Consider the following 57359-nt stretch of genomic DNA (forward strand, 5'->3'; position numbering starts at 1 on the left):
TGGCCCGCTCAAGGTCAGGATGATCTGCCCGGCCTGGTAGAACTGCCGATGGAATCCGGCCAGCGCTTGCTGAAACGCCGCCTCGTGGATCGGCAACGAGTCCCGGTTGCCGGCATGGAACCCGCTCAACGGATGCTGCGCCGAGACGCTGCGCAGCAATGCGTACTGTCGCTGCGCCTCGGCATTGGCCGACCAGGCGACCCACTCGGCATGGATCACTTCGCGTTCGGCTGCTTGTCGCTCCAGCGTCAGCAGCGGATGCGCGAGCATGTCGCAGAGCCGCTCCAGCGCGCCGGACATCGCCGTTGGCGGCACCTCGAAGAAGAACTCGGTGTGGCGCTCCCGGGTGCTCGCATTGAGCTGCCCGCCCTGGCTCTGGACGAAGCGCATCAGCCCGTCTTCCACCGGAAAGCGTGCCGTGCCGAGGAACAACAGATGTTCGAGGAAGTGCGCCAGGCCGGGATAGGCCGGCGGGGCATCATGACTGCCGGCTTCGACCCTCAGCAGCGCTGCGCAGCGCTTGAGGTGCGGGGCATGCCATAGCCTGACCCGCAGGCCGTTGCTCAGGACGAGGTGCTGGAGGGTGCTGGACATGACGGCTCCGAAACGCGCAAGCCGTCATGCTAGCGGATAAATCAGTTGCGTGGCGCGCTATGCAGTTCGGCACGCAGGTCCTGCAGATAGGGGCTGCTGGCACGGCCTTCATGCACCCGTTGCAGGTCGATATCCGCCGTGAGCAGGGCGCTGTCGCGCCCGGCCATGGCCAGGATGCTGCCGTCCGGGCCGACGATGCTGCTGTGGCCGCAGTACTGGATCTCGCCTTCGGCACCGCAGTAGTTGGCATAGACCAGGTAGCACTGGTTCTCGTGGGCGCGGCTGCGCACGGTAACCTGGCAGATGAAGTCGAACGGCTCCATGTTCGCCGTCGGCACCAGGATCAGCTCGGCGCCGTCACGGGCCAGGCGGCGGGCGTTCTCCGGGAATTCGATGTCGTAGCAGATCAGCATGCCGACCTTCCAGCCATTCAGTTCCACTACCGGGAAGTGATTGGGTCCGGGGCTGAACATGCTGCGGTCGAGTTCACCGAACAGGTGGGTCTTGCGGTAGTTGGCGAGGCGGCTGCCACCAGCGTCGATCAACTGCACGCTGTTGTAGATCCGCTGGTCCTCGCCGCGTTCCGGGTAGCCGTAGACGATGGCGATGGCGTTGCCCCGGGCAATCGCCGCGACACGGCGGGCCGAGGGACCCTCCGCCTTTTCCGCCAGCCGGGCCACCGCGTCGCTGCCGATGTTGTAGCCGCTGACGAACATTTCCGGGCACACCAGCAGTTCGGCGCCCTGGCTGGCGGCGAGCTGGGCCTGGTGCTCCAGGCGCTCCAGGTTGCCGGAAAGGTCCAGCGGCTGTGGCGAGCCCTGGTAGAGGGCGATACGCATGGGCAATCTCCTGTCAGTCGGGAAGGGCGATCGGGCCGATCTCGTTGAATACATCGCCCGGGCCGGGGTTGTCCGGGTGGGTGCGGCCACCGAAGTGGTTCATGATGCCCCAGACCGCGTTCAAGGAGGTCTGCACCGCGCCTTCGACCCAGGCCGGGGTCCAGGATACATCGTCGCCGGCAATGAAGATGCCGCGCTGTTCGACGGGCATGTCCTGCTGCATGAAGTGGGCGTACATGCGCTGGTTATAGCGGTAGTGGCCGGGAAGGGCGCCCTTGAAGGCGCCGAGGAAGTACGGGTCGGCTTCCCAGGACACGGTGATCGGGTCGCCGATGATATGCCCGGCGATATCCAGCTTCGGGTAGATCTTCTTCAGTGCGTCGAGAGCCAGCTTGACGCGCTTTTCCACCGGGTGCGGGAGCATCTTCAGGGCGTCGCTCATCCACGAGTACGACAGGCAGATCACCCCCGGTTTATCGTCGCCATTGTCGAACAGGTAGGTGCCGCGGGTCAGGCGGTCGGTGAGGGTCATGCTCATCAGGTCGCGACCGGTTTCCGGGTCCTTGTCCTTCCAGAACGGGCGATCGACCATCACGAAGGTCTTCGACGACTGCATGTAGCGGGTACGGTCCAGGGCCATCCACATTTTCTGCGAGAACAGCGATTCCTCGCATTCGATCTGGGTGGTCAGCAGCCAGCTCTGGCAGGTGGTCAGCACCGCAGCGTAATGGCGCGTGTCACCCCAGTTGTCGGTGACCGCCAGGCTGCCGTCCTGGTTGCGGGCGATGCGCTTGACCCCGGGGCGCGGGGCGCCTCGGTGCAGCGAGGCCAGGCTGGTGCCTTCAGGCCAATGGGCGCAGCGCTGCGGCACATGTTTCCAAATGCCCAGCGGTACCTGCTCGACGCCGCCGACGATCAGGTGCTGGTGGTCGTCGCAGTTGGTCATGACCACGCGGAAGATTTCCAGCATCGAGTTGGGGAAGTCCGAGTCCCAGCCGCCGGTGCCGAAGCCGACCTGGCCGAACACTTCGCGGTGCAGGAAACTGAGTTTGGCGAAGGCTTTCGAGGTGGCGACGAAGTCGTAGAAGGTGCGGTCGTCCCATAGCGGGACCAGGGTGTTCCACAGTTCCTTCAGGCGCGGTACGTCGCGGTCGCGGATGGCCTGCTGGATATCGCCGAAGCGCGCACCGTCCTCCAGGGCGTCGGCCCAGGCGTCGGCGACTTCCTGGAACAGGGCCGGCAAATCGGCGGCTTTTTCGGCGTACCAGGTCTTGCCTTCGAGGTCGATCACCGTGCTGCCGGAGGCCGGGGTCAGGGGGTTGGGGAACGGCCTGGTCTGCAGGCCGAGCTTGTCGACGTAGTGATAGAACGCCGTCGATGACACCGGGAAGCGCATGCCGCCCAGTTCGGCGACGATGCCCTCGGTGCCGGCAAAGGCTTGCGAGCGCAGGCGGCCGCCCATCTTCGAGGCCTCGTAGACGACGGGCTTGAGGCCGAGTTTCATCAATTCATACGCCGCCACCAGGCCCGCGATGCCGGCACCGACGATCGCCACCTCCTCGCCATGGCGCTCGGCCGGGATGCTGCCGAGGCCGGCAGGGTGCTCGATCCAGTCGTCGAAGGCGAAGGGAAAGTCGGGGCCGAAGATGGTAACGGGCTTCTTGCCATCGGCGGGGTGGCGGTTGTTCTTGTTCATGAGGAGACCTGCCAGGGGGCTGGGGAGCCTGAGTATAGGAAATGCCTGGTGGTCAATTTTAGGGAGGTGGGTGTTCGTAATTAAGATGCAGAGTGTTGTCGTTTTGTGATGTTTTGAGTCGATATGACGATGATCAATGACAAGATGACGGACCCTGTGGGAGCGGGTTCACCCGCGATGGCGGTGCTGGGCTCACTGACGCCATCGCGGGTGAACCCGCTCCCACAGGGTCCGCCTCAAAGTGGCTGCCCCCGATCGACCTTGCTGCTGAGGATGATGGAGGTCGTGGTCTTCTCCACCCCCTCCAGGCTGCCGATCTGGTCCAGCAGCTGATCCAGCTGCTCCGGCGAGTCACTTCTCAGCCACGCCACATAATCGAATTCTCCACTCACCGCGCACAGCTGCTGCACCTGGCCCATGGCACTCAGCCGCCGCACGATCTCGCGCCCGGCGCGGGGCTGTACGGTGATACCCACATAGGCCTGCAAGCCGCCATCGATGACGCGCTGCCCGAGGCGCACGCCATAGCCGCTGATGACCTTGCCCTTCTCCAGGCGCGCAATCCGCGAGGTCACCGTGGTCCGCGCGATGCCCAACTGGCGGGCGAGGGTGGCGACGCTTTCACGGGCGTTGATCTGCAGGGCGGCGATCAACTGGCGGTCGATTTCGTCGAGGGCGAGGGTGCGGCTATCGGACATGGATTTCTCAAGGGCAAGGCGCGGACCTGCCCAGTGTACTCAACCCGCCGCCTTGAAGCAGTGCTCAAGCCCCGGGAACTGCCCTGCCGGCACCCTTGCGCTGGCGGAGGGCGGGAATGTTCAGGCGGCCTTGGCCGATCTGCGTGCTCATTGACGAAACTCCTGTTGTTCAACCAGACCCGACGCAGGCTAACATCGGTCTCTGTGGCTCACTTGAGCAAAGGGGACGATCAATGCAGCAAGCGGGACAAGACCTCGTACCACCCGTGCCAGAGCAGCTGGAGCGGCCGGTGCACGGGCGCATGTTCGACATCCCGGCGGGTTACCGGATCGAGATGCACAGCCATGAGTGGGTGCAGTTCACCTACGCCGGCGCCGGGAGCATGCAGGTGCTGACCGAACAGTACAATTTCCTCCTGCCGCCGCAGTGCGGCATGTGGATTCCCGCCGGCTTGCGCCACACCGTCTACAGCGAGCGCGCCCTGGCTTTTCGCAGCCTGTACCTGAGCGACGCCGTGCTCAACGGCTACCGTCGCGAATGCTCGGTGGTGCAGGTGACGCCGTTGGTGCGCGAACTGATCGAGAAGGCCAGCGGCTTCGGCAACGACTATCCGGAACAAGGCCCGCAGGCGCGGCTGTTGCAGGTGCTGGTGGACGAGATTCGCGAGTTGCCGGAGGCGCCCTTCAGCCTGCCGCTGCCCAGCGATCCGCGCCTGCGGCGGATCACCGACGCCTTGCAGATGAGCCCGGAAGACAACCGCAGCATCGAGGACTGGGCGCAGCAGGTGGGCGCCTCGCGCCGGACCCTGGCGCGGCTGTTCAAAGCCCAGACACAGATGCCCTTCCAGACCTGGCGCCAGCGCCTGCGTCTTCTGGCCGCGCTGCCGATGCTGGAGCAGGGCGGCAGCGTCACGGCGGTGGCCAACGAGCTGGGTTATGACTCGGTGTCGGCCTTTATCGCCTTGTTCCAGCGCCAGTACGGCGAAACGCCGGGGGCCTTCAAGTCGGCGAGCATGCGACGCGCTGGGGCTTAGTATGCTCATGAGGTTGTACGATAACGTGCCGGTGTTGGTGCTTGGGTGCAAGGTACTGCCCGGCATTTTCGCCCCGCTGGACCGCCTTTTCGGGGATGGAAAAGGGATGAGTGGTCGGTTGAGATCGGATGACTGGTGGATTTAGCCTGTTTCAGGGGCTAGTCATCGTACAACTTGTACGATAACCTACATCCACTTCGATATTCCTTTTCTCCACCAAAGCGCCACAGGATGCCTACAACAATGACCCCACAAGAACTGCGCACCGTCCTCTCCCATGGCTTGCTGTCTTTCCCTGTCACCGACTTCAACGCCCAGGGCGACTTCCACCAGGCCGGCTACATCAAGCGTCTGGAATGGCTCGCCCCGTACGGCGCCACTGCCCTGTTCGCCGCCGGCGGTACCGGTGAGTTCTTCTCCCTGGCTGCCAGCGAATACAGCCAGGTAATCAAGACCGCCGTCGATACCTGCGCCGGCTCCGTGCCGATCCTCGCCGGCGTTGGCGGCTCCACCCGCCAGGCCATCGAATACGCCCAGGAAGCCGAGCGCCTTGGCGCCAAGGGCCTGCTGCTGCTGCCGCACTACCTGACCGAAGCCAGCCAGGACGGCGTTGCTGCCCATGTGGAAGCGGTGTGCAAATCGGTGAAGATCGGCGTGGTGGTCTACAACCGCAATGTCTGCCGCCTGAACGCCGTGCAACTGGAACGTCTGGCCGAGCGCTGCCCGAACCTGGTCGGCTACAAGGACGGCCTGGGTGACATCGAGCTGATGGTGTCGATTCGTCGCCGCCTGGGTGATCGCTTCAGCTACCTGGGTGGCCTGCCGACCGCCGAGGTTTATGCTGCTGCCTACAAGGCCCTGGGCGTGCCGGTCTACTCGTCCGCGGTGTTCAACTTCGTGCCGAAAACAGCGATGGACTTCTACAACGCCATCGCACGTGACGACCACGCCACCGTTGGCAAGCTGATCGACGATTTCTTCCTGCCGTACCTGGAACTGCGCAACCGCAAGGCCGGCTACGCCGTCAGCATCGTCAAGGCCGGTGCCAAGATCGCCGGTTACGACGCAGGCCCGGTACGCACCCCGCTGACCGACCTGACCCCTGAAGAATTCGAGCTGCTGGCAGCCCTGATGGACAAGATGGGCCCGCAATAAGCGCGACCCCGCGGCCTGCCAAAAGCCGCGCACCGGAGCGGGAAACCCCCGCTCCGGCCTACAACTCAAGAGCCCGCACAAGAATAATTAGTGGGAGTACCTTCAGATGCACGCGACTAAAAAGACGCATGTTCGCTATCTGATCCTGTTCATGCTGTTCCTGGTGACCACGATCAACTACGCCGACCGCGCAACCATCTCCATTGCCGGCTCGAGCCTGCAGAAGGACCTCGGCATCGATGCTGTCACCCTCGGTTATATCTTCTCGGCGTTCGGCTGGGCCTACGTGCTCGGCCAGATTCCTGGTGGCTGGCTGCTCGACCGCTTCGGCTCGAAGAAGGTCTATGCCTTAAGCATCTTCACCTGGTCGATGTTCACCGTGCTGCAAGGCTTCGTCGGCTACATGCCGGTAGCCAACGCGATCATCGCCCTGTTCATGCTGCGTTTCCTGGTCGGCTTCGCCGAAGCGCCGTCCTTCCCGGGCAACGCACGGATCGTCGCGGCCTGGTTCCCGACCGCCGAACGCGGTACCGCCTCGGCGATCTTCAACTCCGCGCAATACTTCGCCACCGTGCTGTTCGCTCCGCTGATGGGCTGGATCGTCCATGCCTGGGGCTGGGAGCACGTGTTCATCGTCATGGGTGCCATCGGCATCGTCTTCTCCGGAATCTGGCTGAAGCTGGTGTACAACCCCAAGGAACACCCGATGATCGGTGCCCCGGAGCTCGAGCACATCGAGAAGAACGGTGGCCTGGTGGATATGGACAAGCCCCGGGCGGCCGGTGCCAGCGGGCCGAAGTGGGGCTACATCAAGCAGTTGCTGTCCAGCCGCATGATGATGGGCGTTTACCTCGGCCAGTACTGCATCAACGCCATCACCTACTTCTTCCTCACCTGGTTCCCCGTGTACCTGGTGCAGGAGCGCGGCATGTCGATCCTCAAGGCCGGCTTCATCGCCTCGCTGCCGGCGATCTGCGGCTTCATCGGTGGCGTGCTCGGCGGGGTGATCTCCGATCATCTGCTGCGTCGCGGCAATTCCCTGACCTTCGCGCGCAAGGCGCCGATCGTCATTGGCCTGCTGCTCTCGACCTCGATGGTGATCTGCAACTATGTGGACGCCGAGTGGATGGTGGTCGCGATCATGGCCCTGGCGTTCTTCGGCAAAGGCCTCGGCGCGCTGGGCTGGGCGGTGGTCTCGGACACTTCGCCGAAGCAGATCGCCGGTCTGTCGGGGGGCATGTTCAACACCTTCGGCAATATCTCCTCGATCACCACGCCGATCATCATCGGCTACATCATCAGCGCCACCGGCTCGTTCAAGTGGGCCCTGGTGTACGTGGGCGCCAACGCACTGGTGGCGGTATTCAGTTACCTGGTGATCGTCGGCCCGATCAAGCGGATCGAACTGCGCGATGCACCGAAGGATGAAGCGGGAGCGGCGTCATCGGGCAAACTGGCCGAGTCCGCCCGCTAAGCAGACCACGCGATGCCCGGCCTTGTAGCCGGGCGTCGCGGATGAACAAAGCCTGGGAAATAACAAGAAGGGCACCACCATGCAGTTGATCGAAACTTCCGACTCGCCTCGCTATGTCCGCCTGCACGACGACGATAACGTCGTGGTGGTGGTCAATGATGGCGGCCTGGGCGAAGGCGCCCGCTTCGCCGATGGCCTGACCCTGGTCGAAGGCGTGCCGCAAAGCCACAAGGTGGCGGTGGTGAATATCGCCAAGGGCGAGCCGGTGCGCCGCTACGGACAGATCATCGGCTACGCCCTGGAAGACCTGCGCCAGGGCAGCTGGGTCAAGGAAAGCCAACTGGCCATGCCGGCTGCGCCGGAGCTGGACAGCCTGCCGCGCTGCGACGCGGTGCCGGAAACCCTGCCGCCGCTGGACGGCTACACCTTCGAGGGTTACCGCAACGCCGACGGTACGGTGGGCACGCGCAACATCCTCGGCATCACCACCACCGTGCAATGCGTGACCGGCGTGCTCGACCACGCGGTCAAGCGCATTCGCGACGAACTGTTGCCCAGGTATCCCAATGTCGACGACGTGGTCGCCCTGACCCACAGCTACGGCTGCGGCGTGGCGATCAACGCCCGCGACGCCTACATCCCGATCCGCACCGTGCGCAACCTGGCGCGCAATCCCAACCTCGGCGGTGAAGCACTGGTCATCAGCCTGGGCTGCGAAAAGCTCCAGGCCGGCCAGGTCATGCACGATAACGATCCCTCGGTGGACCTCAGCGAGCCCTGGCTCTACAGGCTGCAGGACGCCAGCCTCGGCTTCGTGGAAATGATCGAGCAGATCATGGCCTTGGCCGAAGCGCGCCTGATCAAGCTGAACCAGCGCAAGCGCGAAACCGTGCCGGCCAGCGAGCTGATCCTCGGCATGCAGTGCGGCGGCAGCGATGCCTTCTCCGGCATCACTGCCAACCCGGCGCTGGGCTATGCCGCCGACCTGCTGGTACGCGCCGGTGCCACTGTGCTGTTCTCGGAAGTCACCGAAGTGCGCGATGCCATCTACATGCTCACCTCCCGCGCCGAAACGCCGGAGGTGGCCGAAGCCTTGGTGCGCGAGATGGACTGGTACGACCGCTACCTGCAAAGCGGTGAAGCCGACCGTAGCGCCAACACCACGCCGGGCAACAAGAAGGGCGGGCTGTCGAACATCGTCGAGAAATCCCTTGGTTCCATCGTCAAGTCCGGCAGCGGCGCTATCCAGGGCGTGCTCGGGCCGGGCGAACGGGTGGAGCGCAAGGGCCTGATCTTCTGTGCCACGCCGGCCAGCGATTTCGTTTGCGGCACCCTGCAACTGGCCGCCGGCATGAACCTGCACGTGTTCACTACCGGGCGCGGCACGCCCTATGGCCTGGCCATGGCCCCGGTGGTCAAGGTCTGCACCCGCACCGAGCTGGCCCAGCGCTGGCCCGACCTGATCGATATCGACGCCGGCCGCATCGCCTCGGGCCGCGCCACCATCGAGGAACTGGGCTGGGAGCTGTTCCACTACTACCTGGACGTCGCCAGCGGCCGCAAGCAGACCTGGGCCGAACAGCACAGGCTGCACAACGACATCACCCTGTTCAATCCGGCACCCATTACCTGATGCACTCCCTTGTGGGAGCGGGTTCACCCGCGATTGCGGTGGTGAGCTCACCGACGTCATCGCGGGTGAACCCGCTCCCACAGGGTCCGCGTTTCCCCATTGTCCACAGGAGCCCCGAAATGCCAGAGATCCTCGGCCACAACTTCATCGCCGGCCAGCGCAGCGCCGCTGGCGCGCAACGTCTGCAAAGCCTCGACGCCACCACCGGCGAAGCCCTGCCGTACAGCTTCGCCCAGGCCACCGAGGGCGAAGTGGACCAGGCCGCCCAGGCTGCCGCGGCCGCCTTCGCCGAATTCCGCCAACTGTCACCGGCGCGCCGCGCCGAATTCCTCGACGCCATTGCCGCCGAGCTGGATGAGCTGGACGATGCCTTCGTCGCCATCGTCTGCCGCGAAACGGCGCTTCCGGCTGCGCGTATCCAGGGCGAGCGCGGTCGTACCAGCGGGCAGATGCGCCTGTTCGCCCAGGTGCTGCGCCGCGGTGACTTCCTTGGTGCGCGCATCGACCTGGCCCTGCCGGAGCGTCAGCCGCTGCCACGCGTGGATATCCGCCAGATGCGCATCGGTGTAGGCCCGGTCGCGGTGTTCGGCGCGAGCAATTTCCCGCTGGCGTTCTCCACCGCCGGTGGCGATACCGCTGCGGCCCTGGCCGCCGGTTGTCCGGTGGTATTCAAGGCCCACAGCGGCCATATGGCCACGGCCGACCTGGTCGCCTGCGCCATCCAGCGCGCCTCCGAGCGCACCGGCATGCCCAAGGGTGTGTTCAACATGGTCTTCGGTGGCGGCGTCGGCGAGTGGCTGGTCAAGCACCCGGCAATCCAGGCGGTCGGCTTTACCGGCTCGCTCAAAGGCGGCGATGCCCTGTGCCGCATGGCAGCGGAGCGTGCGCAGCCGATCCCGGTGTTCGCCGAGATGTCCAGCATCAACCCGGTGATCATCCTCCCGGGCGCGCTGGCCAAGCGTGGTGAAGCGATCGCCCGCGAACTGGCTGGCTCGGTGACCCTGGGCGGTGGTCAGTTCTGCACCAACCCGGGCCTGGTCATCGGTCTGCAGTCGTCCGGATTCAGCAAGCTGCTGGGCGACCTTGGCGAGCATCTGGACCAGCAGGCCGGGCAGACCATGCTCAATGCGGGCGGGCTGCGCAGCTATGTCGGTGGCCTGGAACACCTGCAGGCACATGCCGGTATCCAGCACCTGGCCGGTCAGCCGCAGCAAGGCAGCCAGGCGCGGGCCCAGTTGTTCAAGGCCGACGCCCGTCTGCTGGTGGATTCCGACCCGCTGTTGCAGGAGGAGGTGTTCGGGCCGGCCACCGTGGTGGTCGAGGTCGCCGATGATGAACAGCTACGCAGCGCCCTGCTGGGCCTGCGTGGCCAACTGACCGCCACCCTGATCGGCGAACCGGAAGACTTCGAAGCCTTCGCCTGGCTGGTGCCGCTGCTGGAAGAGAAGGTCGGCCGGATTCTTGTCAACGGTTACCCGACCGGTGTCGAAGTCTGCGACGCCATGGTCCATGGCGGGCCGTACCCGGCAACGTCCGATGCCCGTGGCACCTCGGTGGGCAGCCTGGCCATCGACCGCTTCCTGCGTCCGGTGTGCTACCAGAACTACCCGCAATCACTGTTGCCTGAAGCGCTGCGCGACGCCAACCCGCTGCGCCTGCGTCGACTGGTCAACGGCCAATGGAGTGACGGCGTGATCGCCTGACAGGCCTGAAACGAACAAGCCCCGCGATTGCGGGGCTTGTTCGTTTCAGGCGCTCTGGCTTTGCTGCTGCTCGGCGTCTTCATGGGCCTGGCGCAAGCGCTCGCGGCTATTGCTCAGGTGCATGCGCATGGCCATTTTCGCGCCTTCGCTGTCGCGGCGGGCAATGGCCTCGTAGATCGCCTCGTGCTCGTGGCTCAGGCGGCTCATGTAGTGGGGTTGGTCATCATGGGCCAGGCGTGCGGAGTTCAGCCGCGTGCGCGGAATGATGCTGGTGCCCAGGTGATTGATGATGTCGGCAAAGTAATGGTTGCCGCTGGCCTGGGCGATCTGCAGGTGGAACTGGAAGTCTGCCGATACCGCATCGGAGGCATGGGAAGCCCCCTCGTTCAGTTCGTCCAGTGCCGCGCGCATTCCGGCCAGGGCCTCATCGCTCCGGCGTTGCGCGGCCAGGCCGGCCGACTCGACCTCCAGGGCGATGCGCAGCTCCAGCACCGAAAGAACCTCGCGCAGCGTCACGATGGTGGCCGGATCGATGCGGAAACTGCCGCCGACGGGCTGGTCGAGCACGAAGGTGCCGATACCATGGCGGGTTTCCACCTGGCCGGAGGCCTGCAAACGGGAGATGGCTTCACGCACCACCGTCCGGCTCACGCCTTCCTCGGCCATGATCTGCGACTCGGTGGGAAGCTTGTCGCCGCGCTTCAATTGCCCGCTGCGAATCCGCTCGGTCAGCACCGCGACCAGTTCCTGGGCCAGGCTACGCGGCTTGCGCCGGCCTCGCACCTGTACCTGCTGCTCTGTCATGCCTTGTCATTCACGTAGAAAAATAACCGTCATCATAGCTGATGGAGTTGTACGATCACATGGGCGGAGTGGGGAAAAGGGGAAAGAAATAGCGTGACTCGAGATGGGACGCTGTCGGTCCCTGTCTGGGACTTTTCAGTCCCGTTCTGGGACCGGGCTACAGGTCGAGGCAGTGCACCGGAATGCCGAGAGCGGCCGCGATTTTCTCACGGGTTCCCTTGCGTGGGCGTTCGGCAGATTCCTGCTGGGCATAGGCCGGCTGGGAAATGCCCAGGCGTTGGGCGACCTCCGCTTGTGTCAGGTCCAGATGCCTGCGCCATGCCGCGATCGCGGTCATTCCATCCTTGATCATTTAGCCCACCACTTTTCTGGAAATGACAGGCCGTTGTTGGCTCAATTTGAGGCGAATCCCAGAAACACAAAAGCCGCGCATTTGCGCGGCTTTGTCGTACCTGGTGGGCCCACACGGACTCGAACCGTGGACCAAAGGATTATGAGTCCTCTGCTCTAACCGACTGAGCTATAGGCCCCAGTGGTCGCGGATTATATCGAGGGATTCCAGGCAGTGCCATCCGAAAGATCGGAAAGTACTATGCGTAAAAACGACTCGGCGAAGGCGTTTGCCGGCAGTGGCAGGCTAACGATGTAGCCCTGGATCTGTTCGCAGCCTTCCCGGGCGAGGAATTGCTGCTGGGCGGGGGTTTCCACGCCTTCGGCAATCACGGTCAGTTGCAGGCTGCGACCCAGGGCGATGATGGCCCGGGCGATGGCGGCGTCGTTGGGGTCGTCGGGGAGGCCGCGGATGAAGGATTGGTCGATCTTCAGGATGTCCAGCGGCAGGCGCTTGAGGTAACTGAGGGACGAATAGCCGGTACCGAAGTCGTCGATCGCCAGTTGCACGCCGAGGCGCTTGAGCTGGTGGAGAATGGCCAGGCCTTCCTCGGCCTGGCTCATGATGAAGTTCTCGGTAATTTCCAGTTGCAGATCGCCGGCCTTGAGCTGGTGGGTCCTGAGCAGTTGCTCGATGCGTCGCACCAGCCCCGGCTGGCGCAACTGGGCGCCGGCGAGGTTGACCGAGAGCGGGCCGAACGCCTGGTACTGGCGTTTCCAGGCCTGCATTTGCCGACAGGCATGCTCCAGTACCCAGTCGCCGAGTTGCAGGATCATGCCGTTCTCTTCCGCCAGCGGGATGAAGCGCTCGGGCGGCACATCGCCGAAGTTCGGATTGGCCCAGCGAATCAGCGCTTCGGCACCGACCAGGCGTTGGGTCTTGAGGCTTAGCTTGGGCTGGAAATACAGGCTCAGTTCGTTACGTTCGATCGCCCGGCGCAGTTCGTGCTCGAGCGCGATACGCTCGCTGGCCTGTGCGGTGAGGTCGCGGGTATAGGCCTCGACGCGGTTGCGGCCCTTGGCCTTGGAGCGGTACATGGCGGCATCGGCATTGCGGATCAGCGAGGCGACATCGATACCGTCCTGCGGGTACAGGCTGATGCCGATGCTGGCGCTGGAGAAGAACTCGTGTTCGCCGGCCTGGAATGGCGCATTGAAACAGGCCAGGACCTTCTGCGCGATATGCTCGGCATCACTGGCTTGATGCAGGCCGGGCAGCAGGATGATGAATTCGTCGCCGCCGAGGCGGGCGACGGTGTCGATATCGCGTACCTGTTCCTTCAGGCGATGGGCGATGGCCTTGAGCAGCAGGTCGCCGACCGGGTGGCCGAGGCTGTCGTTGATGTGCTTGAAACGGTCCAGGTCCAGGAACAGCACCGCGCCCTGGCGGCTCGATGCCTGTGGACAACTCAGTGCGGCCTGCAGGCGGTTTTCGAACAATGTGCGATTGGGCAGGCCGGTGAGCGGATCGTGGTGGGCCTGGTAGTCGAGCTTGGCCTGGGCGTGCTTGAGGCTGGAAATGTCGGCGAACACGGCCACGAAGTGGGTGGTGCCAAATTCCGGGTTGCGCACTGCACTGATGGTCAGCCAGGCGGGATACAGTTCGCCGTTCTTGCGCCGGTTGAGAATCTCTCCCTGCCAGTGCCCGTCGGCACCAAGCTGATGCCACATGGCCGCGTAGAAGGCGCTGTCGTGCTGGCCGGAGGCGAGCAGGCGGGGCGTGTGGCCGAGGGTTTCGTCTTCGCTGTACCCGGTGATCTCGCTGAAGGCCCGGTTGACCGCGCTGATGCGCTGGTCGGTATCGGTAATCAGCACGCCCTCGGCGGTGTTTTCGAAGACAGTAGCGGCCAGTTGCAGTTTTTCCTGCATCTGGTGGCGATCGGTGATGTCGCGGGCGATGGTCAGCATGCAGTCGCTGCCGCCGATGGGTAGCGGCCTGGCGGACAGTTCGCAGAGGCGTACCTGACCATCGGCACGGCGCAGATTGCACAGGAAATCTCGCACGAAGCCGTCTTTTTTCAGGTGTTCGAGCATCTCCCTGCGTTCGTTGAGATCGACCCAGATACCCAGGTCGATCGCCGTGCGGTCCAGCGAGGTCTGCATATCGAAGCCGGTCAGGCGGCAGAAACCTTCGTTGACCTCAAGCAACAGCCCGTCGCTTTGCCGCGACAGCAGCATGCCGTCCGGCGAGGCGTGGAAGGCCTTGGCGAATTTCTCTTCGGAAATCTGCAGTTGCTCCTGGGTTTCCTTGAGCTGGCTGATATCGCGCACCGCCACTACCAGCGCCGGGGTGCTTTCCAGGTCGAAGGACTCCGCTGAAATCAGTCCGGTGAACAACTGGCCATTGCTGCGACGGAAGGTCATTTCCAGATTGCGCACGCTGCCGCGCTGCAGACGCTGCAGCAGGCTCGGGCCGATGCCTTCGACGCCCCAGATATTCAGTTCGGTGGCGGTGCGGCCGACCACCTGCGAAGGGGTGAGGCCGATCTGCTCTTCGAAGGTTTCGTTGATTTCCAGCAGGCAACCGTCGCTGAGACGGGCGATCACCAGGATATCCGGGCATTGGTGGAACACCGAAGCGAATTTCTGCTCCGACAGGCGCAAGGCCTGTTCGGTGTGCTTGGCTTCGCTGATGTCGATCATCAAGCCGCGCATCACCGGCCGGTGGCCGTGCTCGATGAGGCTGACGATGTCGCGGATCCACAGGGTCCGGCCATCGGCGCGGATCACCCGGTAGTCCAGGCTGTGATCGCGCCCGGCGGCGGTTTCCGCGTCGCAGTAGGCCTGGGCCCAGAGGGCGTCGTCCGGGTGCAGGATGGAGCGCCAGAATCCTGGTGTGAGCCATGCGCTCAAGGGGTAGCCGAGCAGGTTTTCGGCATGGGGCGAGACATAGTTGTAGGTGAAGTCGTTGGCGTCGGCTTCCCAGGCAATGGCCGAGAGACTCTCGACCAGGCCGCGGTAGTGGTATTCGCTGCTGCGCAGTTCCTGTTCAAGGGCGATGCGCCGTGAAATCTCTGAGCTGAGCCGGCGGTTGACCCGGATCACCGCTGCCAGGATCGCCACCAGCAACAACACGGCTGGCAGGCCGTAGAGCAACAGGTCGCGCCACAGTGGCCGTTGCTCCAGCACCTTGCCGACCCAGCGTGCCTGGATGTCGGCAACCTCCTGCGCAGACATGTCGGCGAGCACTTTATCGAGGATGCCGATCAGGGTCTTGTTGCCCCGGGGCGTACCCATGGCCAGTTGGTAGCGGTAGGGCGTTTCGCCGCTGACAAAGAGGCCTTCCAGCTTGAGTTCGCGCAGGGCCCAGACGCTCGACGCCAGATCGCCGACTACCGCGTCCACCTCATCGGTAGCCAGCGCTTGCAGCGCCGAGCTGACATTGGGCATGGCCACCAGGTTGAGGTCCGGGTAATGGGAGCGCAGCAATTCATGGGGCGCATAGTTTTCCACCACGGCAATCTTCAGGCCGTACAGGTCCTTGATGGCGGCGGGATGCGGGCCGCCTTCATGGGCGAGGATCACGATGGGGAAATCCAGGTAGGGCCGGGTGAACGACAGGTACTCCTGGCGCTCGGGCGTGGACATGATCCCGGGCATCAGGTCGATCTGCCCGTTGCGCGCCTGCTCGAGGACCTGTGTCCAACTCGAAGGGGCGCCGAGCGTGAAGTTGACGCCCAGGCGCTCACGAATCGCGGCGATGTAGTCGGCGGCCAGTCCCTGGTAGCGGCCTTCCTGGTCCCGGTATTCGAAGGGTAGCCACGAAGCATCGACGCCGAGGCGCAGGCTGGGGTGGGCGTCCAGCCAGGCCTGCTCTTCATCGGTCAGGGTCAAGGCGCCGGCCGCTGCGCTCCAGGTGAACAAGAGCGACAGCAGAAGGGCCGGCAATCTCGGCATAGCGGCCTCGTCTACGAATGGATAGATTCGAGTGTAGACGGGCATTTTGCCTTCAGGGTCTGGGCGACAGGCCGTTGTTCGCCCAAAAAGAAAAACCCCGGCGGTGGCCGGGGTTCGTCTTGTTACTCGTCGAGGAAGGAGCGCAGATGCTCGCTTCGCGTCGGGTGACGCAGCTTGCGCAACGCCTTGGCTTCGATCTGACGGATCCGCTCGCGGGTCACGTCGAACTGCTTGCCGACTTCTTCGAGCGTGTGATCGGTGTTCATGTCGATACCGAAACGCATGCGCAGCACCTTGGCTTCACGTGCGGTCAGGCCCGAGAGCACGTCACGGGTGGCTTCCTTGAGGCTTTCGACAGTTGCCACATCGATTGGCGACTGCATGGTCGAGTCCTCGATGAAGTCGCCCAGATGCGAATCTTCGTCGTCACCGATCGGGGTTTCCATGGAGATCGGCTCTTTGGCGATCTTCAATACCTTGCGGATCTTGTCCTCGGGCATTTCCATGCGCTCGCCCAGCTCTTCCGGCGTCGGTTCGCGACCCATTTCCTGGAGCATCTGCCGGGAAATGCGGTTGAGCTTGTTGATCGTCTCGATCATGTGCACCGGAATACGGATGGTGCGCGCCTGGTCGGCGATCGACCGGGTGATCGCCTGGCGAATCCACCAGGTGGCGTAGGTCGAGAACTTGTAGCCGCGACGGTATTCGAACTTGTCCACCGCCTTCATCAGGCCGATGTTGCCTTCCTGGATCAGGTCGAGGAACTGCAGGCCGCGGTTGGTGTACTTCTTGGCGATCGAGATCACCAGACGCAGGTTGGCCTCGACCATTTCCTTCTTGGCACGACGAGCCTTGGCTTCACCGATCGACATGCGACGGTTGATGTCCTTGATCTCGGCGATGGTCAGGCCGGTTTCGGCCTCCAGGTCGACCAGCTTCTGCTGGCAACGCACGATGTCGGCGTCCAGGCGGCCCAGGGCTTCGGCCCATTTGGTGCTGCGCTTGGCGAGATCGCCGCTCCAGGTCAGGTCGACCTCGTTGCTTGGGAACAGGCGCAGGAAGTCGGCGCGTGGCATGCGGGCGTCACGAACGCACAGTTGCATGATGGCGCGTTCCTGGGCACGCAGGCGGTCCAGGGCACCGCGGACGCGCTCGACCAGCACTTCGAACTGCTTTGGCACCAGCTTGATCGGCATGAACAGCTCGGCCAGGGCCAGCAGCTCGGCGACGCCCTGCTTGCTGTCACGACCATGCTTCTTGAGGATCTTGGCGGTCGCTTCCAGTTGTTCGGCGACGGCACCGAAACGCTGGCGAGCGACTTCCGGGTCGGGACCGCTCTCGGTCTCTTCCTCTTCGTCGCCGCTTTCTTCCTTTTCCTCGTCTTCGTCGTCACTGTCGGCAGCCGGAGCCGCCTTGGTGTCGACGGGCGGCGGCATCTCGGCTGGCGCCGCGATGCTGTCGTCAGGGTCGATGTAGCCGCTCAGTACGTCCGACAGGCGGCCGCCTTCGGCGGTGACGCGATCATATTCGCCGAGGATGTATTCGACGGTGCCGGGGAAGTGGGCGATGGCGCTCATCACTTCACGGATACCTTCCTCGATCCGCTTGGCGATTTCGATTTCGCCTTCACGGGTCAGGAGTTCGACGGTACCCATTTCGCGCATGTACATGCGCACCGGGTCGGTGGTGCGACCGATGTCGGTTTCCACGGCCGCCAGCGCAGCAGCGGCTTCTTCGGCCGCGGCTTCGTCGGTGTCGGCTTCGGCCAACAAAAGGGCATCCGCATCCGGAGCACTCTCGAATACGTTGATCCCCATGTCGTTGATCATGCGGATGATGTCTTCCACCTGTTCCGGATCTGAAATATCCTCAGGCAGGTGGTCGTTGACCTCCGCGTAAGTCAGGTAGCCCTGCTCACGGCCGCGGGTGATCAACTCTTTGATGCGAGACTGCTGTTGCGCTTTTCCGGACATAACACCCTATCCACTGAAGGTCTTGGCGGGCAAAAAACAAGCCGGGGATTATACCCGAGCATGGACCTCACGCGCCAGTTGAGGTCGGGGTTTGTGCGGGAACATTGCGACTCAGGAGGTCGCGCAGCTGATTTTTTTCCTCTGCGCTCAGTTCGCTTTGACGTGCTTTCCGGAGCAGATGTTCCAGGCTGCGCTCGCGTTGGCGAGCGGACAAGCTAGTTATAGTGTCGAAAAACTGCTGTTCAAGGTTGTCGGCATCGATCAGCCATTCCTTTTCCGCCAGCGCCCGCAGCAGGCGACCCTGTTCGGTGCCGTGCCAGCGTGCGATCAGCTGTAGTGAGCGTAGCTCAGGATTCTTTTGCAGCGCCTCCAGCAGTGCCACCAGCAACTGTGCGTAGACGTGCTCTTCGTCGGCAAAGTGGCTGGCGTCCTCGACCTTGCGTGCCAGCGCCGGGTGGTGCAGCAGGGTACGCAGGGCGCTGAGGGTCGGCGGCTCTACCGAGGTCGGCACGCGCGGCGGATGATTCTGCTGCTGGCCGTTTCGCTCCCACGGCTTGCCCTTGCCACCCTTCTTGTCCCATGGCTTGCCATCCCATTTCTTCTTCTGGCCGCCGCCCTGGTTGGGTGTCCACTGCTGCTGTGATTGTGGCTGGAAATGTTCTGCGTGATGGAAATCGCTGTAGTCCGGGCTGTAGTCCGGGATCGCATCGTAGTCGATGCCCGGGTCGTAGGCCGGCGGCGCGGTTTCCTGCGGTGCGTTCCGGGCCAGTTGCTCGACCTGCTGGTTGTCCAGGCCGGTGATTTCCTTCAGGCGATTGCGCATCAGCGCACGCAGGTTCGCACCCGGCACCTTGTCGATCAACGGCGCGGCGAGGGTGGCCATGTGGGCCTTGCCTTCCAGCGAGCGCGGGTCGGCCTCCTCGGTCAGTTGCTGGAAGAAGTAGTCGGCCAGCGGCTGGGCGTGCTGGTTGATCCGCGCGCGGAAGGCGTCGGTGCCCTCGGCGCGGACCAGGCTGTCCGGATCCTCACCCTCGGGCAGGAACAGGAAACGCGCCTTGCGTCCGTCCTGCAGGCTTGACAGGGTGGCTTCCAGTGCGCGCCAGGCGGCATTGCGGCCGGCCTGGTCGCCGTCGAAGCAGAAGAGCACGCTCGGCACCACCCGGAACAAGCGCTTGAGGTGTTCCTCGCTGGTGGCGGTGCCGAGGGTCGCCACCGCATTGCGCAGGCCTTGCTGGGCCAGGGCAATGACATCCATGTAGCCTTCGACCACGATGATTTCGTCGAGGTTGCGATTGAACTTGCGTGCCTCGTACAGCCCGTACAGCTCCTGGCCCTTGTGGAAGACCGGGGTTTCCGGGGAGTTGAGGTACTTGGGCTTGTCGTCGCCGAGCACCCGTCCGCCGAAGGCGATGACCCGGCCACGGCTGTCGCGGATGGGGAACATCACCCGGTCACGGAAACGGTCGTAGCGCTTGCCGCTTTCGGCGTTCTCGATCAGCAGCCCGGCGTCGATCATGGCCTTCTGCTGCAGGCTATCGCTGCCCAGGTGCTTGAACAGGTTGTCCCAGCCTGGAGGGGCGAAGCCCAGGCCGAAATCGCGAGCGATTTCTCCGGACAGGCCGCGGCCCTTGAGGTACTCCACCGCAGCCTTGCGGGTTGGATGGCTTTTCAGGGCCTGGCGATAGAACTCGGCAGCCGCGGCCAGCAGCGGATAGAGCGGTGAATCCGTGGGCTGTCGCGGCTTGTGCCCGCGCCCGCTTTCTTCTCGCGGCACTTCCATGCCGGCGGCTTTCGCCAGTTCCTCGACGGCCTGGGGGAAGTCCAGGTTGTCGTGGTCCATGATGAAGCCGAGGGCGTTGCCGCCGGCGCCACAACCGAAGCAGTAGTAGAACTGCTTGTCCGGGCTGACGCTGAAGGATGGCGTCTTTTCCTTGTGGAAAGGACAGCAGGCGGTCAGGTTCTTGCCGGCCTTTTTCAGTTGCACGCGCGAACTCACCACATCGACGATATCGGTGCGGTTGAGAAGGTCGTCAATGAAACTCTGGGGAATCAGCCCGGCCATGGCTCTCTCGTCATCAGGCGATAATGAAGTCTATCGCTAATGCTGCGGGAACGACGGTGCATTCGAAACAGGTCGAATGGCAGACGCAAGAAAACGGAAAAGAAGATGTGCTCGTCGGTAACCCGTAAGGGTCCGTCAGTGTGACGTGCACGCCTGGCTATAAGCCAGTTCTGACGATTGTGGCAGGCTGCCCGGGCTGGGAACCAGTCTGGGCGTCTCCGGCGATACGACGGGTGTCGTGGCTGGAGTGAACAGCTTTGCTCGCTGCCGGCAGCCCGGCTTTGGGCCGGGCGAGGCAGAAGCTTGCGACAGACGTCTGTATCAGTACAGACGAACGGCGCGGCGCTGTTCGCGCTGAACTTTCTTGGCGTGACGCTTGACAGCAGCAGCTGCCTTGCGCTTACGCTCGGAAGTCGGCTTCTCGTAAAATTCGCGGCTACGAACTTCAGCCAGTACACCGGCTTTTTCGCAGGAGCGCTTGAAACGACGCAGAGCTACGTCGAAGGGTTCGTTCTCTTTAACTTTGACGGCTGGCATCCAGAGCTACCTTCATTCATTACCGGGGTCAACGAACTCGTGGCAGAAATGTGCACTGGAGAACGTCGGTTTTTAAGGGTTGCGGATGTTAACCCTTAGCCAGCAGGAATGCAAAGCCTCTGATCGAAAACCGCTGGTCGGCACAGGGAGCGAGGACTATCATGCGCGCCTTCGAATTCAGCCTCGACAAGGCAAGGACCCATGCTAGTACTGGGATTGGAAACATCCTGCGATGAAACCGGCGTCGCCCTCTACGACAGCGAACGCGGCCTGCTGGCCGATGCCCTGTTCAGCCAGATCGACCTGCACCGCGTCTATGGTGGCGTGGTGCCGGAGCTCGCCTCCCGTGATCACGTCAAGCGCATGCTGCCGCTGATCCGCCAGGTCCTGACCGAAGCTGGCTGCGCGGCCAGCGATATCGATGCCATTGCCTATACCGCGGGTCCCGGCCTGGTCGGCGCACTGCTGGTCGGTGCGTCGTGCGCCCAGGCGCTGGCCTTCGCCTGGGGTATCCCGGCGCTTGGCGTGCATCATATGGAAGGTCACCTGCTGGCGCCAATGCTCGAGGAGCAGCCACCGGAGTTTCCGTTCGTCGCCTTGCTGGTGTCCGGCGGCCATACGCAACTGGTTCGCGTCGATGGCATCGGCCGCTACGAACTGCTTGGCGAGTCGCTGGATGATGCCGCTGGCGAAGCCTTCGACAAGACGGCCAAGCTGATCGGCCTGGATTACCCCGGTGGTCCGGAAATCGCCCGCCTGGCTACCCAGGGTGTGCCGGGGCGCTTCGTCTTTCCGCGGCCGATGACCGATCGCCCCGGGCTGGATTTCAGCTTCAGCGGCCTGAAAACCTTCGCCCTGAACACCTGGCAGCAGTGCCAGAAGGCTGGAGACGACGGCGAACAGACTCGTTGCGACATCTCGCTGGCCTTCCAGCAGGCAGTGGTGGAGACTCTCACCATCAAATGCCGCCGCGCCCTGAAGCAGACAGGCCTGAAGCGCCTGGTGATCGCCGGTGGCGTGAGTGCCAACAAGGCCCTGCGCGCGTCGCTGGAGGAAATGACTGCCGGGCTCAAGGGTAATGTCTTCTATGCCCGCCCGAAATTCTGTACCGACAACGGTGCGATGATCGCCTACGCCGGTTGCCAGCGTCTGGCTGCGGGGCAGCAGGAAACCCTGGCCATCAGCGTGCAGGCACGCTGGCCGATGGAAACGCTGCAAGCGATTTAGAAGTGGCGCTCCCGGCCTGCGAAGAGGTCACGCAGGTTGCCGCGATGTCGCCAGACGATCAGCAGCGTCAGCAGGGTCATTGGCAGGAGTGCTTCCGGCTCGCGCCAGGCCAGCAGCGGCAGGGTCAGGGGCGTTGCGATCAACGCCGCCAGCGAACTGGTGCGGGTGAGGTAGAAGGTCAGCAGCCAACTGCAAATGGCCAGCAGGGCGGCAGGCGGGTAAAGGCCGAGCAGCATGCCGGCGGCGGTGGCGACGCCCTTGCCGCCGCGGAAGCGGAAGTAGAGCGGGAACATGTGGCCGAGTACCGCGCAAAGACCGATCCAGGCTTGTTGCTGTTGCTCCAGGCCGGCCAGTTGGGCCAGCAGGACCGGCACCAGGCCCTTGCACAGGTCGCCAAGCAGGGTCAGGATCGCCAGTTTCCGCCCCGCCAGGCGCAGCATATTGGTAGCGCCGGCATTGCCGGAACCGCTCATGCGCGGGTCGGGACTGCCGTTCAGGCGGCTGAGGACGATGGCGAAGGACAGAGAGCCAAGCAGGTAGGCGAACATCGCCAGTAACCAAAACATGCTAACTATTCCGGGCAAGGACGCCCCTGATTCTAACGGCGCAAGGCGCCCTTGTCGTGCTGTGGAGAGAAGTGCTTGGACAGAGTGTTCATCGAAGGGCTGGAAGTCGACACCGTGATCGGCGCCTACGACTGGGAGCGTGGCATTCGCCAGTGCCTGCGTCTCGATCTGCGGTTTGCCTGGGACAATCGCCCGGCTGCGGCAGGTGACGATCTGAGCCTGGCACTGGACTACGCCAGTGTGTCCGCGCGCATCCAGGCATTTGCCGAGCAGGCGCAGTTCGAATTGGTGGAAACCTTCGCCGAGCGCCTGGCCAAGGTGCTGATGGATGAATTCAACATTCCCTGGCTGAGCCTCAAGCTGACCAAGCCCGGCGCCGTGCCGGCGGCTACCGGTGGTGTTGGCGTGGAGATCGAGCGCGGATGCCTCTGACACGGGTCTACCTGGGCCTCGGCAGCAATGTCGAGCGCGAGCGGCACCTGACTGCCGGCCTCGATGCGCTGGCCGGTTTCCTCCAGCAGATGGAGTGCTCGCCGGTCTTCGAGAGCCAGGCGGTGGGGATCAAGAGCGGTCCCTTCCTCAACCTGGTGGTGACCGGCCTGACCGACCTGCCGCTGATCGAGCTGGATCGCCGGCTCAAGTTCATCGAGGCCGACAATGGCCGCTATGCCCCGGAGCGCAAGGGCTTGCCGCTGGATATCGACGTACTGATGTACGGCGACCTGCACGGCAACTTCGACGGCCTGATCCTGCCCCGCGCCGAAATCCTCAAGAATGCGTTCGTGCTCTGGCCGCTGTCGTTGATTGCTCCGCAATTGGTGCATCCGGGGGCGGGCAAGAGCATCGCGCAACTGTGGAGCGAGGCACGGATCGATCAGGTGCTGGCACCTGTTCCTTTTCTCTGGCATGAGCGGCAGCTGACAATTGCCGGTAGCTGAGGCCTCATCGCTGCGGTGCGGCGGTCCGACAAGCCATACCGGGTATGCGGCGCCTGCGATCCTGTGGGAGCTGGCTTGCCAGCGATAAGGCCCTCAAAGCCACAGCAGATCAGCCTGCAGCACTCTCCTTGTAGGCCTTCAACGCATTCAGGCGAGCTTTTTTCAGCGCCTCGCCCAGTGCCTGTCCGGTGTAGCCCTGCTCGACCAGCGGCTGCACCGCGACCTTCCTCGCCGCCTCGGCCGCGCCGCGCAGGTAATCCGCCTGCGGATACTGGCGATCTTCCAGTCCCAGCCGTCCCCGGGCATCCATCTCGCACGCCACGATGAATTCCTCGAAACGCTGAGGGCGTCTGTACACATCGAAGCGTTGTAGCAGTTCCAGCAGGGTCGCGGGCTTCAGCTCCAGCGCCCGGTGCCCGTGGGTATGGTACTCACCCACCAGCATCGCCAATTCCTGACAGTCCCGTGGCACCTTGAAGCGTTGGTTGATCTTGTCGATCAGCTTCAGCCCGCGGTGCTCATGAGCGATATGCCGCGGCCATTCGTGTTCCGGTGTAGTGCCCTTGCCCAGGTCGTGCAGCAGGCAGGCCCAGCGTACGGTGAGCGGTTGAGCGTGGCGGGCGGCTTGCTCCAGCACGGCCAGGGTATGGGCGCCGGTATCGATTTCCGGATGATGGGCGGCTGGCTGTGGGACACCGAACAGGCTGTCGACTTCCGGCATCAGCTCGCGCAATGCGCCGCAATCGCGCAGGACCTGGATGAATACCTGGGGATGATCTTCCATCAATGCCCGGGAAATTTCCTTCCAGCTGCGCTCCGGCGTCAGCGCCTGGAGTTCGCCGGAATTGCTGAGCTGACGCATCAGTTCAAGGGTTTCCGGTGCGACGCTGAAGCCCAGCCCGGCGAAGCGTGCGGCAAAGCGCGCTACCCGCAGGACTCGCAAGGGATCTTCGGCGAATGCGGGGGAAACATGGCGTAAAACCCGATTGTCCAGGTCTTTCTTGCCGTTATAAGGATCGGTCAGGTTGCCGTGCTCGTCCTCGGCCATGGCATTGATGGTCAGGTCGCGGCGGATCAGGTCCTGTTCGAGGGTGACCTCGGGGCTGGCGTGGAACGTGAAGCCGCCGTAACCCACGCCGCTTTTACGTTCGGTGCGGGCGAGGGCGTACTCCTCGCCACTTTGCGGGTGCAGGAACACCGGGAAATCCGAGCCCACGGGACGAAACCCTTGTTCCAGCATCTGTTCGGCCGTGGCACCGACCACCACCCAGTCATGGTCGGTGACCGGCCTGCCGAGCAGGCGATCGCGAACGGCGCCGCCGACTTTGTAGATCTGCATGAAAAACCTCCGTAGATGCCCCACAGGATAACCCGTGTGGCCTCTCGGAGGCGTTTGGCGTTACAGGTGCACCACGGCGAGATCGAGGCGGCCGTGGTCGCCGTCGCCGTGTTCACCCTTTGGGGGGACGTGGTGGGTTTTCATGATCTGGTCGCCCTGCAAGGTTTCCAGGTGGATATCGAACCCCCAGAGGCGGTGCAGGTGCTTGAGCACTTCCTCGGTGGAGTCGCCGAGCGGCTTGCGGTCATGTTGCTGGTGGCGAAGGGTCAGGGAACGGTCGCCGCGGCGGTCGATGCTCCAGATCTGCACGTTGGGCTCGCGGTTGCCAAGGTTGTACTGGGCGGCGAGGGTTTCGCGAATGACGCGGTAGCCGCTTTCGTCATGGATGGCCGGTACCAGCAGGTCGTCGCGTTGGTCGTCGTCCATGATGCTGAACAGCTTGAGGTCGCGAATCACCTTGGGCGAGAGGTACTGCAGGATGAAGCTTTCATCCTTGAAGCTGCTCATGGCGAATTTGATCGCCGACAGCCAGTCGCTTCCGGCGATCTCCGGGAACCAGCGGCGGTCTTCCTCGGTGGGGTTCTCGCACATGCGGCGGATGTCGGTATACATGGCGAAGCCTAGGGCATAGGGGTTGATGCCGCTGTAGTAGGGACTGTCGAAGCCCGGCTGGAACACCACGCTGGTATGGGACTGAAGGAATTCCAACATGAAGCCGTCGGTGACCAGGCCTTCGTCGTACAGATCGTTCATCAGGGTGTAATGCCAGAAGGTGGCCCAGCCTTCGTTCATGACCTGGGTCTGGCGCTGTGGATAGAAGTACTGGGCGATCTTGCGCACGATGCGCACGATCTCGCGTTGCCACGGTTCCAGCAGCGGCGCGTGCTTTTCGATGAAGTAGAGGATGTTCTCCTGCGGCTCGGCGGGGAAGCGTGCGGTGTCCTTTTCGCTGACCTTGTCCGCGCTTTTCGGAATGGTGCGCCACAGGTCGTTGATCTGTTTCTGCATGTGCTCTTCACGGTCCTTCTGCCGCCGCCGCTCCTCTTCGGCGGAAATGGGGTAGGGCCGTTTGTAACGGTCGACGCCGTAGTTCATCAGGGCGTGGCAGGAGTCCAGCAGATCCTCGACCGCATCGATGCCGTGACGCTCCTCGCACTGGGTGATGTACTGCTTGGCGAACACCAGGTAATCGATGATCGAGCTGGCATCGGTCCAGGTACGGAACAGGTAGTTGCCCTTGAAGAAGCTGTTGTGTCCGTAGCAGGCATGGGCGACCACCAGCGCCTGCATGCAGATGGTGTTTTCCTCCATCAGGTAGGCGATGCACGGGTCGGAATTGATCACGATCTCGTAGGCCAGGCCCATCTGGCCTCGGCTGTAGGATTTTTCTGTGCTGAGGAAGTGCTTGCCGTAGGACCAATGGTGGTAGCCCAGCGGCATCCCTACCGATGCATAGGCGTCCATCATCTGCTCGGCAGTGATCACTTCGATCTGGTTGGGGTAGGTATCCAGGGCGTAGCGCTCGGCCAGGCGGCTGATCTCTCGGTCATAGGCCTGGATGAGCTCGAACGTCCACTCGGACCCGGTGGAAAGCGGTTGGCGTTTCTGCTCTCTGGCGGTCATGTCACTAACCTGCGCTGGAAGAGTTCACGGAAGACCGGATAGATATCACCGGCCGACACCAGCTGCTGCTGGGCGAACGTATCAGGGAAGGCTTCGCCGATGCGTTCGTATTCGAACCACAGTGCCTGATGTTCCCGGGGGGTGATCTCGACGTAAGTGTAGTACTGGACGAACGGCATGATCTGCTTGCTGAGAATCTCCCGGCAGATCGGCGAGTCGTCGTTCCAGTTGTCGCCGTCCGAGGCCTGGGCGGCGTAGATGTTCCATTCGTTGGCGGGATAGCGCTCGGCCATGATCTCCTGCATCAGCTTCAGGGCACTGGAGACGATGGTGCCGCCGGTTTCCCGGGAGTAGAAGAATTCTTCTTCGTCCACTTCGCGGGCGCTGGTGTGGTGGCGGATGAAGACCACTTCGATACGGTCGTAGTTGCGCTTCAGGAACAGGTACAGAAGGATGAAGAAGCGCTTGGCGATGTCCTTGGTAGCCTGGGTCATGGAGCCGGAGACGTCCATGAGGCAGAACATCACCGCCTTGGAACTGGGGTTGGGGTGCTTGACCAGCAGGTTGTACTTCAAGTCGAAGGTATCGAGGAACGGAATGCGATTGATCCGGGCGATGAGGCGTTCGATCTCCGCTTCGATTTCCTGGATATCACCGAAGTTGTCCGGTTCTTCCCGTTTCAGGCGCGCAAGCTCTTCCCGGGCTTCACGCAGCCGGGCCCGACTGCTGCCGGACAGGGCGATGCGCCGTGCATGAGCCGAGCGCAGGGTGCGGATGATGTTGATGCGTGACGGGTTGCCCTCGTTGCTGATGCCGGCACGGACGGTCTTGAAGGTGTCGGTACCGGTCAGGTGGCGCTTGACCAGGTTGGGCAGTTCCAGGTCCTCGAACATGAATTCGAGGAATTCCTCCTGGGTGATCTGGAAGACGAACTCGTCCATGCCTTCGCCGGAGTTGCCCGCCTTGCCACGACCACCGCCGCCTCCGCTGCCCTGCGGCCGGGGGATGTGTTCGCCTGCGGTGAACTCCTTGTTGCCCGGGTGGACGACAGTCTGCTTGCCGCCACGGCCATGGTGCAGCACCGGTTCGTCGATATCGCGGCCAGGGATGCTGATCTGCTCGCCATGCTCCATGTCGGTGATGGAGCGGCGGCTCACAGCCTCCTCGACGGCTTTCTTGATGTGATCACGGTAACGCCTCAGGAAGCGCTGGCGGTTGACCGTGCTCTTGTTCTTGCCATTCAGGCGTCGGTCGATGACGTAGCTCATAGGCCCTCCGGTAGCTGGGGTACAGCTGCAAGCTTTAAGCTACTAGCTGCAAGTAAAAGCATCCGCCACGGACCCGCGCCGTGCGGTGTGCAGGAGCACACCGCGAATGGCTCAAGGCTTGTGGCTTATGGCTTGCCGCTTTTACTGGGACTTTCTGACCCGCAGGTACCATTCCGACAGCAGGCGAACCTGTTTGTCGGTGTAGCCGCGTTCCACCATGCGCGTGACGAAATCGTTGTGTTTCTGCTGGTCCTCCTTGCTCGCCTTGGCGTTGAAGCTGATGACCGGCAGCAGGTCCTCGGTGTTGGAGAACATTTTCTTCTCGATCACCACCCGCAGCTTTTCGTAGCTCAGCCAGGTCGGGTTCTTGCCGTTGTTGTTGGCACGGGCACGCAGGACGAAGTTGACGATCTCGTTGCGGAAATCCTTCGGATTGCTGATGCCGGCCGGCTTCTCGATCTTTTCCAGCTCTTCGTTGAGGGCGATGCGGTTGAGGATTTCGCCGGTCTCCGGGTCGCGGTATTCCTGGTCCTGGATCCAGAAGTCTGCATAGAGCACGTAGCGGTCGAAGATGTTCTGACCATACTCGCTGTACGACTCCAGGTAGGCGGTCTGGATTTCCTTGCCGATGAACTCGATATAGCGCGGGGCCAGGTATTCCTTCAGGTAGCGCAGGTAGCGCTCGCGTACTTCGGCCGGGAACTGTTCCTGCTCGATCTGCTGTTCCAGCACGTAGAGCAGGTGCACCGGGTTGGCCGCCACTTCATGCGGGTCGAAGTTGAAGACCTTGGACAGGATCTTGAAGGCGAAGCGGGTCGACAGGCCGTTCATGCCCTCGTCTACACCGGCGGCGTCGCGGTATTCCTGGATCGACTTGGCCTTGGGATCGGTGTCCTTGAGGTTCTCGCCGTCATACACGCGCATCTTCGAGTAGATGTTGGAGTTTTCCGGCTCCTTGAGGCGCGAGAGCACAGTGAACTGGGCCAGCATCTTCAAGGTGTCGGGTGCGCAATGGGCCTTGGCCAGGGAGCTGTTGAACAGGAGCTTGTCGTAGATCTTGATCTCGTCGCTGACCCGCAGGCAGTACGGCACCTTGACGATGTAGATCCGGTCGATGAACGCCTCGTTGTTCTTGTTGTTGCGGAAGCTGTGCCACTCCGATTCGTTGGAGTGGGCCAGCAGGATACCGGAGTAGGGGATCGCGCCCAGGCCTTCGGTACTGTTGTAGTTGCCTTCCTGGGTGGCGGTAAGCAACGGGTGCAGGACCTTGATCGGGGCCTTGAACATCTCGACGAATTCCATCAGGCCCTGGTTGGCCCGGCACAGTGCGCCCGAGTAGCTGTAGGCGTCGGCGTCGTTCTGTGGGAATTCCTCCAGCTTGCGGATATCCACCTTGCCCACCAGGGCCGAGATGTCCTGGTTGTTCTCGTCGCCCGGCTCGGTCTTGGCCACGGCGATCTGGTTGAGGATCGAAGGGTAGAGCTTGACCACCTTGAACTGGCTGATATCACCGCCGAATTCGGCCAGGCGCTTGGTCGCCCAGGGGGACATGATGGTATTGAGATAGCGCCGCGGGATGCCGAAGTCTTCCTCGAGAATGGCACCGTCCTCGGCGGCATTGAACAGCCCCAGGGGCGACTCGAACACCGGCGAGCCCTTGATGGCGTAGAAGGGCACCTTTTCCATCAGTTGCTTCAGTTTTTCCGCCAGGGACGATTTACCGCCGCCGACCGGGCCGAGCAGATAGAGGATCTGTTTCTTCTCTTCCAGGCCTTGGGCGGCATGGCGGAAGTACGAGACGATCTGGTCGATGCACTCTTCCATGCCATGGAAGTCGGCAAAGGCCGGATACCGGCGAATCACCTTGTTGGAGAAGATTCGCGACAGCCTGGAGTTGTTGGAGGTGTCGACCAGTTCCGGCTCGCCGATGGCCATGAGCAGGCGCTCGGCCGCGGAAGCGTAGGCGCTGCGGTCGGTCTTGCAGAGCTCCAGGTACTCCTGTAGCGAGAGCTCCTCCTGGCGGGTGGACTCGAAGCGTTGTTGGAAGTGGCTAAAAATACTCATGACGTCACCTCGCTCGATACGTGAGGCCGACGCCGGATCAGTCAGCTGATGCTGGCATGCAATCGCGATGGACGATTGCTGTATACCCCCCAGAACACCCTGAAATCGCTACCGATGACCCGCACGCCGGTGTACCGGCTCTCCCCTTTTTTGGATGGCCTGGGCTTAAGGATAGTTGGTTCTCGGGGAGGTCAAGGGCGGATGGCGGATAAGTTCGCCATGACCGTTCGTCCGGTCAGGCGCGAGCCCGCACAGGACGCGGGCTGCGGGGGCGGAAAAAAATTATTCCGGGTTTCCCTGGCTGGTTTCCGACGGAAAGGTGCCGCGCCACAGTTCAAAGCCTCCGTCGAGGCTGTAGACATCGGAAAAGCCCTGGCTGGCCAGGTACGCCGCTGCGCTCTGGCTGGAGTTGCCGTGGTAGCAGACCACCACGGTCGGTGCGTCGAGGTCGGCGCCGCGGATGAAGTCGGCCACGGAGTGGTTGTCCAGGTGACGGGAGCCGGTAATGTGGCCGTTCGCATAGGTTTGCGGGTCGCGGATATCGACCACGACCGCACCTTGCTCGCGCAGTGCCTGGGCCTGTTCGGGAGGGATGCGTTTGAATTCGCTCATTGCACGGTTTCCTTCAACGATGACGGGCCATTCTAGCTGTTTGCCGGCGGTGGGGAAGGACGGGTGGCAAGGACCTTTTCCTTTTGCTCGCATTCGCAACGGTGCATTTCCCCGCTGTCGACGTTCATCAGGGTCATGGCTCCTCCCCAGACGCATCCGGTATCGAGGGCATACACGCCGGGAGCATCACAGCGTCCTTCGAGGGCGGCCCAGTGTCCGAAGATGATCTTCACGTGCCGCGAACGCCGGTCCTTGTGCGCGAACCATGGCTTGTAGCCAGGCGGCGCGGTGTCGGCGCCTTCCTTGCCCTTGAGGTCGAGCTTGCCCTCGGCGGTGCAGAAGCGCATGCGCGTGAAGTAGTTGGTGATTACCCGCAGGCGCGTGACGCCGGTCAGGTCCTTGTTCCACTTGGCCGGGTCGTTGCCGTACATGCCATCGAGGTATTGCTTGATGCGCAGGTCGTCGCGCAGCACTTCCTCGACTTCCGCAGCCAGCCCCAGGGCCTTGCCCAGGGTCCATTGTGGCGGAATACCGGCATGCACCAGCACTGTGCCGCGCGGCTCGTCGAAGTGCAGCAGCTTCTGCCGACGCAGCCAGTCGAGCAGTTGCGGCGCGTCCGGTGCCTCGATGATCTCGCGCAGCGTGTCGCTTTTCTTCAGGCGTTCGATGTTGTGCCAGACCGCGAGCAGGTGCAGGTCATGATTGCCCAGCACGCAAACCAGCGAGTCGCGCATGCCATAAAGAAAACGCAGGGTTTCCAGGGACTGCGGGCCACGGTTGACCAGGTCGCCGACCAGCCACAGGCGGTCGACGGCCGGATCGAAGTTGACCCGTTCCAGCAGGCACTTGAGCGGTTCAAGGCAACCCTGCAGGTCACCGACGGCATAGGTGGCCATCAGTGCAGGGCTCCGGGCACGGCCAGACGGAACGGCGCAATGGTGGCTTCGAAGCGTTTGCCGTCGCGCGCGAACATCTGGTAACTGCCCTGCATGAAGCCGACCTTGCCGGAAATGACGGTGCCGCTGCTATAGGTATGGCTTTGACCCGGGGCGATCAGCGGTTGTTCACCGACAACACCATCACCGCGCACCTCTTCTTCCTGGCCGTCACTGTGGGTGATCAGCCAGCGGCGGGACATCAACTTGGCGGCCACGCTGCCGTTGTTGGTTACGGTGATGGTGTAGGCAAAGGCATAACGGTCTTGTTCCGGTTGCGACTGCTCGGGGAGGAAACGGGTGACGACGCTGACGTCGACCTGGTACAGGGGATCGGACATGCGGAAGAGCCTTCAAGACGAACGGATGCGGCCATGGAAGGTCAGTCTAGGCCATGGGCAGGGCCCCCGGCCAGCCTGGTGGCCAGGCTGGCCGGGGTTCGCATCACCTGTTGGCGGACTGTTCAGCCAGCTTGTCCGCGAGGCGGACGAAGGCAGCCAGGTCGAGCTGTTCGGGCCGCAGGCTGCCATCGACGCCGGCGGCTTCGATAGCCTGGCTGTCGAGCAGGGCCTTAAGGGTGTTGCGCAGGGTCTTGCGACGCTGGTTGAACGCTTCGCGGACGATGCGCTCGAGCAGGCGATGGTCCTTGGCCGGGAACGGCAAGGTCTCGTGGGGGACCAGGCGCACGATCGCGGAATCCACCTTCGGCGGCGGATTGAAGGCACCGGGGCCGACATTGAACAGGTGCTCCACGCGGCAGTGGTACTGCACCATGATCGACAGGCGTCCCCAGTCACCGCCACCAGGACCCGCCGCCAGACGCTCGACCACTTCCTTCTGCAGCATGAAGTGCATGTCGCGGATCAGCTCAGCGTTGTCCAGCAGGTGGAAAATCAGCGGCGTGGAGATGTTGTAGGGCAGGTTGCCCACTACCCGCAGCGAACGCGGCGCGGCGCCCAGGGTGGTGAAGTCGAACTTCAGCGCATCGCCCTGGTGCAGGCGGAAGTTGTCGCGGCTGGCGAACTGCTGGTTGAGAATCGGGACGAGGTCCTTGTCCAGCTCGACCACGTCCAGTTGCGCGCCGCTGCCCAGTACGCCTTCGGTGAGGGCACCCTGGCCTGGGCCGATCTCGAGGATGTGCTCGCCGGCCTTGGCATTGATGGCGCGCAGGATGCGGTCGATCACGCCTGCGTCGTGCAGGAAATTCTGGCCGAAGCGCTTGCGCGCCCGGTGTTGGTATTGCTCGGTCATAGTCGGGTCTCGGCCATCTGGTAGGCGGTTTCCAGGGCGACCTGAAGGCTGCCGGTGTCGACCTTGCCGGTGCCGGCCAGGTCCAGGGCAGTGCCGTGATCCACGGAAGTGCGGATGATCGGCAAACCGAGGGTGACATTGAGCGCCGCGCCAAAGCCCTTGAACTTGAGCACGGGCAGGCCCTGGTCGTGGTACATCGCCAGCACTGCGTCGCAGTGCTCCAGATATTTGGGGGTAAACAGTGTGTCGGCGGGCAGCGGACCGCGCAGGTCCATGCCTTCGAGGCGCAGGCGCTCCAGCGTCGGCTCGATGATGTCGATTTCCTCGCGTCCCAGATGCCCACCCTCGCCGGCGTGCGGGTTCAGGCCGCAGACCAGGACCCTTGGCTGGGCGATACCGAATTTCTGCTGCAGGTCGGCATGCAGGATCCGTGTGACCCGTTCCAGGCGCTCGACGGTGATGGCGTCGGCCACGTCGCGCAGGGGCAGGTGGGTGGTGACCAGGGCGACGCGCAAACCGCGGGTGGCGAGCATCATCACCACCTGGGCGGTATGGGTCAGTTCGGCGAGAAATTCGGTATGCCCGGAAAACGGGATTCCACTCTCGTTGATCACGCCCTTGTGCACCGGTGCGGTGATCATGCCGGCGAAGTGCCCGTCCAGGCAGCCTTGACCGGCGCGGGTCAGGGTTTCCAGGACGAAGGCGGCATTGGCCTTGTCCAGCTTGCCGGGCACTGCCGGCCTGGCCAGCGGCGTATCCCAGACGTACAGGCTACCGGCCTTGGCCGGCGCATCGGGGAAGGCATCGGGACTGACCGGCAGCAGGTCGACGGCCACGCCCAGTTGCGTGGCCCGCTCGGCGAGCAGGTCACGGCTGGTGATGGCGATCAGGGGATGTGGCTGGGCTCGCGAGGCGAGCAGCAGGCACAGGTCGGGACCTATGCCTGCGGGTTCGCCGGGGGTGAGGGCGAAGCGCTGCAGTTTCACTGGGTTGCCTGTTCGGCGCCAGGAAGCTTGATTTCAACGTAGGCTTCGTCGCGGATCTGACGCAGCCAGCTTTGCAGCTCTTCGTCGTACTTGCGATTGCGCAGTACGGTCATTGCCTGTTGCTCGCGGGCCTGGGCGGTGCTGTCGGTGGCGCGACGGCCGAGGACTTCCAGGACGTGCCAGCCGTATTGGGTCTGGAATGGCTTGGACACCTGGCCCTGCGGCGAGCTGGCCATGACCTCGCGGAACTCCGGAACCAGGTTGTTCGGGTCGACCCAGTTGAGGTCGCCGCCGTTGAGTGCCGAACCCGGGTCTTCCGAGAAGCTTTTCGCCAGTTCGGCGAAGTCTTCGCCCGCCTGGATGCGGTCGTACAGGCGCTGCGCGAGGATCTTGGTCTCGGCTTCGCTGCGGATCTCGCTTGGCTTGATCAGGATATGGCGAACATGCACTTCGTCACGCAGTTGGGTCTGGCCACCGCGTTTCTCTTGCAGCTTGAGGATGATGAAACCGCCCGGGGTGCGAACCGGCTCGGTGACGTCGCCCACGGCCATGGTGCTGAGCATGCGATCGAACGGAGGTGGAAGCTGGGCTGCCTTGCGCCAGCCCATCTCGCCGCCTTCCAGCGCGGTTTCGCTGGCGGAACGGGCGATGGCCAGCTGGGCGAAATCGGCGCCTTGCTTGAGCTGCTGGTAGATCTCGCCAGCCTGGCGGGCTGCCGCCTGGATAGCGGTGGAGCTGGCGCTTTCCGGGGTCGGAATCAGGATGTTGGCGAGGCGGTATTCTTCCGACAGCTGCATCTTGCCCAGGTCAGAGGCGAGGAAGTTCTTCACTTCCTGCTCGGAGACCTGGATGCGCTCGGCAACACGACGCTGGCGCACGCGGCTGATGATCATCTCGCGACGGACCTGCTCGCGAGCGTCGTTGAACGACAGGCCATCATGGGCCAGGGCAGCGCGGAACTGCTCCAGGCTCATGTTGTTGCGCTGGGCGATGGTGCCGATGGCCTGGTTCAGTTCTTCGTCGGTGATGCGGATGCCGGAGCGCTCGCCGATCTGCAGTTGCAGGTTCTCGACGATCAGGCGCTCCAATACCTGCTGATCCAGCACGCTGGCGGGCGGAACGGCGCCGCCACGCTTGGCGATGGTCTGCTGGACCTCGTGGACGCGCTGGTCCAGCTGGCTTTGCATGACCACGTCGTTGTCGACGATGGCGACGATCTTGTCCAGGGTCTGCACCGCCGCATGGGCGGTGCTGCTCAACATCAGAGCGCCCAGCATCAGCGGGCGCAGACAATCAATAAGCTTGGTCTTCACGTGCACGGTAACCTTGAATGCCTTTATCGAGGAAGCTCTCGACCTTATTGCCCACCACGCCACCGAGGCCTTTCAGCACGATCTGCAGGAAGACGCCGTGGTCGCCTTTTTCGTTTTGCGGGGTTGCCTGGCTGTAGTCGTCGTAGTCAACCCAGTAACGGTTGATCAGGCGCAGTTTCCAGCAGCAGTTGTCGTATTCGAAACCGCCGAAGGCTTCGAGGGTACGGTTGCGGTTGTAGTCGTGCTGCCAGCGAGCGATCGCGGTCCACTGCGGAACGATCGGCCACATGACGGAGAAGTCATGCTGCTGGATCTTGTAGTAGTCCTTGACGTAGTTCGGATCGCCGGGGCTGCCGTAGTCGCCACCGCCTACCTGCCATTGGCCCGTAGTGCTGTTGTAGGAAACGGTGTCGTTGCGGTAGCGATAACCGAGGTTGACCAGCTTGTTGACGTTGTCTTCCGGCTGGTAATGGAACATCGCGCTGCCCGAGCGGGTGCTGCGGCTGTCCGGATCCCAGTTGAAATCAGAATTGAAGCGCCAGTCGCGGTTGAAGCGGTATTCGTATTCCAGCGCGTATGGCGAGACATCGGATTGCGCGTCGCTCCGGGTACGGTAGTCGATGCCCGGCAACTGGACCTTGCGGTCCTTGAAGTACACGGCCTGGCCGATGCTGAAGCGCTGGCGCTCAAAGCCGTTTTCCTCGATCCAGCGGTTGGTCACGCCGAGGGACAGCTTGTTCTCGTCACCGATGCGATCGATGCCGCTGAAGCGATTGTCGCGGAACAGGGACGAGTAGTTGAATGTCGACTCGCTGCTGTCGAAGATCGGGATATCGCTCTGCTTCTCGTACGGGACATAGAGATAGTAGAGGCGCGGCTCGAGCGTCTGGTTGTAGTTCTTGCCGAACCACTGGGTGGAACGATCGAAATACAGACCGCTGTCGACGCTGAAGATCGGGATGTCGCGTGACTGCGAGCTGCTGTAATCACCACGCAGGCGCAGGGTTTCAGCGCTTGCGCTGGCGATGTCGCGTTTGCCCTTGGCATCCAGGTCAAGATCGTAGTAGGTGTTTACGTACTTGAGGGATGGGGTCAGGTAGCCGTAGTTGGCCTTCATCGGCAGACTGATTTTCGGTGCCGCATTGAGGCGCGTGCCGTTTGCCCGTGCTACGCCGAATACGTTTTCATCAAGGCGTTGTCCTGGAATACCACCAGCAGAGGTGTCCAGGTTACCGTCCTTGTCGACCACCAGATCGTCTTTCAGATCACGATCGAAGCGAACAGCCTCGGTTTCATAGCTGAACTCAAGACCCGCCGGGTTGTACGGAAGCTTGCCGTTGAGGAAGACCTGCGGCAGCCGATCGTATGGAGTTATCTGCGAGATGGTTGCCATTTCGTAGGCATGGACATTCAAGCCGGCCGTGTAGCCATTGCCACGATAGGTCAGTGCACCTCGCTGATTGAGGGTGTCACGGTTCTCAACGCCGATCTGGTCCGACTCCAGATCCTGGAAGTAGAACGGATCACTGATGTCGGTGTAGTCGACTTCAGTCATCAGGCGCGAATCAAGGCCGCCCTTGTGCTGCCAGTTGACCATCCAACGCTGGTCTTTGTAGTCGGTCTGCTTCTTGCGATCATCGTCCTCGTCATTCAGCCAGGCACCACCGAACTGCCCTTCGCTGCTCGGCGTCAGGTAACGGAACTCACCCTCCATCAACAGGCCACGCTTGGCCATGTAGCGTGGATAGAGCGTGGCGTCGTAGTTCGGCGCAAGGTTGAAGTAGTACGGCGTGACCAGCATGAAGCCGGTGTCGCTGCTGGTGCTGAACGATGGCGGCAGGAAGCCGGACTGGCGACGGTCATCGATCGGGAAGTAGATATACGGTGTGTAGAGCACCGGAATATCCTTGACCCGCAGGGTGACGTTGGTCGCGGTACCGAAACCGGTGGCCGGGTTCAGCGTGATGTTGTTGCCCTTGAGCTGCCAGGCGTTGCTGTTCGGCTCACAGGTGGTGTAGGTGCCATCCTTCAGGCGGATGATGGCGTTCTCGGAACGCTTGGCGTACAGCGCGTTGCCGCGGATGTGCGACTTGTGCATCACGTACTCGGCGTTGTCGACCTGGGCTTCGCCGGTGTCCAGCTGGATCTCGGCGCGATCGCCGACTACCAGCGAGCCGTTGTCGCGGATCTTCACGTTGCCGACCAGCTCACCGCGGTTCTCGGCCTGGTACAGGTTGGCCTCATCGGCCTCGGCCTGCATGCTGCCTTGGCGCATGACCACGTCACCGGCGAGGGTGGCGATCTGCTGTTCCTGCTGGTAGCGGGACACCTTGGCACCGAGGAAGGTCGGCGACTCGTCCTTCGGCGTGGTGTCGTTCATGCCCGGGCGCACCGGCTCGATGTAGGCGCCGGAGCAGTACGGGCCGGTCTCGGCGAGCTGGGCCGGGGTCAGCTTCTCGCGAGGCACCCAGTCCAGGTGGCTGTAGTCGGCGCTGCGGGATTTCAGACCGCGGCCCTTGGATTCGGTGACCAGGACCGGTTTCGGACCACGGTCCTCGACGGCCGTGCCATCGCTGGACTGTTCCGGCGTGGCATTGGCCGAGCTGACCGCGGCACCGTCATGGATCGGGCGAGGCGGCAGCTGGGTGGCGCTGGTCTTGGGCTTGCAGTCCCATCCGCCGGAAGCGGAAACCTGGCAGTCGAACTGCTCGGCAGCGACTACATAGGAGGTCGCCAGGGGTTGCAATGCCAGCAGACCGCCGGTGACCAGCAACGGGAATTTTTTACGAAACGCGGGGGATTTCAATGCCATCTTATTAGTCCGGGCTTCCTGCGTGCCATCTGCCCGCGTGTGGGGCCGCACGCCTCTCGATGGTCTGAAAAAGATGCTGGATGATAAAGCATGCCCCGCTTGACGGCTAGGCTCTGTAAGAAATGCATCCTGCTTGCATCAGGTGCATCGAAAACGGCTCGGAATGCGCATTTACAACCAGTAAACTCCGCTTCCTTGTCCGTTTTCGCCTCGCCTGGCCTGCGCATGATTACCCTCGATACAGCGCCCAGGGCCTTCGGAGACCCTTGCAATGCCCGATCACGATGTACGCCTGCAACACCTGACCGTCTGGCTCGATGAGCAACTGGCGAATCTGTTTCGAACCCAGGGGTGGGGCCAGGTTCCCGCAGGCAGCCTGACCGCCGCGAGCAGCGATGCCAGCTTTCGCCGTTATTTCCGCTGGCAGGCCGACGGCCGCAGTTTCATCATCATGGACGCGCCGCCACCCCAGGAGAACTGCCGCCCCTTCGTGGCGATCGCCCGCTTGCTGGCGACTGCCGGCGTCAATGTGCCGGTGATCCATGCGCAGGACCTCGAGCGCGGCTTCTTGCTGCTGAGCGACCTGGGCAACCAGACCTACCTGGACGTGATCGACGCCGGCAACGCCGACGCCCTGTTCGACGATGCCATCGACGCGCTGCTGGCGTTCCAGCGCCTGCCCCTGGACGCGCCTCTGCCAAGTTATGACCTGGCGCTGCTGCGCCGCGAGGTCGAGCTGTTTCCCGAGTGGTATGTCGGTCGCGAGTTGGGCAGGACCTTCGACCAGCACCAGCTTGCCCTGTGGCAGCAGGCCAGCAACTTGCTGATCGACAGCGCCCTGGCCCAGCCCAAGGTGCTGGTGCACCGCGACTATATGCCACGCAACCTGATGCGCAGCGTGCCCAACCCGGGTGTACTGGATTTCCAGGATGCGGTCTACGGCCCGGTCACCTATGACATCACCTGCCTGTTCAAGGATGCCTTCCTCAGCTGGCCGCAAGCGCAGGTCGCCGCCTGGCTGCGGGATTACTGGGAGCGGGCGCGGGCCGCGGGTATTCCGGTGCAACCCGTATTCGAGGACTTCCACCGCGCCAGCGACCTGATGGGCGTGCAGCGTCACCTCAAGGTGATTGGCATCTTCGCCCGTATCTGCCACCGCGACGGCAAACCGCGCTACCTGGCCGATGTCCCGCGGTTCTTCTCCTATATAGAAGAAGTGATTTCCCGCCGGCCGGAACTGGCCGGGCTGGGCGAGCTGATCGACAGTCTCGGAGTGCGTTCATGAAGGCGATGATCCTTGCGGCCGGCAAGGGCGAGCGGATGCGCCCGCTGACCCTGCATACGCCCAAGCCGCTGGTGCCGGTCGCCGGAGTGCCATTGATCGAATACCACCTCAAGGCGCTGGCTGCAGCGGGCTTCAAGGACATCGTGATCAACCACGCCTGGCTCGGTCAGCAGATCGAGGATCATCTCGGCGATGGTTCGCGGTTTGGCCTGGACATCCGTTTCTCCGCCGAGGGCGAGCCGCTGGAGACCGGCGGTGGCATCTTCAAGGCGCTGCCGTTGCTGGGGGACGAGCCGTTCCTGCTGGTCAACGGCGATATCTGGACCGACTACGATTTCGCACGCCTGCACCAGCCGCTGCAAGGCCTGGCTCATCTGGTGCTGGTGGACAACCCCGGCCATCATGGCGCCGGTGACTTCCGTCTGGTCGCCGGGCAGGTCGAGGACGGCGCCGGAGCCGACGAAACCCTGACCTTCAGCGGTATCTCGGTGCTCGATCCGGCGCTGTTCGCCGGTTGCGAGGCCGGCGCGTTCAAGCTGGCGCCGTTGCTGCGTGCAGCCATGGCCGACGGCAAGGTCAGTGGCGAGCACTTCCGCGGCCACTGGGTGGATGTCGGTACCCTCGAGCGACTTGCCGAAGTCGAGCGCCTGCTCGCCGAGCGTCGTTGATATGTTGTGGCCGAGCACAGTGATCGGAGCCGGAGCCGGCTTCGCCGTTGCCAGCATTCCTGGCGCGCTGTTGGGAGCCCTGCTCGGGCAGGCGATGGACCGCCGTTTGCAGTTGCACAGTTGGGCGCACCTGCGGGAAAAACTCGGTGGTCGTCCGGTGCTTCGCGACGACGAGGTGCTGTTCGTGCTGCTGGGGCGGCTGGCCAAAAGTGACGGGCGGGTGGTCGAAGCGCATATCCAGCAGGCGCGCCAGGAAATGCAGCGCCTGGAAATGAACGACGACGCCCGCAGGAAAGCCATCGCGGCATTCAACCTCGGCAAGGCCGGACGGGAGAGGGTCGAGGGCTACCTGCAACGGTTGAAGCAACAGCCCCATGCCGCAGAAGGGGTGTTGCGTGCCTGTTGCCGCATGGCCTGGGCCGATGGCCGCGCTGGGCGTGACGAGAGGGAGTTGCTGCTGCACTGGGGCCGGCAACTGGGCTGGTCAGCGGCCAAGGTGCAGGCCCTGGCGGGCGACTATGAACCGCGCAAGGCGGTGCTGGAAGGGCCCGGCAGCTACGCCGAGGCGTTGCGACTGCTGGGCGTCGGCCCGGACACCGTGCCCAGCGAGATCAAGCAGGCCTATCGTCGCCTGGTCAGTCGCCATCATCCCGACAAACTGCAAGGCAGCGGGGCCAGTCCGGCCAAGGTACGCGAGGCGACCGAACGTACCCGCGAGCTGCACCAGGCCTACGCGATCATTCGCAAACGCCTCGAGTTCTAGTCCACGTTGCTCGGGTTCAGCCAGCCACGAATCCGCCGGAACAACTGCTCTTGCTCGGCAGAGCGGTTGCCGGGCATCGCGGTCAGGGCGACCTGCTTGTAGGTGCTGTCCTTCAGGCGCTTGCTGGCTTGCAGCCGCTGCTGTGCTGCCTGACGGGCCGATCCCTGATCGTTGTAGTAGACGTCTGCGGTGGGCACTTTCAGCGACGGCGTCAGGCTTTCCAGGCTGTGTTCGGCCTTGATCGGCGCCTGCGCCGACACCATCACTAGTTTCTGCACTTGCGCCGGCTGGCGTTCGCTCAGGTAGCGCGCGGCCCAGTAGGCGCCGGTGCCGTTGCCGAGGATTACCACGCTGCGCGCGTTCTGCTGCTGGGCATAGGCCACGGCGGCATCGAGGCGGGCGAAGATGCGCTCGGCGTCGGTGTTGTCGCTGCTGGCGTCGGCGGGTGGGCTATCGCTGGTTTCCGCGTCGGTCTCTGGCGCCGTGGCCTGAGCGATGTTGGCGTTGGCGTCGGCCGGTGTGTCCTTGGCCGGAGCGGCCTTGCTGGTGTCTTCTGCCTGGGGTGCCGGGGCCGGGCTTTCGGTACGGGCCACCGGGCTGTCGGTCAGCAGGTCGGGCAGGGCCAGGCTGAGGGTGCCCCAGCCCGCATCCGGGAACTTGCGCCGCAATGGGCCGACGGTCTTCGGCCAGTCGGCGGTTTCGCCGGCGCCGGCAAGGAGTACCAGCACGCCGTGGGGCGCCGGATCATTCGCCGGTTTCCACAGGGCGAGGAAGCTGTCGCTGCCTGCCAGCAGGGTTTGTTGCTGTTCCTTGGGCACCTGGCGCTCCAGGGCGATGGCGTCCTCTTGATTGCGCTCGATAAGGGCCGGGCGTTGCACCGTGGCATCCGCGCTGCTTTCTGGCGTTTTGCCGTCCTCGGCATGGGCGCTGCAAGGTAGTATCAAGGTCAGGCATAACGCAGGAAGCGTTGCGCGATAAAGTGAGAACATTGATCGATCCAGGCCAGATTGAGACCGGCAGCCTAATGGTATTTGTCCGGGACGGCCATGCTCGGCAGGCGTCCTTCTATATGACGAGATTCAAGATGATTGGTTTGCGCCGTCTGTGGGTTATCGGCTGTTTTTTCCTGCCCTTGATCGTTTGGGCTGCTCCTGCGCCCTCCTTGGTGCAGCTCGACGCGGCCCAGCGGGAATGGCTGGAGCAGCATCGCAGCCTGCGCGTGGGGATGATCCTGCAGGCGCCCTTCGCCCAGTTCGACCGGCGCCTGCAACAGTTGTCCGGGGTCAATGTCGAGGTCATGAACCTGCTGGCGCGCAACCTTGGCCTGGACCTGACGTGGCGCAACTTCGCCGACCAGGCCGAACTTGAGCATGCCCTGGCACGGGGCGAGATCGACCTGGCCCCGGGCCTGACCCAGACGCCTGCCGGCCTGCGCCTGTGGCTGTTCAGCGACCCTTATATGCGCGTGCCGCAGTTGATCGTCGGCCAGCGCAACGGCGCGGTGGCGGTGGATGTGGAGAACATCGGCGAGATCGAGCGGGTTGCCGTGCGCATGCCCAGTGCGGTGGCCGACCATCTGCGCGCCACCTACACCAATCTCAACCTCCAGGGGGTGCCCGGCGAACGCCAGGCCCTGCAATTGGTGGTCAGCGAGCAGGCCCGTTATGCGGTAGTGGATGAAGCGCAACTGAGCCGGCTGTCCCGCGAGAGCGAGTTCAGCGAACTGGCGGTGGTGGGCGATATCGGTTTCCCGCAACTGCTGCGGGTCGCCTCACGGCGGGACTGGCCGTTGCTCGCGGATGTGCTTGAACGTGGTCTGCAGGCAATTCCCGCGAGGGACCTGGAAGAGCTGCACAGCCGCTGGCTGCAACCCCGGTATCCGCGCCTCAGCGAGTCCCCCGGTTTCTGGCAGAACCTTGCGCTGCTGTTCGCTGCGCTGTTCTTCAGTAGCGTGGCGATCATCGTCTGGCAGCGCCGCCAGCAGAGTTTCCTGGAACACAACCTGCTGGCAGCGCGGGAGGACCTCGCCGAGCGCCTGGGGCGTGAAGAGGCGCTGCGCCTCAGCCAGTTCTCCCTGGACCAGAGCACTGTCGGCATTCTCTGGGTGCACTGGGACAGCCATGTGCGCTATGCCAACCGCGCTGCCGAGGTCATGCTTGGCTACGAGCCGGGCAAGGTAGTGGAGCGACCGCTGATCGACTTCGAACCGCAACTGCACATGGACCGCTGGCTCGACCTGTGGAAGCGCGCGCGGGCCAGCGACGAGTCGGCGCAGCGCTTCGAAACCCAGTGGCTGCGCGCCGATGGCTCGTTCCTGCCGGTGGACGTGTCCTTGAGCTTCCTGCGTTTTCGTGATGCCGAATACCTTGTGGTGTACCTGACGGACGTCAGCGAGCGCCGGCGCGCCCTGGCTGCCCAGCGCGAGAGCGAGGCGCGGCTCAAGGGGATCGCCGCCAACGTGCCGGGGCTGGTGTTCCGCCTGGAGCGCGACCCGGGAATCGACGAGCTGGAGTTTCCCTACATCAGCGAGGGCAGTGAAACCCTGGTCGGCTACGCCCCGGCGGAGATCCAGGATCCGAAGATGGGCCTGCGCAACCTGGTGCATGCCGATGACCGTGCGGACTATCACCGGGTCCAGGATCAGGCCCTGGCCACTGACAGCGACTGGTCCTGGCAGGGCCGCATACTCACCCGTCAAGGTGAGCAGCGTTGGGCCGATATCAAGGCCAGTGCCCGAACCCTGAGCAATGGCCGGGTGGTCTGGGACGGCATCGTCTGGGATATCACCCAGAGCAAGCAGGTCGAGCTGGAGCTGGAGAGCTCACGCGAGCATCTGCGTGAACTGGCCGCGCACCTGGAGAGTGTGCGCGAGGAGGAAAAGGCGCGGATCGCCCGGGAAGTGCATGACGAGCTTGGTCAGATGTTGACCGTGCTGAAGCTGGAAACGTCCATGTGCGAACTGGCCTACGCCGACCTTGATCCGGGTCTTACGGAACGTTTGGGCAGCATGAAGCGCCTGATCGCCCAGCTTTTCCAGTTGGTTCGCGATGTGGCGACGGCGTTGCGCCCGCCGATCCTGGATGCCGGCATCGCCTCGGCCATCGAGTGGCAGGCCCGGCGCTTCGAGGCGCGGACGCAGATTCCCTGCCTGGTCCAGGTGCCGGAAAACCTGCCACCCTTGAGCGATGCCAAGGCTACCGGGCTGTTCCGGGTGCTGCAGGAGGTGCTGACCAATGTCATGCGCCATGCCCGGGCGCATACCGTGGAGATCAGCCTGACCCGTGAAGGGCCTATGCTGTGCCTGAGCGTCAGCGATGATGGTGTGGGATTCATGACGGATGAGAGCCGGCCAAGTTCCTTCGGGCTGGTCGGCATGCGGGAAAGGGTGCTGATGCTCGGTGGCGAGATGCATCTGCACAGTGAACCTGGCGAGGGCACCAGCCTGAGCGTGCGTATTCCTTTGGATGAAACAGGAGCGGGGCAGTGATTCGAGTATTGGTGGCCGAAGACCACACCATCGTGCGCGAGGGCATCAAGCAGTTGATCGGCCTGGCCAAGGACATGCAGGTGGTGGGCGAGGCGGGCAATGGCGAACAGTTGCTGGATGCGCTGCGGCATACGCCATGCGAAGTGGTCCTGCTGGACATTTCGATGCCGGGGGTTAACGGCCTGGAGGCGATTCCGCGGATCCGCGCGCTGAATGCTCCGCCGGCGATCCTGGTGCTGTCCATGCACGACGAAGCGCAGATGGCCGCCCGGGCGTTGAAGGTGGGCGCTGCGGGGTATGCCACCAAGGACAGCGATCCGGCCCTGCTGCTGACGGCGATCCGGCGGGTAGCCGGAGGCGGGCGCTATATCGATCCGGACCTGGCCGATCGCATGGTCTTCGAGGTCGGCCTGACCGATACCCGGCCGCTGCACTCGCTGCTGTCGGAGCGCGAGTTCTCGGTGTTCGAGCGCCTGGCCCAGGGGGCCAATGTCAACGATATCGCCCAGCAACTGGCGCTGAGCAACAAGACCATCAGCACGCACAAGGCGCGCCTGATGCAGAAGCTGAATGTCACCTCGCTGGCGGAGTTGGTGAAGTACGCGATGGAGCACAAGCTGCTCTGAGTGTTCTGAAAGCGACGTCCGAAAGAGTGATGTCGTTTGGGCGGGCCTCATCGCTGGCAAGCCAGCTCCCACAGGATTCTGTATGCGGCTCGCCAGCGATGAGGCCCTCAAGACATACCTAAACCCGCCATCTTTGTAGGGCGATCCCTACAAGCACCCTTCCACCCGGCTGATATCAATCTCTCAGCACCCCCGATTTGCGCCGCCCGGGCCTTTCCTTACGCTTGGATCACAGCAGTCATCCAACAAAAAGGTGCAGGTATGAGTGAGGTCAGTTCGAACGCTGCGTCCGGCGAGATCCTGGTCAGCTTCCGTGGTGTGCAAAAGAGCTACGACGGCGAATCGCTGATCGTCAAGGACCTCAACCTGGACATCCGCAAGGGCGAGTTTCTTACCCTGCTTGGCCCCTCCGGCTCGGGCAAGACCACCAGCCTGATGATGCTGGCCGGCTTCGAGACGCCGACTGCCGGCGAGATCAAGCTGGCCGGTCGCTCGATCAACAACGTGCCGCCGCACAAGCGCGACATCGGCATGGTGTTCCAGAACTACGCGCTGTTCCCGCACATGACCGTGGCCGAGAACCTGGCCTTCCCCCTTAGCGTGCGCAACCTGAGCAAGACCGACATCAGCGAGCGGGTCAAGCGCGTACTGAACATGGTCCAGCTCGATGCCTTCGCCCAGCGCTACCCCGGCCAGCTGTCCGGTGGCCAGCAACAGCGCGTGGCCCTGGCCCGGGCGCTGGTGTTCGAACCGCAGCTGGTACTGATGGACGAACCCCTCGGCGCCCTCGACAAGCAACTGCGCGAACACATGCAGATGGAGATCAAGCACCTGCACCAGCGCCTGGGCGTGACCGTGGTCTACGTGACCCACGACCAGGGCGAGGCGCTGACCATGTCCGACCGCGTGGCGGTGTTCCATCAGGGCGAGATCCAGCAGATCGCCGATCCGCGCACCCTCTACGAAGAGCCGAAGAACACCTTCGTTGCCAACTTCATCGGCGAGAACAACCGCATCAACGGCCGCCTGCTCAGCAGCGACGGCGAGCGCTGCCTGGTGGCCCTGGCCCGTGGCGAGAAGGTCGAGGCACTGGCGGTCAACGTCGGCCAGCCGGGCGAGCCGGTGACCTTGTCGGTGCGTCCGGAGCGGGTGCGCCTGAACGGCCACAGCGAAAGCTGCGTGAACCGCTTCTCCGGCCGCGTGGCCGAGTTCATCTATCTGGGCGACCACGTGCGGGTTCGTCTGGAGGTCTGCGGCAAGGCCGACTTCTTCGTGAAGCAGCCGATCGCCGAACTCGACCCGGCCCTGGCCGTGGGCGACGTGGTACCGCTGGGCTGGGAGGTCGAGCATGCACGTGCCCTCGATCCTATCCTGGAAGCCCACTGAGGTTTGCTAACCAACACCCTGCACTGTGGAGAGAACAAGAATGCTCAAACACTTGAAGTTGACCGCCCTGGCATTGGGTCTGTGCACTGCGACCCACGCAATGGCGGCAAGCGATCTGACCGTGATTTCCTTCGGTGGCGCCAACAAGGCGGCGCAGGTCAAGGCGTTCTACGAGCCTTGGGAAAAGGCCGGCAAGGGCAAGATCGTCGCGGGCGAGTACAACGGGGAAATGGCCAAGGTCAAGGCCATGGTCGACACCAAGAGCGTGTCCTGGAACCTGGTAGAGGTCGAGTCGCCGGAGCTGGCTCGCGGCTGTGACGAGGGCATGTTCGAGGAATTGGATCCTGCGTTGTTCGGCAACGAGTCCGACTATGTGCCAGGCGCTATCCAGCCATGCGGCGTCGGTTTCTTTGTATGGTCCACGGTCATGGCCTACAACGCCGACAAGCTGAAGACCGCACCGACCAGCTGGAAGGACTTCTGGGACACCAAGAACTTCCCTGGCAAGCGTGGCCTGCGCAAGGGCGCCAAGTACACCCTGGAATTCGCCCTGATGGCCGACGGCGTTGCGCCGAAGGACGTCTACAAGGTGCTCGCCACCAAGGACGGCCAGGACCGCGCCTTCAAGAAGCTCGACGAGCTGAAGCCGAACATCCAGTGGTGGGAAGCCGGCGCCCAGCCGCCGCAGTACCTCGCTTCCGGCGACGTGGTCATGAGCTCGGCCTACAACGGCCGGATTGCTGCGGTGCAGAAGGAGAGCAACCTGAAGGTGGTGTGGAACGGCGGTATCTACGACTTCGACGCCTGGGCCATTCCGAAGGGCGCCAAGAACGCCGAGGAAGCGAAGAAGTTCATCGCCTACTCGGTACAGCCTGAGCAGCAGAAAATCTACTCGGAAAACATTGCCTACGGTCCGGCCAACTCCAAGGCAGTCGCACTGCTGTCCGACGAGATCAAGAAGGACATGCCGACCACCCCGGAAAACATCGCCAACCAGGTGCAGATCGACGTGGCCTTCTGGGCTGACAACAGCGAACAGCTGGAACAACGCTTCAACGCCTGGGCAGCCAAGTAAGTCGCCCCGATGGAGCGCCGGTGCCGAGCCGGCGCTCCCCGTTTTCCAAGATTTCCGGAGTTCGCTATGGCCATCGCAGTGCCCCTCAAAGAAGGCGCAGGTCCTACCCTCAAGCAGCGTCTGGCGCGTGCCGAGCGGGTCAACCGCTTCAAGGCGCAGGCGTTGATCGCGCCGCTGGCGCTGTTCCTGCTGCTGGTGTTTCTCGTGCCGATCGCCGCGCTGCTGTACAAGAGCGTCGGCAACCCCGAGGTGGTCGGCGGCCTGCCGCGCACCGTGGCCGCGGTGGCCGAGTGGGATGGCAAGAGCCTGCCGGGCGAGCCCGTCTATAAAGCGCTGAGCGAAGACCTCGCCGAGTCGCGCAAGAACCAGACCCTGGGCGACCTGTCCAAGCGTCTCAACATGGAACTGGCCGGCTACCGCAGCCTGCTGGCAAAAACTGCCCGGGCCCTGCCGTTCAAGACCGAGCCGGCTTCCTACAAGGAAGCCTTGCAGGAGCTCGACGAGCGCTGGGGCGACCCTGCCTACTGGCAGGCGATCCGTCGCAATACCAGCAGCGTGACGCCGTTCTATCTGCTGGCAGCCCTCGACCACCGCATCGACGATCTCGGTGAACTGGCCCCGGCCACCCCGGATCAATCCATCTACCTGGATATCTTCACCCGGACCCTGTGGATGGGCTTCGTCATCACCGCCATCTGCCTGGTGCTGGCCTATCCGTTGGCGTACCTGCTGGCCAACCTGCCGACCCGGCAGAGCAACCTGCTGATGATCCTCGTGCTCCTGCCGTTCTGGACCTCGATCCTGGTGCGGGTGGCGGCGTGGATCGTGCTCCTGCAATCCGGCGGCCTGATCAATAGCGCCTTGATGGCCATCGGCATCATCGACAAGCCGCTGGAACTGGTATTCAACCGTACCGGCGTATACATCTCGATGGTCCACATCCTGCTGCCGTTCATGATCTTGCCGATCTACAGCGTAATGAAGGGCATCTCGCCGACCTACATGCGCGCGGCCATCTCCCTGGGTTGCCATCCTTTCACCAGCTTCTGGCGCGTGTACTTCCCGCAGACCTACGCCGGCGTGGGCGCCGGGTGCCTGCTGGTGTTCATCATGGCCATCGGTTACTACATCACCCCGGCGCTGCTCGGCAGCCCGAACGACCAGATGGTCAGCTACTTCGTGGCCTTCTACACCAACACCAGCATCAACTGGGGCATGGCGACCGCGCTGGGCGGCCTGCTGCTGCTGGCCACCGTGCTGCTGTACCTGATCTATAGCTGGCTGGTCGGCTCCAGCCGCCTGCGTCTGAGCTGAGGAGCGTCGTCATGCTGAGTCCGTACATGTCGCCCGTCGAGCGGGTCTGGTTCTACAGCTTGCGCATTCTTTGCGGGCTGATCCTGCTGTTCCTGGTGTTGCCGGTGCTGGTGATCATTCCGTTGTCGTTCAACTCCGGCAGCTTCCTGGTCTACCCGCTGCAAGGCTTCTCGTTGCAGTGGTACCACAACTTCTTCGCTTCCGATGAATGGATGCGGGCCCTGAAGAACAGCATCATCGTCGCCCCGGCGGCCACGGTGCTGGCGATGGTCTTCGGCACCCTGGCCTCGATCGGCCTGACCCGCGGGGACTTCCCCGGCAAGTCGCTGATCATGGCCCTGGTGATCTCGCCGATGGTGGTGCCGGTGGTGATCATCGGCGTGGCCAGCTACCTGTTCTTCGCCCCGCTGGGCCTGGGCAACAGCTTCCTGTCGCTGATCCTGGTGCACGCGGTGCTGGGTGTGCCGTTCGTCATCATTACCGTGTCGGCGACCCTGCAAGGCTTCAACCACAACCTGGTCCGCGCCGCAGCCAGCCTGGGCGCCTCGCCGATCACCACCTTCCGTCGGGTGACCCTGCCGCTGATCGCGCCGGGGGTGATCTCGGGGGCGTTGTTCGCCTTTGCGACCTCGTTCGACGAGGTGGTGGTAACGCTGTTCCTCGCCGGCCCAGAGCAAGCGACCCTGCCGCGGCAGATGTTCAGCGGTATCCGCGAGAACCTGAGCCCGACCATCGCGGCGGCGGCCACCCTGCTGATCGCCTTCTCGGTAGTGCTGTTGCTGACCCTGGAATGGCTGCGCGGGCGCAGCGAGAAACTGCGGACACAGCAGCCTGCCTGAAGGCAACTCGGGACCCTGTGGGAGCCGGCGTTGCCGGCGATGAGGCCAGACTAGGCAATGATGTTGTCAGTGCTGGCCTCATCGCTGGCAACGCCAGCTCCCACAGGTTTTTGTGTTGTTCCGCCCATCTCCAGACAACATCCGTCAGTCTCCTTTCCCCTGATGTACAATGCGCGCCACCGTGAATTTGCCCAAAGGTGCGCCATGCAGCCCTTCGCTATTGCCCCCTCGATTCTGTCCGCCGACTTCGCCCGCCTGGGCCCGGACGTGGATGCCGTGCTTGCCGCCGGCGCCGATATCGTCCACTTCGACGTGATGGACAACCATTACGTGCCCAACCTGACCATCGGCCCGATGGTCTGCTCGGCCCTGCGCAAGTACGGTGTGACTGCGCCGATCGACGTGCACCTGATGGTCAGCCCGGTCGACCGCATCATCGGCGACTTCATCGAGGCCGGCGCCACCTACATCACTTTCCATCCGGAAGCCTCGCAGCACATCGACCGCTCCCTGCAACTGATCCGCGACGGCGGCTGCAAGGCCGGCTTGGTGTTCAACCCGGCCACCGGGCTGGACGCGCTGAAGTACGTGATGGACAAGGTCGACATGGTCCTGCTGATGAGCGTAAACCCCGGTTTCGGCGGGCAGAAATTCATCCCCGGCACCCTCGACAAGCTGCGCGAGGCCCGCGCCCTGATCGATGCCAGCGGCCGGGATATCCGCCTGGAAATCGATGGTGGCGTGAACGTGAAGAACATCCGCGAAATCGCTGCCGCTGGCGCCGACACCTTCGTCGCCGGTTCGGCGATCTTCAATGCCCCTGACTACAAGGCGGTCATCGACCAGATGCGCGCCGAACTGGCGCTGGCCCGCCCATGAGCGGCTTCGAGCAGTTGTTTGCGCAACGCTTGCCACGCCTGGTGATGTTCGACCTGGACGGGACCCTGATCGACTCGGTCCCGGACCTGGCGGCGGCGGTGGATCGCATGCTGCTCGAAATGGGCCGCGCGCCTGCCGGTGTCGCAGCCGTGCGCCAATGGGTCGGCAACGGCGCGCCGGTGCTGGTGCGCCGGGCCCTGGCCGGTGGCATCGAGCATTCGGCGGTCAGCGACCAGGAAGCCGAGCACGGCCTGGAGATTTTCCTCCGTGCCTATGGCGAGAGCCATGACCGTACGGTGATCTATCCGGGCGTGCGCGACACCTTGCGCTGGCTGCAGGCGCAGGGCGTGGAAATGGCCCTGATCACCAACAAGCCCGAGCGCTTCGTCGGTCCGCTGCTGGACCAGATGCAGATCGGCCCGTATTTCCGCTGGATCATCGGGGGCGACACCCTGCCACAGAAGAAACCGGACCCTGCCGCCTTGCTGCATGTCATGCAACTGGCCGGGGTGACGGCGGACGAGGCGCTGTTCATCGGCGATTCACGCAGCGATGTGCAGGCGGCGAAGGCGGCCGGGGTCAAGTGCGTGGGCCTGACCTACGGCTACAACCACGGCCGGCCGATCAGCGAGGAGTCGCCGGCGCTGGTGATCGACGATCTGCGCGCCTTGCTCCCGGTTGCTTCGGTGCAGCCACTGAGCTAACGTTGAGCCCTTCAACCTTCCCCTCGGTAGAGATTCCATCGTGGTAGCACCTGGCAAACTCTGGATGAAAGTCATCAAGGCCCTGGCCCGTTGGCGTTGGCGCGCCTGACTTCTTTCCAGCCGGCTCCGACCCGGCCCGTTTGCCATTTGTCTTTTCCTGCCCTACTGCCACGAGGCAATCATGACCCGCGAAGAATTCCTGCGCCTGGCCGCTGAAGGCTACAACCGCATCCCCCTGGCCTGTGAAACGCTGGCCGACTTCGACACACCGCTGTCGATCTACCTGAAACTGGCCGACCAGCCCAACTCCTATCTGCTGGAGTCGGTTCAGGGCGGTGAGAAGTGGGGGCGCTATTCGATCATCGGCCTGCCAAGCCGTACCGTGCTGCGGGTGCATGATCACCAGGTGCGCATCACCGTCGACGGTGTCGAGACCGAGCGCCACGATGTGGAAGACCCGCTGGCCTTCGTCGAAACCTTCAAGGAGCGTTACAAGGTTCCGACCATTGCCGGTCTGCCGCGCTTCAACGGTGGCCTGGTCGGCTACTTCGGCTACGACTGTGTGCGTTATGTCGAGAAGCGTCTGGGCAAATGCCCGAACCCGGACCCGCTGGGCGTGCCGGATATCCTGCTGATGGTGTCCGATGCAGTGGTGGTCTTCGACAACCTGGCCGGCAAGATGCACGCCATCGTCCTCGCCGACCCGGCGCAGGACAACGCCTACGAGCAGGGACAGGCCCGTCTGCAGGATTTGCTGGAGCAACTGCGCCAGCCGATCACTCCGCGCCGCGGCCTCGACTTCAGCGGCCCGCAGGCCGCCGAGCCGGCGTTCCGCTCCAGTTTCACCCAGGCGGACTACGAACGCGCGGTAGACACCATCAAGGAGTACATCCTCGCCGGTGACTGCATGCAGGTGGTGCCGTCGCAACGCATGTCCATCGACTTCAAGGCGGCGCCGATCGACCTGTACCGCGCGCTGCGCTGTTTCAACCCCACGCCGTACATGTACTTCTTCAATTTCGGCGATTTCCACGTGGTGGGCAGCTCGCCGGAAGTGCTGGTACGGGTCGAGGACAACCTGGTCACCGTGCGGCCGATCGCCGGTACCCGCCCGCGCGGCGCCACCGAGGAGGCCGACCGGGCGCTGGAAGAAGACCTGCTCTCGGACGATAAGGAGATCGCCGAGCACTTGATGCTGATCGACCTGGGACGTAACGATACCGGGCGCGTGTCGGAAGTCGGCTCGGTGAAGCTGACCGAGAAAATGGTGATCGAGCGTTACTCCAACGTGATGCATATCGTTTCCAACGTCACTGGGCAGTTGAAGAACGGCCTGACTGCCATGGACGCCCTGCGCGCGATCCTGCCGGCGGGCACCCTGTCGGGGGCGCCGAAGATCCGCGCGATGGAAATCATCGACGAACTGGAGCCGGTCAAGCGTGGTGTCTATGGTGGTGCGGTCGGCTACTTCGCCTGGAACGGCAACATGGACACGGCCATTGCCATTCGCACGGCAGTGATCAAGGACGGCGAGCTGCATGTGCAGGCCGGTGGCGGCATCGTCGCCGACTCGGTGCCGGCGCTGGAGTGGGAAGAAACCATCAACAAGCGCCGGGCGATGTTCCGCGCGGTGGCGCTGGCTGAGCAGACCCCTCGGACATAAGTGTTGGCCCTAATCGCTGGCAAGCCAGCTCCTACAGTCCCTGTGGGAGCTGGCTTGCCAGCGATGAGGCCATCAGTAACAACATGGCCTCTTGCGCTTAGAACTCCAGACTCAAGGCCAGATTGACCCCTTGCTGGGTCAACTCATCACTCTTGCGCCAGTTGTAGCTTCCGCGCAGCGCCACTCCCGGCGCCACCGTCTGGCTCAGGCCCAGGCTCACCCGGTTCAGATTGCTCTGCGGCGTATACCCGGTCAGGGTGAAGTCATTCGCCGGCAGGCTGTTCAGGTGCGTGGTCAGGTCCTGCGTGTCATCCTCGAACTCATGCTCATGGGCAACCTCGCCGAACAGCAGGGTCGCTGGCGCCACCCGGTACTTGCCCTGCAGCCCGGCACCCAGCCGCCGTGAATCACGTTTCTGGTCATCGAAGGTCAGCGCCGTGGCCCGCATGCCTTTCTCGCTATAGCCATCCACCTCGATTCGCGCGTAATCGGCGCTGACGAATGGCGACAGGCTCCACTCGCTGCCCGGCGCCGCCAGATCGAAGCCGAGGCGGGCGGAGACGGCGACTACATCGCCATCGGTATCGCCTTTCTCGCTGCGGTCATTGGGCCCGAGGGCGAAGGTGCGTTGCAGGTCGTCGTAGTCCAGGCGCCCGCCGGTCAGCGCGGCATCGGCCCACCAGCGGCCGTGGTTGAACTGGGCGAAGACGGTGGCGAGGTAGCTGTTCAGGCGATAGTCGGAGTCCCGCGCCCCGGCTTCCAGCTTCTGCCGATAGACGCCGCCGGCAATACCGATCCGCCAGTCCTGGTCGAGACGATAGCTACCGCCGACAGTGAGGTTGTAGCCGTGGCCGTCGGCGCTGGCCGAGCTGCGCTGGCTGTCGATATCCAGCTTTTGCCCGCCGGCAGCGACGATCGCCTGCCATTGTCCGACCGCCTGCCAGTCGGCTTGCCATTGGTTGCGCAGCTCATCCTGATGCGCGCGCAAGGTGCCATGGGCCATTTCCGGCAGCAGCGTCAGTTCCCAGGGGGCGGAAAGGATCGAATAGCCGTAGTCGGCGATCATCCGCTGGCCGGCGATGGTCGGGTGCACCGAGTCGTTGAACAGCAGCTTGCTGGCGTCCGGATTGGTACCGTTGGCGCCATATACCGGATTCTGCGTGCAGCCGTTGCCGCTGTAGCAGGTTTGCAGCAGGTTCTGGTCGCTGGCGAGGCCGAACAGGCCTGGCGAGGCGATGGCTTCCTGGAACAGCAGAGGGATGTTCAGCGGAATGATCTGGGCATCGATCCGTGCCAACTGGCTGACCAAGGCCTGGTTGAACAAGGCACTGAGCTGTGAGCTGGCGCCTTGCAGCGGTGTGCCGTTCAGCGCCGGCGTCAGGCCGAGGTCGGGCAGCAGCCAGACCATGATGTAGCGCGCCCCCGCCTGTTGCAGCGCTTGGGCGCTGGCCGCCAGTTGGGTGGCCGATGTTGCGGCGGCGGCAGGCGAAGTCACCAACCCCTGGAGGAAGTCGTTGCCGCCGCCGGTGAGGTAATACAGCGCATTGGGATCGGCCAGGCGTCCGCCGGCCAGGTAGCCCGGGCGCTGGCGCAGCACCGTGCCTTCGCCAGGGTTGCCCGGGGGAATGACCACCAGGGATTCGCCGGTGATGGATTCGAAGATCTGGTCGGTTCGATAGCCGCCGGTCGCCCAGTTGTTGCCATCCGGGATACCCAGGGCGGCGTTCACGGGTGAAGTGGAGGCATTCAGGTCGCCCGGGGCGATGCCCAGGTAGCCGCCGAGAAGCATCGACGACACCGGGGCGAAAGTGCCGTCCGGGTTGCGGTTGGTGTAGCGCTGGCTGGTGCCGGGCGCACCATCGGGGTCGGGGAACTGGCCGGCGTCGGCGAGGCTGTCGCCGAAGACGATCATCGTCGAGTAGGGGGAGGGGCTGGCCATGGCATTGGCACAGGCGAGGGCGAGCAAGCACGCGGCGGATTGACGCAGATAACGGCGTTTTCTCATCGCAAGAGTCCTTTTGTCGTTGTTTTTGGGCATTGCGCCCGAACACGGTAGCAAATCCCTGGCTTCGTGCCCCCTCGATATTGCGCGCATTGTTTCCGTAAGCTACTGTGCGGCAACGTATGAACGAGACCTACCCCGTGTTGATCGTCAGCAAACTCTTGATGCGTGTTATCAAGGCCCACGCCCGCTGGCGTTGGCGCGCCTGACTTTATCTCCTGCCGGTTTTCCGGCCCGTTACGTTTTGCCTTTCTGAAATGATTCCACACACCTTCGCAACAGTTGGAAATGACTGGGGCGTGTGGCACTGCATGTCGGCAGTCGGGAAGGCGACCTTTCAAAGTCAGTATTCAAGAGGTTGAGCCCAGATGTTACTGATGATCGACAACTACGACTCCTTCACCTACAACGTCGTCCAGTACTTCGGCGAGCTGGGTGCAGAGGTCAAGGTCATTCGCAACGACGAACTGACCATCGAACAGATCGAGGCCCTGCAGCCCGAGCGCATCGTCGTTTCTCCCGGTCCATGCACACCGACCGAGGCCGGTGTGTCCATCGCCGCCATTCATCACTTCGCCGGCAAGCTGCCGATCCTGGGTGTGTGCCTGGGGCACCAGTCCATCGGCCAGGCCTTCGGCGGGGACGTGGTGCGCGCGCGCCAGGTGATGCACGGCAAGACCAGCCCGGTGGTCCACGAAAACAAGGGCGTGTTCGCCGGTCTCAACAATCCGTTGACCGTAACGCGCTACCACTCGCTGGTGGTCAAGCGCGAAACCTTGCCGGACTGCCTGGAAATTACCGCCTGGACCGCCTTCGAAGACGGCTCCATCGATGAAATCATGGGCCTGCGTCACAAGACCCTGAACATCGAAGGCGTACAGTTCCACCCCGAGTCGATCCTCACCGAGCAGGGCCACGCGCTGTTCGCCAATTTCCTCAAGCAGACCGGCGGCCGCCGTTAAGGATTGCGCATGGATATCAAGACTGCCCTGGGCCGTATCGTCAGCCAACTCGACCTGTCCACCGAGGAAATGCGCGATGTGATGCGCCAGATCATGACCGGCCAGTGCACCGAGGCGCAGATCGGCGCTTTCCTGATGGGCATGCGCATGAAGAGCGAGAGCATCGACGAGATCGTCGGCGCGGTTTCGGTCATGCGTGAGCTGGCGGACAAGGTCGAACTGGAAACCCTCGACGGTGTGGTCGATATCGTCGGTACCGGCGGTGACGGCGCCAATATCTTCAACGTATCCACCGGCTCGGCGTTCGTCGTCGCCGCGGCCGGTTGCACGGTAGCCAAGCACGGTAACCGCGCGGTATCCGGCAAGAGCGGTAGCGCCGACTTGCTGGAGGCCGCAGGTATCTACCTGAACCTGACGCAAGTCCAGGTTGCCCGCTGCATCGACAGCGTCGGTATCGGCTTCATGTTCGCCCAGACCCACCACAGCGCCATGAAGCACGCCGCCGGCCCGCGCCGCGACCTGGGTCTGCGGACCCTGTTCAACATGCTCGGCCCGCTTACGAATCCGGCTGGTGTGAAGCACCAGGTTGTCGGTGTGTTTACCCAGGCACTCTGCCGCCCGCTTGCTGAAGTGCTGCAGCGTCTGGGCAGCAAGCATGTGCTGGTGGTGCACTCGAAGGATGGCCTGGACGAGTTCAGCCTCGCCGCGCCGACCTTCGTCGCCGAACTGAAGAACGGCGAAATCACCGAGTATTGGGTCGAGCCGGAAGACCTTGGCATGAAGAGCCAGAGCCTGCACGGCCTGGCGGTCAGCGGTCCGGAAGAGTCCCTGGCGTTGATCCGCGATGCCATTGGCCGGCGCAAGACCGAGAACGGCCAGAAGGCCGCCGAGATGATCGTCCTCAATGCTGGCGCGGCACTCTATGCCGCGGATCTGGCAATAAGCCTCAAGCAAGGCGTCGAACTGGCCCACGATGCACTGCACACCGGCCTCGCTCGGGAAAAGATGGAAGAGCTGGGTGCCTTTACCGCGGTATTCAAGCAGGAGAATGAAGGATGAGTGTGCCGACGGTTCTGGAAAAGATCCTTGCCCGCAAGGTCGAGGAAGTGGCTGAGCGCAGCGCCCGGGTCAGTCTCGCCGAGCTGGAGCGCCTGGCCGCTGCGGCCGATGCACCGCGTGGCTTTGCCAACGCGCTGATCGAGCAGGCCCGGCGCAAGCAGCCGGCTGTCATCGCCGAGATCAAGAAGGCGTCGCCGAGCAAGGGTGTGATCCGCGAGAACTTCGTTCCGGCGGAAATCGCCGTCAGCTACGAGAAAGGTGGGGCGACTTGCCTCTCGGTGCTGACCGATGTGGACTACTTTCTCGGGGCTGACGCCTACCTGCAGCAGGCCCGCGCTGCGGTGTCGCTGCCGGTCATCCGCAAGGACTTCATGGTCGATCCGTACCAGATCGTCGAGGCCCGTGCCTTGGGCGCCGACTGTGTGCTGTTGATCGTCTCTGCCCTGGACGACGTGAAAATGGCCGAACTGGCCGCCACTGCAAAAGGCGTCGGCCTCGACGTACTGGTGGAAGTGCATGACAGCGACGAGCTGGAGCGCGCGCTGAAGACCCTCGACACACCGCTGATCGGGGTCAACAATCGCAACCTGCATACTTTCGAGGTCAGCCTGGAAACCACCCTGGACCTGCTGCCACGCATTCCGCGCGATCGCCTGGCGGTTACCGAGAGCGGCATCCTCAATCGGGCCGATGTCGAGCTGATGGAAATCAACGAGGTCTACTCGTTCCTGGTAGGCGAGGCCTTCATGCGTGCCGAGGAGCCGGGAGTAGAGCTGCAGCGCCTGTTCTTCCCCGGGGGCGTGCCCGACTGATCGACTCGAAGCCGGCGTTTGCCGGCTTTTTTATTTGACCGATCGCCACTGAGCCTGTGGGAGCGGGTTCACCCGCGATGGCGTCGGTGAATCCACAACCGTAATCGCGGCGGTCCGGCGATCCGGTAAACCCGCTCCCACAGGGATCGCGTAAAGGCTTGAGGAGGGAAAAAACACATGAGTGAACAACCCGTAGCCGTAACCGTCGCAGCCGGCCTGCAGGCTGAGCAGGATCTGCTGGCGGCTGTCTGCAAGGGCGATCAGGACCATGGCCTGCTGTTCTGGCGCCCCACCGACCGGGCACTGGTGATGCCGCGCCGGATGAGTCGGCTGGACGGCTTCGAGGCCGCCTGTGGCGAGCTGGCGATCGGAGGCTGGCCGGTGCTGCTGCGCGAAACCGGTGGCGAGCCGG

At 63.4% G+C, this 57359-nt stretch carries 46 protein-coding genes, 1 tRNA gene and 2 pseudogenes (2 of these 49 cut by a window edge); 24 read left to right on the forward strand and 25 right to left on the reverse strand.

Annotated elements, in window-relative coordinates:
* The 4 genes from pqqF to ACPFMA_RS02485 all read right to left on the reverse strand — a co-directional run.
* On the reverse strand, nucleotides 1-594 hold the beginning of the coding sequence (pqqF, locus tag ACPFMA_RS02470) for a pyrroloquinoline quinone biosynthesis protein PqqF (RefSeq protein ID WP_425929628.1). It extends 1557 nt beyond the left edge of the window; only the first 594 of its 2151 coding nucleotides appear in the window; its start codon is at nucleotides 592-594; the stop codon falls past the left edge of the window.
* 41 nt (nucleotides 595-635) lie between these two features.
* Complete coding sequence (locus ACPFMA_RS02475) at nucleotides 636-1433, reverse strand: carbon-nitrogen hydrolase family protein (protein ID WP_425929629.1); 798 nt, start codon at nucleotides 1431-1433, stop codon at nucleotides 636-638.
* A 13-nt stretch (nucleotides 1434-1446) separates the two neighbouring features.
* Nucleotides 1447-3129 carry a flavin monoamine oxidase family protein gene (locus tag ACPFMA_RS02480; protein WP_425929630.1) on the reverse strand — a complete coding sequence of 561 codons (1683 nt, stop codon included), beginning with the start codon at nucleotides 3127-3129 and terminating at the stop codon, nucleotides 1447-1449.
* 236 nt (nucleotides 3130-3365) lie between these two features.
* On the reverse strand, nucleotides 3366-3827 hold the full coding sequence (locus ACPFMA_RS02485; protein ID WP_064302998.1) for an Lrp/AsnC family transcriptional regulator: 462 nt from the start codon (nucleotides 3825-3827) through the stop codon (nucleotides 3366-3368).
* Between the two features lie 233 nt (nucleotides 3828-4060).
* On the opposite strand from ACPFMA_RS02485, the gene ACPFMA_RS02490 reads away from it, so the two are divergent.
* The 5 genes from ACPFMA_RS02490 (at nucleotide 4061) to ACPFMA_RS02510 (ending at nucleotide 10826) form a co-directional block, all read left to right on the forward strand.
* Nucleotides 4061-4861 (forward strand): AraC family transcriptional regulator, encoded by an 801-nt coding sequence (locus tag ACPFMA_RS02490; protein ID WP_420058628.1) that lies wholly within the window; start codon nucleotides 4061-4063, stop codon nucleotides 4859-4861.
* A 243-nt stretch (nucleotides 4862-5104) separates the two neighbouring features.
* Entirely contained in the window at nucleotides 5105-6016 is a 912-nt protein-coding gene (kdgD, locus tag ACPFMA_RS02495) for a 5-dehydro-4-deoxyglucarate dehydratase (protein WP_009404223.1), read from the forward strand.
* A 106-nt stretch (nucleotides 6017-6122) separates the two neighbouring features.
* Nucleotides 6123-7490, forward strand: a complete 1368-nt coding sequence (locus ACPFMA_RS02500) for an MFS transporter (RefSeq protein ID WP_425929631.1) — start codon at nucleotides 6123-6125, stop codon at nucleotides 7488-7490.
* Nucleotides 7491-7569: 79 nt separating this feature from the next.
* On the forward strand, nucleotides 7570-9123 hold the full coding sequence (gene garD / locus ACPFMA_RS02505; RefSeq protein WP_425929632.1) for a galactarate dehydratase: 1554 nt from the start codon (nucleotides 7570-7572) through the stop codon (nucleotides 9121-9123).
* 119 nt (nucleotides 9124-9242) lie between these two features.
* Nucleotides 9243-10826: an aldehyde dehydrogenase (NADP(+)) gene (locus tag ACPFMA_RS02510; RefSeq protein WP_425929633.1), complete on the forward strand. Its 1584-nt coding sequence runs from the start codon at nucleotides 9243-9245 to the stop codon at nucleotides 10824-10826.
* A gap of 45 nt (nucleotides 10827-10871) precedes the next feature.
* On the opposite strand, the gene ACPFMA_RS02515 is transcribed toward ACPFMA_RS02510, so the two are convergent.
* The 7 genes and pseudogenes from ACPFMA_RS02515 to rpsU all read right to left on the reverse strand — a co-directional run bounded on the left by ACPFMA_RS02515 (nucleotide 10872) and on the right by rpsU (nucleotide 20489).
* Nucleotides 10872-11630: a FadR/GntR family transcriptional regulator gene (locus ACPFMA_RS02515; protein ID WP_009404229.1), complete on the reverse strand. Its 759-nt coding sequence runs from the start codon at nucleotides 11628-11630 to the stop codon at nucleotides 10872-10874.
* Nucleotides 11631-11787: 157 nt separating this feature from the next.
* Nucleotides 11788-11979: pseudogene (locus ACPFMA_RS02520) on the reverse strand (helix-turn-helix domain-containing protein); the annotation flags it as partial.
* Between the two features lie 104 nt (nucleotides 11980-12083).
* A tRNA-Ile gene (locus ACPFMA_RS02525) sits at nucleotides 12084-12160 on the reverse strand.
* Nucleotides 12161-12173: 13 nt separating this feature from the next.
* Nucleotides 12174-15917: a bifunctional diguanylate cyclase/phosphodiesterase gene (locus tag ACPFMA_RS02530; protein WP_425929634.1), complete on the reverse strand. Its 3744-nt coding sequence runs from the start codon at nucleotides 15915-15917 to the stop codon at nucleotides 12174-12176.
* Between the two features lie 122 nt (nucleotides 15918-16039).
* On the reverse strand, nucleotides 16040-17890 hold the full coding sequence (gene rpoD, locus ACPFMA_RS02535; protein WP_064302989.1) for an RNA polymerase sigma factor RpoD: 1851 nt from the start codon (nucleotides 17888-17890) through the stop codon (nucleotides 16040-16042).
* A gap of 67 nt (nucleotides 17891-17957) precedes the next feature.
* Nucleotides 17958-19952, reverse strand: coding sequence for a DNA primase (gene dnaG / locus ACPFMA_RS02540; RefSeq protein ID WP_064302988.1), 1995 nt, complete (start codon nucleotides 19950-19952; stop codon nucleotides 17958-17960).
* 321 nt (nucleotides 19953-20273) lie between these two features.
* Nucleotides 20274-20489: a 30S ribosomal protein S21 gene (gene rpsU / locus ACPFMA_RS02545; protein ID WP_002551877.1), complete on the reverse strand. Its 216-nt coding sequence runs from the start codon at nucleotides 20487-20489 to the stop codon at nucleotides 20274-20276.
* 201 nt (nucleotides 20490-20690) lie between these two features.
* Between rpsU and tsaD the strand changes: the two genes are divergently transcribed.
* Entirely contained in the window at nucleotides 20691-21716 is a 1026-nt protein-coding gene (gene tsaD, locus ACPFMA_RS02550) for a tRNA (adenosine(37)-N6)-threonylcarbamoyltransferase complex transferase subunit TsaD (RefSeq protein WP_064302987.1), read from the forward strand.
* Here tsaD and plsY read toward each other — a convergent pair.
* Nucleotides 21713-22282 carry a glycerol-3-phosphate 1-O-acyltransferase PlsY gene (gene plsY, locus ACPFMA_RS02555; protein WP_425929635.1) on the reverse strand — a complete coding sequence of 190 codons (570 nt, stop codon included), beginning with the start codon at nucleotides 22280-22282 and terminating at the stop codon, nucleotides 21713-21715. The genes tsaD and plsY overlap by 4 nt on opposite strands.
* 75 nt (nucleotides 22283-22357) lie before the next feature.
* Here plsY and folB point away from each other — a divergent pair, with 75 nt between their 5' ends.
* Both folB and folK read left to right on the forward strand, forming a co-directional pair.
* Complete coding sequence (gene folB / locus ACPFMA_RS02560; RefSeq protein ID WP_009404245.1) at nucleotides 22358-22714, forward strand: dihydroneopterin aldolase; 357 nt, start codon at nucleotides 22358-22360, stop codon at nucleotides 22712-22714.
* The gene (gene folK, locus ACPFMA_RS02565; RefSeq protein ID WP_425929636.1) at nucleotides 22705-23220 is read left to right on the forward strand and encodes a 2-amino-4-hydroxy-6-hydroxymethyldihydropteridine diphosphokinase; all 516 of its coding nucleotides are present in this window, start codon (nucleotides 22705-22707) and stop codon (nucleotides 23218-23220) included. Before folB ends, folK begins: the two co-directional genes overlap by 10 nt.
* Before the next feature lie 109 nt (nucleotides 23221-23329).
* On the opposite strand, the gene ACPFMA_RS02570 is transcribed toward folK, so the two are convergent.
* The 11 genes from ACPFMA_RS02570 to ACPFMA_RS02620 form a co-directional block, all read right to left on the reverse strand.
* On the reverse strand, nucleotides 23330-24559 hold the full coding sequence (locus ACPFMA_RS02570) for a multifunctional CCA addition/repair protein (RefSeq protein ID WP_420058623.1): 1230 nt from the start codon (nucleotides 24557-24559) through the stop codon (nucleotides 23330-23332).
* Nucleotides 24560-24619: 60 nt separating this feature from the next.
* Complete coding sequence (locus ACPFMA_RS02575) at nucleotides 24620-26182, reverse strand: SpoVR family protein (RefSeq protein WP_009404248.1); 1563 nt, start codon at nucleotides 26180-26182, stop codon at nucleotides 24620-24622.
* The gene (locus ACPFMA_RS02580) at nucleotides 26179-27450 is read right to left on the reverse strand and encodes a YeaH/YhbH family protein (RefSeq protein ID WP_425929637.1); all 1272 of its coding nucleotides are present in this window, start codon (nucleotides 27448-27450) and stop codon (nucleotides 26179-26181) included. Before ACPFMA_RS02580 ends, ACPFMA_RS02575 begins: the two co-directional genes overlap by 4 nt.
* Before the next feature lie 141 nt (nucleotides 27451-27591).
* Nucleotides 27592-29514 carry a PrkA family serine protein kinase gene (locus tag ACPFMA_RS02585; RefSeq protein WP_009404250.1) on the reverse strand — a complete coding sequence of 641 codons (1923 nt, stop codon included), beginning with the start codon at nucleotides 29512-29514 and terminating at the stop codon, nucleotides 27592-27594.
* Between the two features lie 282 nt (nucleotides 29515-29796).
* Nucleotides 29797-30126 carry a thiosulfate sulfurtransferase GlpE gene (gene glpE, locus ACPFMA_RS02590; protein ID WP_009404251.1) on the reverse strand — a complete coding sequence of 110 codons (330 nt, stop codon included), beginning with the start codon at nucleotides 30124-30126 and terminating at the stop codon, nucleotides 29797-29799.
* A 32-nt stretch (nucleotides 30127-30158) separates the two neighbouring features.
* Complete coding sequence (locus ACPFMA_RS02595) at nucleotides 30159-31022, reverse strand: symmetrical bis(5'-nucleosyl)-tetraphosphatase (protein ID WP_425929638.1); 864 nt, start codon at nucleotides 31020-31022, stop codon at nucleotides 30159-30161.
* Nucleotides 31022-31402: a Co2+/Mg2+ efflux protein ApaG gene (apaG, locus tag ACPFMA_RS02600; RefSeq protein WP_009404253.1), complete on the reverse strand. Its 381-nt coding sequence runs from the start codon at nucleotides 31400-31402 to the stop codon at nucleotides 31022-31024. Before apaG ends, ACPFMA_RS02595 begins: the two co-directional genes overlap by 1 nt.
* Nucleotides 31403-31505: 103 nt before the next feature.
* On the reverse strand, nucleotides 31506-32312 hold the full coding sequence (gene rsmA, locus ACPFMA_RS02605) for a 16S rRNA (adenine(1518)-N(6)/adenine(1519)-N(6))-dimethyltransferase RsmA (RefSeq protein WP_009404254.1): 807 nt from the start codon (nucleotides 32310-32312) through the stop codon (nucleotides 31506-31508).
* Nucleotides 32309-33298, reverse strand: a complete 990-nt coding sequence (gene pdxA, locus ACPFMA_RS02610) for a 4-hydroxythreonine-4-phosphate dehydrogenase PdxA (protein ID WP_425929639.1) — start codon at nucleotides 33296-33298, stop codon at nucleotides 32309-32311. Before pdxA ends, rsmA begins: the two co-directional genes overlap by 4 nt.
* Nucleotides 33295-34611, reverse strand: a complete 1317-nt coding sequence (gene surA, locus ACPFMA_RS02615) for a peptidylprolyl isomerase SurA (RefSeq protein ID WP_420058621.1) — start codon at nucleotides 34609-34611, stop codon at nucleotides 33295-33297. The genes pdxA and surA overlap by 4 nt, the downstream gene beginning before the upstream one ends.
* A complete protein-coding gene (locus ACPFMA_RS02620) occupies nucleotides 34592-37423 on the reverse strand; it encodes an LPS-assembly protein LptD (RefSeq protein ID WP_425929640.1) in 2832 nt (943 codons plus the stop codon). Before ACPFMA_RS02620 ends, surA begins: the two co-directional genes overlap by 20 nt.
* Nucleotides 37424-37694: 271 nt before the next feature.
* Here ACPFMA_RS02620 and ACPFMA_RS02625 point away from each other — a divergent pair, with 271 nt between their 5' ends.
* From ACPFMA_RS02625 to ACPFMA_RS02635, 3 genes are read left to right on the forward strand one after another with little or no spacing between them, the layout of a single operon-like run.
* Nucleotides 37695-38708: an aminoglycoside phosphotransferase family protein gene (locus ACPFMA_RS02625; protein WP_425929641.1), complete on the forward strand. Its 1014-nt coding sequence runs from the start codon at nucleotides 37695-37697 to the stop codon at nucleotides 38706-38708.
* Complete coding sequence (gene murU, locus ACPFMA_RS02630) at nucleotides 38705-39376, forward strand: N-acetylmuramate alpha-1-phosphate uridylyltransferase MurU (protein WP_425929642.1); 672 nt, start codon at nucleotides 38705-38707, stop codon at nucleotides 39374-39376. The genes ACPFMA_RS02625 and murU overlap by 4 nt, the downstream gene beginning before the upstream one ends.
* A gap of 1 nt (nucleotide 39377) precedes the next feature.
* Nucleotides 39378-40139, forward strand: coding sequence for a TerB family tellurite resistance protein (locus tag ACPFMA_RS02635; RefSeq protein WP_064302976.1), 762 nt, complete (start codon nucleotides 39378-39380; stop codon nucleotides 40137-40139).
* Here the strand turns inward: ACPFMA_RS02635 and ACPFMA_RS02640 are convergent.
* Nucleotides 40136-41128 (reverse strand): alpha/beta hydrolase family protein, encoded by a 993-nt coding sequence (locus ACPFMA_RS02640; RefSeq protein ID WP_425929643.1) that lies wholly within the window; start codon nucleotides 41126-41128, stop codon nucleotides 40136-40138. The two genes, ACPFMA_RS02635 and ACPFMA_RS02640, sit on opposite strands and share 4 nt — an antisense overlap.
* A gap of 95 nt (nucleotides 41129-41223) precedes the next feature.
* Between ACPFMA_RS02640 and ACPFMA_RS02645 the strand changes: the two genes are divergently transcribed.
* The 9 genes and pseudogenes from ACPFMA_RS02645 to trpE all read left to right on the forward strand — a co-directional run bounded on the left by ACPFMA_RS02645 (nucleotide 41224) and on the right by trpE (nucleotide 52112).
* Entirely contained in the window at nucleotides 41224-43626 is a 2403-nt protein-coding gene (locus ACPFMA_RS02645; RefSeq protein WP_425929644.1) for a PAS domain-containing sensor histidine kinase, read from the forward strand.
* Entirely contained in the window at nucleotides 43623-44252 is a 630-nt protein-coding gene (locus ACPFMA_RS02650) for a response regulator (RefSeq protein ID WP_009404263.1), read from the forward strand. The genes ACPFMA_RS02645 and ACPFMA_RS02650 overlap by 4 nt, the downstream gene beginning before the upstream one ends.
* Before the next feature lie 261 nt (nucleotides 44253-44513).
* The gene (locus tag ACPFMA_RS02655) at nucleotides 44514-45638 is read left to right on the forward strand and encodes an ABC transporter ATP-binding protein (RefSeq protein ID WP_009404264.1); all 1125 of its coding nucleotides are present in this window, start codon (nucleotides 44514-44516) and stop codon (nucleotides 45636-45638) included.
* Between the two features lie 40 nt (nucleotides 45639-45678).
* The gene (locus ACPFMA_RS02660; protein ID WP_009404265.1) at nucleotides 45679-46713 is read left to right on the forward strand and encodes an ABC transporter substrate-binding protein; all 1035 of its coding nucleotides are present in this window, start codon (nucleotides 45679-45681) and stop codon (nucleotides 46711-46713) included.
* Nucleotides 46714-46779: 66 nt separating this feature from the next.
* Nucleotides 46780-48027: an ABC transporter permease gene (locus tag ACPFMA_RS02665; protein ID WP_009404266.1), complete on the forward strand. Its 1248-nt coding sequence runs from the start codon at nucleotides 46780-46782 to the stop codon at nucleotides 48025-48027.
* A gap of 11 nt (nucleotides 48028-48038) precedes the next feature.
* The gene (locus ACPFMA_RS02670) at nucleotides 48039-48866 is read left to right on the forward strand and encodes an ABC transporter permease (RefSeq protein WP_064302973.1); all 828 of its coding nucleotides are present in this window, start codon (nucleotides 48039-48041) and stop codon (nucleotides 48864-48866) included.
* Nucleotides 48867-49070: 204 nt separating this feature from the next.
* Nucleotides 49071-49745, forward strand: a complete 675-nt coding sequence (rpe, locus tag ACPFMA_RS02675) for a ribulose-phosphate 3-epimerase (protein ID WP_009404268.1) — start codon at nucleotides 49071-49073, stop codon at nucleotides 49743-49745.
* Nucleotides 49742-50558: pseudogene (locus ACPFMA_RS02680) on the forward strand (phosphoglycolate phosphatase). Before rpe ends, ACPFMA_RS02680 begins: the two are co-directional and overlap by 4 nt.
* A 72-nt stretch (nucleotides 50559-50630) precedes the next feature.
* On the forward strand, nucleotides 50631-52112 hold the full coding sequence (gene trpE / locus ACPFMA_RS02685; RefSeq protein WP_279900051.1) for an anthranilate synthase component I: 1482 nt from the start codon (nucleotides 50631-50633) through the stop codon (nucleotides 52110-52112).
* A 97-nt stretch (nucleotides 52113-52209) separates the two neighbouring features.
* On the opposite strand, the gene estP is transcribed toward trpE, so the two are convergent.
* Nucleotides 52210-54117, reverse strand: coding sequence for an esterase EstP (estP, locus tag ACPFMA_RS02690; RefSeq protein ID WP_425929645.1), 1908 nt, complete (start codon nucleotides 54115-54117; stop codon nucleotides 52210-52212).
* A gap of 365 nt (nucleotides 54118-54482) precedes the next feature.
* Between estP and ACPFMA_RS02695 the strand changes: the two genes are divergently transcribed.
* From ACPFMA_RS02695 to ACPFMA_RS02710, 4 genes are all read left to right on the forward strand, one after another.
* Nucleotides 54483-55076, forward strand: a complete 594-nt coding sequence (locus tag ACPFMA_RS02695; RefSeq protein ID WP_425929646.1) for an aminodeoxychorismate/anthranilate synthase component II — start codon at nucleotides 54483-54485, stop codon at nucleotides 55074-55076.
* 9 nt (nucleotides 55077-55085) lie between these two features.
* Entirely contained in the window at nucleotides 55086-56135 is a 1050-nt protein-coding gene (gene trpD / locus ACPFMA_RS02700; protein WP_425929647.1) for an anthranilate phosphoribosyltransferase, read from the forward strand.
* Nucleotides 56132-56947, forward strand: a complete 816-nt coding sequence (gene trpC, locus ACPFMA_RS02705) for an indole-3-glycerol phosphate synthase TrpC (protein ID WP_425929648.1) — start codon at nucleotides 56132-56134, stop codon at nucleotides 56945-56947. The genes trpD and trpC overlap by 4 nt, the downstream gene beginning before the upstream one ends.
* Nucleotides 56948-57124: 177 nt before the next feature.
* Nucleotides 57125-57359, forward strand: partial view of a lipoate--protein ligase family protein gene (locus ACPFMA_RS02710; RefSeq protein ID WP_425929649.1) — the 5' end (the start) only. It continues 470 nt past the right edge of the window; 235 of the gene's 705 nt are visible here — the first part of the coding sequence; it begins with the start codon at nucleotides 57125-57127; its stop codon lies beyond the right edge, outside the window.

Source organism: Pseudomonas sp. NyZ201, assembly GCF_049860765.1.
Classification (GTDB): Bacteria; Pseudomonadota; Gammaproteobacteria; order Pseudomonadales; family Pseudomonadaceae; genus Aquipseudomonas; species Aquipseudomonas bharatica.

Bases quoted from the DNA above. Each gene is read 5' to 3' on its own strand.
- ACPFMA_RS02475 (WP_425929629.1), bottom strand. From the start codon at position 1,433: ATGCGTATCGCCCTCTACCAGGGCTCGCCACAGCCGCTGGACCTTTCC.
- ACPFMA_RS02480 (WP_425929630.1), bottom strand. From the start codon at position 3,129: ATGAACAAGAACAACCGCCACCCCGCCGATGGCAAGAAGCCCGTTACC.
- ACPFMA_RS02485 (WP_064302998.1), bottom strand. From the start codon at position 3,827: ATGTCCGATAGCCGCACCCTCGCCCTCGACGAAATCGACCGCCAGTTG.
- ACPFMA_RS02490 (WP_420058628.1), top strand. From the start codon at position 4,061: ATGCAGCAAGCGGGACAAGACCTCGTACCACCCGTGCCAGAGCAGCTG.
- kdgD (WP_009404223.1), top strand. From the start codon at position 5,105: ATGACCCCACAAGAACTGCGCACCGTCCTCTCCCATGGCTTGCTGTCT.
- ACPFMA_RS02500 (WP_425929631.1), top strand. From the start codon at position 6,123: ATGCACGCGACTAAAAAGACGCATGTTCGCTATCTGATCCTGTTCATG.
- garD (WP_425929632.1), top strand. From the start codon at position 7,570: ATGCAGTTGATCGAAACTTCCGACTCGCCTCGCTATGTCCGCCTGCAC.
- ACPFMA_RS02510 (WP_425929633.1), top strand. From the start codon at position 9,243: ATGCCAGAGATCCTCGGCCACAACTTCATCGCCGGCCAGCGCAGCGCC.
- ACPFMA_RS02515 (WP_009404229.1), bottom strand. From the start codon at position 11,630: ATGACAGAGCAGCAGGTACAGGTGCGAGGCCGGCGCAAGCCGCGTAGC.
- ACPFMA_RS02530 (WP_425929634.1), bottom strand. From the start codon at position 15,917: ATGCCGAGATTGCCGGCCCTTCTGCTGTCGCTCTTGTTCACCTGGAGC.
- rpoD (WP_064302989.1), bottom strand. From the start codon at position 17,890: ATGTCCGGAAAAGCGCAACAGCAGTCTCGCATCAAAGAGTTGATCACC.
- dnaG (WP_064302988.1), bottom strand. From the start codon at position 19,952: ATGGCCGGGCTGATTCCCCAGAGTTTCATTGACGACCTTCTCAACCGC.
- rpsU (WP_002551877.1), bottom strand. From the start codon at position 20,489: ATGCCAGCCGTCAAAGTTAAAGAGAACGAACCCTTCGACGTAGCTCTG.
- tsaD (WP_064302987.1), top strand. From the start codon at position 20,691: ATGCTAGTACTGGGATTGGAAACATCCTGCGATGAAACCGGCGTCGCC.
- plsY (WP_425929635.1), bottom strand. From the start codon at position 22,282: ATGTTTTGGTTACTGGCGATGTTCGCCTACCTGCTTGGCTCTCTGTCC.
- folK (WP_425929636.1), top strand. From the start codon at position 22,705: ATGCCTCTGACACGGGTCTACCTGGGCCTCGGCAGCAATGTCGAGCGC.
- ACPFMA_RS02570 (WP_420058623.1), bottom strand. From the start codon at position 24,559: ATGCAGATCTACAAAGTCGGCGGCGCCGTTCGCGATCGCCTGCTCGGC.
- ACPFMA_RS02575 (WP_009404248.1), bottom strand. From the start codon at position 26,182: ATGACCGCCAGAGAGCAGAAACGCCAACCGCTTTCCACCGGGTCCGAG.
- ACPFMA_RS02580 (WP_425929637.1), bottom strand. From the start codon at position 27,450: ATGAGCTACGTCATCGACCGACGCCTGAATGGCAAGAACAAGAGCACG.
- ACPFMA_RS02585 (WP_009404250.1), bottom strand. From the start codon at position 29,514: ATGAGTATTTTTAGCCACTTCCAACAACGCTTCGAGTCCACCCGCCAG.
- glpE (WP_009404251.1), bottom strand. From the start codon at position 30,126: ATGAGCGAATTCAAACGCATCCCTCCCGAACAGGCCCAGGCACTGCGC.
- ACPFMA_RS02595 (WP_425929638.1), bottom strand. From the start codon at position 31,022: ATGGCCACCTATGCCGTCGGTGACCTGCAGGGTTGCCTTGAACCGCTC.
- apaG (WP_009404253.1), bottom strand. From the start codon at position 31,402: ATGTCCGATCCCCTGTACCAGGTCGACGTCAGCGTCGTCACCCGTTTC.
- rsmA (WP_009404254.1), bottom strand. From the start codon at position 32,312: ATGACCGAGCAATACCAACACCGGGCGCGCAAGCGCTTCGGCCAGAAT.
- ACPFMA_RS02620 (WP_425929640.1), bottom strand. From the start codon at position 37,423: ATGGCATTGAAATCCCCCGCGTTTCGTAAAAAATTCCCGTTGCTGGTC.
- ACPFMA_RS02625 (WP_425929641.1), top strand. From the start codon at position 37,695: ATGCCCGATCACGATGTACGCCTGCAACACCTGACCGTCTGGCTCGAT.
- murU (WP_425929642.1), top strand. From the start codon at position 38,705: ATGAAGGCGATGATCCTTGCGGCCGGCAAGGGCGAGCGGATGCGCCCG.
- ACPFMA_RS02635 (WP_064302976.1), top strand. From the start codon at position 39,378: ATGTTGTGGCCGAGCACAGTGATCGGAGCCGGAGCCGGCTTCGCCGTT.
- ACPFMA_RS02640 (WP_425929643.1), bottom strand. From the start codon at position 41,128: ATGTTCTCACTTTATCGCGCAACGCTTCCTGCGTTATGCCTGACCTTG.
- ACPFMA_RS02645 (WP_425929644.1), top strand. From the start codon at position 41,224: ATGATTGGTTTGCGCCGTCTGTGGGTTATCGGCTGTTTTTTCCTGCCC.
- ACPFMA_RS02655 (WP_009404264.1), top strand. From the start codon at position 44,514: ATGAGTGAGGTCAGTTCGAACGCTGCGTCCGGCGAGATCCTGGTCAGC.
- ACPFMA_RS02660 (WP_009404265.1), top strand. From the start codon at position 45,679: ATGCTCAAACACTTGAAGTTGACCGCCCTGGCATTGGGTCTGTGCACT.
- ACPFMA_RS02665 (WP_009404266.1), top strand. From the start codon at position 46,780: ATGGCCATCGCAGTGCCCCTCAAAGAAGGCGCAGGTCCTACCCTCAAG.
- ACPFMA_RS02670 (WP_064302973.1), top strand. From the start codon at position 48,039: ATGCTGAGTCCGTACATGTCGCCCGTCGAGCGGGTCTGGTTCTACAGC.
- rpe (WP_009404268.1), top strand. From the start codon at position 49,071: ATGCAGCCCTTCGCTATTGCCCCCTCGATTCTGTCCGCCGACTTCGCC.
- trpE (WP_279900051.1), top strand. From the start codon at position 50,631: ATGACCCGCGAAGAATTCCTGCGCCTGGCCGCTGAAGGCTACAACCGC.
- estP (WP_425929645.1), bottom strand. From the start codon at position 54,117: ATGAGAAAACGCCGTTATCTGCGTCAATCCGCCGCGTGCTTGCTCGCC.
- ACPFMA_RS02695 (WP_425929646.1), top strand. From the start codon at position 54,483: ATGTTACTGATGATCGACAACTACGACTCCTTCACCTACAACGTCGTC.
- trpD (WP_425929647.1), top strand. From the start codon at position 55,086: ATGGATATCAAGACTGCCCTGGGCCGTATCGTCAGCCAACTCGACCTG.
- trpC (WP_425929648.1), top strand. From the start codon at position 56,132: ATGAGTGTGCCGACGGTTCTGGAAAAGATCCTTGCCCGCAAGGTCGAG.